At 70.8% G+C, this 54,473-nt stretch carries 52 protein-coding genes, 1 other RNA gene, 7 pseudogenes and 1 riboswitch (1 of these 61 running past the window's edge); of the genes and pseudogenes, 31 read left to right on the top strand and 29 right to left on the bottom strand.

What is annotated here, in order from left to right:
* Positions 1-106 precede the first annotated feature (106 nt).
* The 6 genes from ACWDO5_RS11615 to ACWDO5_RS11640 form a co-directional block, all read right to left on the bottom strand.
* Complete coding sequence (locus tag ACWDO5_RS11615) at positions 107-1,681, bottom strand: purple acid phosphatase family protein (RefSeq protein WP_450530125.1); 1,575 nt, start codon at positions 1,679-1,681, stop codon at positions 107-109.
* A gap of 437 nt (positions 1,682-2,118) precedes the next feature.
* Complete coding sequence (locus tag ACWDO5_RS11620) at positions 2,119-2,949, bottom strand: ECF transporter S component (RefSeq protein ID WP_450530126.1); 831 nt, start codon at positions 2,947-2,949, stop codon at positions 2,119-2,121.
* Positions 2,946-4,712, bottom strand: coding sequence for an ABC transporter ATP-binding protein (locus tag ACWDO5_RS11625; RefSeq protein WP_450530127.1), 1,767 nt, complete (start codon positions 4,710-4,712; stop codon positions 2,946-2,948). The genes ACWDO5_RS11620 and ACWDO5_RS11625 overlap by 4 nt, the downstream gene beginning before the upstream one ends.
* The gene (locus ACWDO5_RS11630) at positions 4,709-5,767 is read right to left on the bottom strand and encodes an energy-coupling factor transporter transmembrane component T (RefSeq protein WP_450530180.1); all 1,059 of its coding nucleotides are present in this window, start codon (positions 5,765-5,767) and stop codon (positions 4,709-4,711) included. The genes ACWDO5_RS11625 and ACWDO5_RS11630 overlap by 4 nt, the downstream gene beginning before the upstream one ends.
* Before the next feature lie 524 nt (positions 5,768-6,291).
* Positions 6,292-6,951 (bottom strand): SCO2322 family protein, encoded by a 660-nt coding sequence (locus ACWDO5_RS11635; protein WP_450530128.1) that lies wholly within the window; start codon positions 6,949-6,951, stop codon positions 6,292-6,294.
* Positions 6,951-8,192: a prenyltransferase/squalene oxidase repeat-containing protein gene (locus ACWDO5_RS11640; protein WP_450530129.1), complete on the bottom strand. Its 1,242-nt coding sequence runs from the start codon at positions 8,190-8,192 to the stop codon at positions 6,951-6,953. Before ACWDO5_RS11640 ends, ACWDO5_RS11635 begins: the two co-directional genes overlap by 1 nt.
* Before the next feature lie 129 nt (positions 8,193-8,321).
* Positions 8,322-8,392: riboswitch (cobalamin riboswitch) on the bottom strand.
* A gap of 215 nt (positions 8,393-8,607) precedes the next feature.
* Between ACWDO5_RS11640 and ACWDO5_RS11645 the strand changes: the two genes are divergently transcribed.
* Together ACWDO5_RS11645 and ACWDO5_RS11650 are read left to right on the top strand one after the other, a co-directional pair.
* Positions 8,608-9,339, top strand: a complete 732-nt coding sequence (locus ACWDO5_RS11645) for a class I SAM-dependent methyltransferase (protein ID WP_450530130.1) — start codon at positions 8,608-8,610, stop codon at positions 9,337-9,339.
* A 326-nt stretch (positions 9,340-9,665) separates the two neighbouring features.
* Positions 9,666-10,964 carry a phosphodiester glycosidase family protein gene (locus tag ACWDO5_RS11650; protein ID WP_450530131.1) on the top strand — a complete coding sequence of 433 codons (1,299 nt, stop codon included), beginning with the start codon at positions 9,666-9,668 and terminating at the stop codon, positions 10,962-10,964.
* Here ACWDO5_RS11650 and ACWDO5_RS11655 read toward each other — a convergent pair.
* Positions 10,930-11,295 (bottom strand): hypothetical protein, encoded by a 366-nt coding sequence (locus ACWDO5_RS11655; RefSeq protein ID WP_450530132.1) that lies wholly within the window; start codon positions 11,293-11,295, stop codon positions 10,930-10,932. The two genes, ACWDO5_RS11650 and ACWDO5_RS11655, sit on opposite strands and share 35 nt — an antisense overlap.
* Positions 11,296-11,308: 13 nt before the next feature.
* On the bottom strand, positions 11,309-11,554 hold the full coding sequence (locus ACWDO5_RS11660; RefSeq protein WP_450530133.1) for a hypothetical protein: 246 nt from the start codon (positions 11,552-11,554) through the stop codon (positions 11,309-11,311).
* Between the two features lie 266 nt (positions 11,555-11,820).
* On the opposite strand from ACWDO5_RS11660, the gene ACWDO5_RS11665 reads away from it, so the two are divergent.
* Positions 11,821-12,228: a BlaI/MecI/CopY family transcriptional regulator gene (locus ACWDO5_RS11665; protein WP_450530134.1), complete on the top strand. Its 408-nt coding sequence runs from the start codon at positions 11,821-11,823 to the stop codon at positions 12,226-12,228.
* A gap of 5 nt (positions 12,229-12,233) precedes the next feature.
* On the top strand, positions 12,234-13,163 hold the full coding sequence (locus tag ACWDO5_RS11670) for a M56 family metallopeptidase (protein ID WP_450530135.1): 930 nt from the start codon (positions 12,234-12,236) through the stop codon (positions 13,161-13,163).
* Positions 13,164-13,236: 73 nt separating this feature from the next.
* Here the strand turns inward: ACWDO5_RS11670 and ACWDO5_RS11675 are convergent, their stop codons facing one another.
* Entirely contained in the window at positions 13,237-13,692 is a 456-nt protein-coding gene (locus tag ACWDO5_RS11675; protein WP_450530136.1) for a tellurite resistance TerB family protein, read from the bottom strand.
* Between the two features lie 516 nt (positions 13,693-14,208).
* Between ACWDO5_RS11675 and ACWDO5_RS11680 the strand changes: the two genes are divergently transcribed.
* The 6 genes and pseudogenes from ACWDO5_RS11680 (at position 14,209) to ACWDO5_RS11705 (ending at position 18,334) form a co-directional block, all read left to right on the top strand.
* Complete coding sequence (locus ACWDO5_RS11680) at positions 14,209-15,537, top strand: hemolysin family protein (RefSeq protein WP_450530137.1); 1,329 nt, start codon at positions 14,209-14,211, stop codon at positions 15,535-15,537.
* Positions 15,534-16,553, top strand: a complete 1,020-nt coding sequence (locus ACWDO5_RS11685; RefSeq protein WP_450530138.1) for a hemolysin family protein — start codon at positions 15,534-15,536, stop codon at positions 16,551-16,553. The genes ACWDO5_RS11680 and ACWDO5_RS11685 overlap by 4 nt, the downstream gene beginning before the upstream one ends.
* 183 nt (positions 16,554-16,736) lie before the next feature.
* Positions 16,737-16,933, top strand: a pseudogene (locus tag ACWDO5_RS11690) (aldehyde dehydrogenase); the annotation flags it as partial.
* 100 nt (positions 16,934-17,033) lie between these two features.
* Positions 17,034-17,108, top strand: coding sequence for a 50S ribosomal protein bL37 (locus ACWDO5_RS11695; RefSeq protein ID WP_383804791.1), 75 nt, complete (start codon positions 17,034-17,036; stop codon positions 17,106-17,108).
* Between the two features lie 504 nt (positions 17,109-17,612).
* A pseudogene (locus ACWDO5_RS11700) lies at positions 17,613-18,101 on the top strand (aldehyde dehydrogenase family protein); the annotation flags it as partial.
* Positions 18,101-18,334 (top strand): ferredoxin, encoded by a 234-nt coding sequence (locus ACWDO5_RS11705; protein WP_450530139.1) that lies wholly within the window; start codon positions 18,101-18,103, stop codon positions 18,332-18,334. The pseudogene ACWDO5_RS11700 and the gene ACWDO5_RS11705, both read left to right, overlap by 1 nt.
* 158 nt (positions 18,335-18,492) lie before the next feature.
* Here the strand turns inward: ACWDO5_RS11705 and ACWDO5_RS11710 are convergent, their stop codons facing one another.
* Positions 18,493-19,131: a TetR family transcriptional regulator gene (locus ACWDO5_RS11710; protein WP_450530140.1), complete on the bottom strand. Its 639-nt coding sequence runs from the start codon at positions 19,129-19,131 to the stop codon at positions 18,493-18,495.
* 198 nt (positions 19,132-19,329) lie between these two features.
* Between ACWDO5_RS11710 and ACWDO5_RS11715 the strand changes: the two genes are divergently transcribed.
* From ACWDO5_RS11715 to ACWDO5_RS11740, 6 genes are all read left to right on the top strand, one after another.
* Positions 19,330-20,706 carry a glycosyltransferase family 4 protein gene (locus ACWDO5_RS11715; RefSeq protein ID WP_450530141.1) on the top strand — a complete coding sequence of 459 codons (1,377 nt, stop codon included), beginning with the start codon at positions 19,330-19,332 and terminating at the stop codon, positions 20,704-20,706.
* 151 nt (positions 20,707-20,857) lie between these two features.
* The gene (locus ACWDO5_RS11720) at positions 20,858-21,592 is read left to right on the top strand and encodes a class I SAM-dependent methyltransferase (RefSeq protein ID WP_450530142.1); all 735 of its coding nucleotides are present in this window, start codon (positions 20,858-20,860) and stop codon (positions 21,590-21,592) included.
* Positions 21,589-22,659 (top strand): prenyltransferase, encoded by a 1,071-nt coding sequence (locus tag ACWDO5_RS11725; protein WP_450530143.1) that lies wholly within the window; start codon positions 21,589-21,591, stop codon positions 22,657-22,659. The genes ACWDO5_RS11720 and ACWDO5_RS11725 overlap by 4 nt, the downstream gene beginning before the upstream one ends.
* Positions 22,660-22,831: 172 nt before the next feature.
* Positions 22,832-23,278, top strand: a complete 447-nt coding sequence (locus ACWDO5_RS11730) for a hypothetical protein (RefSeq protein WP_450530144.1) — start codon at positions 22,832-22,834, stop codon at positions 23,276-23,278.
* Positions 23,223-24,125 (top strand): ATP-grasp domain-containing protein, encoded by a 903-nt coding sequence (locus ACWDO5_RS11735; protein WP_450530145.1) that lies wholly within the window; start codon positions 23,223-23,225, stop codon positions 24,123-24,125. The genes ACWDO5_RS11730 and ACWDO5_RS11735 overlap by 56 nt, the downstream gene beginning before the upstream one ends.
* Entirely contained in the window at positions 24,122-24,973 is an 852-nt protein-coding gene (locus ACWDO5_RS11740; protein ID WP_450530146.1) for an ATP-grasp domain-containing protein, read from the top strand. Before ACWDO5_RS11735 ends, ACWDO5_RS11740 begins: the two co-directional genes overlap by 4 nt.
* 117 nt (positions 24,974-25,090) lie before the next feature.
* Here ACWDO5_RS11740 and ACWDO5_RS11745 read toward each other — a convergent pair whose 3' ends face one another.
* The 6 genes and pseudogenes from ACWDO5_RS11745 to ACWDO5_RS11770 all read right to left on the bottom strand — a co-directional run bounded on the left by ACWDO5_RS11745 (position 25,091) and on the right by ACWDO5_RS11770 (position 28,695).
* Positions 25,091-25,222, bottom strand: coding sequence for a hypothetical protein (locus ACWDO5_RS11745; protein ID WP_450530147.1), 132 nt, complete (start codon positions 25,220-25,222; stop codon positions 25,091-25,093).
* 155 nt (positions 25,223-25,377) lie between these two features.
* Positions 25,378-25,671: a hypothetical protein gene (locus tag ACWDO5_RS11750; protein WP_307663779.1), complete on the bottom strand. Its 294-nt coding sequence runs from the start codon at positions 25,669-25,671 to the stop codon at positions 25,378-25,380.
* Between the two features lie 86 nt (positions 25,672-25,757).
* A pseudogene (locus ACWDO5_RS11755) lies at positions 25,758-25,877 on the bottom strand (LLM class F420-dependent oxidoreductase); the annotation flags it as partial.
* Between the two features lie 210 nt (positions 25,878-26,087).
* Entirely contained in the window at positions 26,088-26,933 is an 846-nt protein-coding gene (locus ACWDO5_RS11760) for a hypothetical protein (protein WP_450530148.1), read from the bottom strand.
* A gap of 149 nt (positions 26,934-27,082) precedes the next feature.
* Positions 27,083-28,027 (bottom strand): N-acetylmuramoyl-L-alanine amidase, encoded by a 945-nt coding sequence (locus ACWDO5_RS11765; RefSeq protein ID WP_450530149.1) that lies wholly within the window; start codon positions 28,025-28,027, stop codon positions 27,083-27,085.
* A 23-nt stretch (positions 28,028-28,050) separates the two neighbouring features.
* Positions 28,051-28,695 carry a class I SAM-dependent methyltransferase gene (locus ACWDO5_RS11770; protein WP_450530150.1) on the bottom strand — a complete coding sequence of 215 codons (645 nt, stop codon included), beginning with the start codon at positions 28,693-28,695 and terminating at the stop codon, positions 28,051-28,053.
* Positions 28,696-28,961: 266 nt separating this feature from the next.
* Here ACWDO5_RS11770 and ACWDO5_RS11775 point away from each other — a divergent pair, with 266 nt between their 5' ends.
* Positions 28,962-30,419, top strand: coding sequence for an MFS transporter (locus tag ACWDO5_RS11775; protein ID WP_450530151.1), 1,458 nt, complete (start codon positions 28,962-28,964; stop codon positions 30,417-30,419).
* A 60-nt stretch (positions 30,420-30,479) separates the two neighbouring features.
* On the opposite strand, the gene ACWDO5_RS11780 is transcribed toward ACWDO5_RS11775, so the two are convergent.
* The 4 genes from ACWDO5_RS11780 to ACWDO5_RS11795 are packed head-to-tail and all read right to left on the bottom strand — an operon-like array spanning position 30,480 to position 34,088.
* Positions 30,480-31,112 carry a response regulator gene (locus tag ACWDO5_RS11780; protein ID WP_450530181.1) on the bottom strand — a complete coding sequence of 211 codons (633 nt, stop codon included), beginning with the start codon at positions 31,110-31,112 and terminating at the stop codon, positions 30,480-30,482.
* 52 nt (positions 31,113-31,164) lie between these two features.
* A complete protein-coding gene (locus ACWDO5_RS11785) occupies positions 31,165-32,418 on the bottom strand; it encodes a sensor histidine kinase (RefSeq protein ID WP_450530152.1) in 1,254 nt (417 codons plus the stop codon).
* Between the two features lie 15 nt (positions 32,419-32,433).
* Entirely contained in the window at positions 32,434-33,165 is a 732-nt protein-coding gene (locus ACWDO5_RS11790; RefSeq protein ID WP_450530153.1) for an ABC transporter permease, read from the bottom strand.
* Entirely contained in the window at positions 33,165-34,088 is a 924-nt protein-coding gene (locus ACWDO5_RS11795) for an ABC transporter ATP-binding protein (protein ID WP_450530154.1), read from the bottom strand. The genes ACWDO5_RS11790 and ACWDO5_RS11795 overlap by 1 nt, the downstream gene beginning before the upstream one ends.
* 265 nt (positions 34,089-34,353) lie before the next feature.
* Here ACWDO5_RS11795 and ACWDO5_RS11800 point away from each other — a divergent pair, with 265 nt between their 5' ends.
* Together ACWDO5_RS11800 and ACWDO5_RS11805 are read left to right on the top strand one after the other, a co-directional pair.
* Positions 34,354-35,217, top strand: a complete 864-nt coding sequence (locus ACWDO5_RS11800) for a MaoC/PaaZ C-terminal domain-containing protein (RefSeq protein ID WP_450530155.1) — start codon at positions 34,354-34,356, stop codon at positions 35,215-35,217.
* A gap of 1 nt (position 35,218) precedes the next feature.
* Positions 35,219-35,530: pseudogene (locus ACWDO5_RS11805) on the top strand (SDR family NAD(P)-dependent oxidoreductase); the annotation flags it as partial.
* Positions 35,531-35,593: 63 nt separating this feature from the next.
* Here the strand turns inward: ACWDO5_RS11805 and ACWDO5_RS11810 are convergent.
* Positions 35,594-35,764, bottom strand: a complete 171-nt coding sequence (locus tag ACWDO5_RS11810) for a hypothetical protein (RefSeq protein WP_450530156.1) — start codon at positions 35,762-35,764, stop codon at positions 35,594-35,596.
* A 120-nt stretch (positions 35,765-35,884) separates the two neighbouring features.
* Positions 35,885-37,048, bottom strand: coding sequence for a hypothetical protein (locus ACWDO5_RS11815; protein WP_450530157.1), 1,164 nt, complete (start codon positions 37,046-37,048; stop codon positions 35,885-35,887).
* Between the two features lie 184 nt (positions 37,049-37,232).
* Between ACWDO5_RS11815 and ACWDO5_RS11820 the strand changes: the two genes are divergently transcribed.
* The 5 genes and pseudogenes from ACWDO5_RS11820 to ACWDO5_RS11840 form a co-directional block, all read left to right on the top strand.
* A complete protein-coding gene (locus tag ACWDO5_RS11820) occupies positions 37,233-38,282 on the top strand; it encodes an ABC transporter substrate-binding protein (protein WP_450530158.1) in 1,050 nt (349 codons plus the stop codon).
* A gap of 45 nt (positions 38,283-38,327) precedes the next feature.
* Positions 38,328-39,164, top strand: coding sequence for a Nif3-like dinuclear metal center hexameric protein (locus ACWDO5_RS11825; protein WP_450530159.1), 837 nt, complete (start codon positions 38,328-38,330; stop codon positions 39,162-39,164).
* Positions 39,161-39,904 (top strand): zinc ribbon domain-containing protein, encoded by a 744-nt coding sequence (locus tag ACWDO5_RS11830; protein WP_450530182.1) that lies wholly within the window; start codon positions 39,161-39,163, stop codon positions 39,902-39,904. The genes ACWDO5_RS11825 and ACWDO5_RS11830 overlap by 4 nt, the downstream gene beginning before the upstream one ends.
* Before the next feature lie 8 nt (positions 39,905-39,912).
* Positions 39,913-41,388, top strand: coding sequence for a bifunctional RNase H/acid phosphatase (locus ACWDO5_RS11835; protein WP_450530183.1), 1,476 nt, complete (start codon positions 39,913-39,915; stop codon positions 41,386-41,388).
* Between the two features lie 139 nt (positions 41,389-41,527).
* Positions 41,528-41,725: pseudogene (locus ACWDO5_RS11840) on the top strand (GNAT family N-acetyltransferase); the annotation flags it as partial.
* Here the strand turns inward: ACWDO5_RS11840 and eda are convergent.
* Complete coding sequence (eda, locus tag ACWDO5_RS11845) at positions 41,683-42,360, bottom strand: bifunctional 4-hydroxy-2-oxoglutarate aldolase/2-dehydro-3-deoxy-phosphogluconate aldolase (RefSeq protein WP_450530160.1); 678 nt, start codon at positions 42,358-42,360, stop codon at positions 41,683-41,685. The pseudogene ACWDO5_RS11840 and the gene eda sit on opposite strands and share 43 nt — an antisense overlap.
* A 60-nt stretch (positions 42,361-42,420) precedes the next feature.
* Entirely contained in the window at positions 42,421-43,221 is an 801-nt protein-coding gene (gene yaaA / locus ACWDO5_RS11850) for a peroxide stress protein YaaA (RefSeq protein ID WP_450530161.1), read from the bottom strand.
* 103 nt (positions 43,222-43,324) lie between these two features.
* Here yaaA and ACWDO5_RS11855 point away from each other — a divergent pair, with 103 nt between their 5' ends.
* From ACWDO5_RS11855 to rnpB, 3 genes and pseudogenes are all read left to right on the top strand, one after another.
* Positions 43,325-44,767 carry an RNB domain-containing ribonuclease gene (locus ACWDO5_RS11855; protein ID WP_450530162.1) on the top strand — a complete coding sequence of 481 codons (1,443 nt, stop codon included), beginning with the start codon at positions 43,325-43,327 and terminating at the stop codon, positions 44,765-44,767.
* Positions 44,768-44,906: 139 nt separating this feature from the next.
* Positions 44,907-45,126: pseudogene (locus ACWDO5_RS11860) on the top strand (Uma2 family endonuclease); the annotation flags it as partial.
* Positions 45,127-45,163: 37 nt separating this feature from the next.
* Positions 45,164-45,567, top strand: an RNA gene (gene rnpB / locus ACWDO5_RS11865) — RNase P RNA component class A.
* 62 nt (positions 45,568-45,629) lie between these two features.
* Here the strand turns inward: rnpB and ACWDO5_RS11870 are convergent.
* A pseudogene (locus ACWDO5_RS11870) lies at positions 45,630-45,952 on the bottom strand (NADPH-dependent F420 reductase); the annotation flags it as partial.
* A gap of 291 nt (positions 45,953-46,243) precedes the next feature.
* Here ACWDO5_RS11870 and ACWDO5_RS11875 point away from each other — a divergent pair.
* Positions 46,244-47,560: an ice-binding family protein gene (locus tag ACWDO5_RS11875; RefSeq protein ID WP_450530163.1), complete on the top strand. Its 1,317-nt coding sequence runs from the start codon at positions 46,244-46,246 to the stop codon at positions 47,558-47,560.
* Positions 47,561-47,755: 195 nt separating this feature from the next.
* Here the strand turns inward: ACWDO5_RS11875 and ACWDO5_RS11880 are convergent, their stop codons facing one another.
* Positions 47,756-49,306 (bottom strand): amidohydrolase family protein, encoded by a 1,551-nt coding sequence (locus ACWDO5_RS11880; protein ID WP_450530164.1) that lies wholly within the window; start codon positions 49,304-49,306, stop codon positions 47,756-47,758.
* A gap of 450 nt (positions 49,307-49,756) precedes the next feature.
* Positions 49,757-51,028 carry an MFS transporter gene (locus ACWDO5_RS11885; RefSeq protein ID WP_450530165.1) on the bottom strand — a complete coding sequence of 424 codons (1,272 nt, stop codon included), beginning with the start codon at positions 51,026-51,028 and terminating at the stop codon, positions 49,757-49,759.
* A gap of 148 nt (positions 51,029-51,176) precedes the next feature.
* On the opposite strand from ACWDO5_RS11885, the gene ACWDO5_RS11890 reads away from it, so the two are divergent.
* Positions 51,177-52,046, top strand: a complete 870-nt coding sequence (locus tag ACWDO5_RS11890; protein WP_450530166.1) for a LysR family transcriptional regulator — start codon at positions 51,177-51,179, stop codon at positions 52,044-52,046.
* 25 nt (positions 52,047-52,071) lie between these two features.
* On the opposite strand, the gene ACWDO5_RS11895 is transcribed toward ACWDO5_RS11890, so the two are convergent.
* Positions 52,072-52,419, bottom strand: a complete 348-nt coding sequence (locus tag ACWDO5_RS11895; RefSeq protein WP_450530167.1) for a MazG-like family protein — start codon at positions 52,417-52,419, stop codon at positions 52,072-52,074.
* An 85-nt stretch (positions 52,420-52,504) separates the two neighbouring features.
* Here ACWDO5_RS11895 and ACWDO5_RS11900 point away from each other — a divergent pair, with 85 nt between their 5' ends.
* A complete protein-coding gene (locus ACWDO5_RS11900) occupies positions 52,505-52,828 on the top strand; it encodes a nuclear transport factor 2 family protein (protein WP_450530168.1) in 324 nt (107 codons plus the stop codon).
* On the opposite strand, the gene ACWDO5_RS11905 is transcribed toward ACWDO5_RS11900, so the two are convergent.
* Positions 52,825-53,745: a helix-turn-helix domain-containing protein gene (locus tag ACWDO5_RS11905; protein ID WP_450530184.1), complete on the bottom strand. Its 921-nt coding sequence runs from the start codon at positions 53,743-53,745 to the stop codon at positions 52,825-52,827. The genes ACWDO5_RS11900 and ACWDO5_RS11905 overlap by 4 nt on opposite strands.
* A gap of 82 nt (positions 53,746-53,827) precedes the next feature.
* Between ACWDO5_RS11905 and ACWDO5_RS11910 the strand changes: the two genes are divergently transcribed.
* A protein-coding gene (locus ACWDO5_RS11910) for an MFS transporter (RefSeq protein WP_450530169.1) crosses the window boundary here: on the top strand, positions 53,828-54,473 show its 5' portion. The gene runs 602 nt beyond the window's last position; the window shows 646 of its 1,248 coding nt (coding positions 1-646); it begins with the start codon at positions 53,828-53,830; the stop codon falls past the right edge of the window.

Consider the following 54,473-nt stretch of genomic DNA (forward strand, 5'->3'; position numbering starts at 1 on the left):
CCGGCCGTCCCGCCACTTGTGACCGTTCCGCCGGCGGTGACCGTCGCGGTTGCTGCCGGCTCCGCGGCGGGCGCGACCTGCACCTGGCCCCAGGCGCGTTGGCGGGTCAGCGCGTGATGGTGAAGTGGTCCACCCGCTCGCCGGTCTCCGCGAGTGCGGAGACCTTCAGCTCCGGGCGCTTCCCCGTCGTCACCTCGACGGCGAGGAACGAGAACCCGGTGTAGCGCACCCGTGACCACTCCACGGCCTCGGTGGCCTTCACGCCGTCCTTGTCCCAGTGGTACGACGGCACGCTCTCGAGGTCGGCGACATGGCCCTCGTAGCTGTCCGGCACCGGGAAGCTGTACAGCGCCTTACCCGCGCCGCCCGCAGTGACGTACACGATGCCGTCCCGTACCGAGCTGATGGACTCGCCGATCGGCACCGTGCGCTTGATGCCGCCGCCGCGCAGCGCGTCGGTGCGCTCGTACACATGGTTGTGGCCGTTGACGACCAGGTCCACGCTGTGCTTGTCGAAGAGCGGCACCCACGCGTCGCGGACGCCGCCGTCGGAGGCGTGCTGGTTCGTCGTCGAGAAGGCGCAGTGGTGGAAGAACACCACGATGAAGTCAATGTCCTTGTTCTTGCGCAGCTCGCCCAGGCGCTGGTCCAGCCAGCGCGTCTGAGCGCCGCCCGTGTAGCCGGTGTTGGCGCGGATCTCGGTGGAGACGTCATTGGCGTCCAGGGCCACCACACCGACATTGCCGTACGTGAAGGCGTAGACGCCCGGCGACTTCACGGGGTCCAGGCCGCCGTCCGGCAGGGTCCAGCGCGCGTTCTGCCCGCCGTAGCCGTTGGGGGAGTACCAGGCCTCCATGTCGTGGTTGCCGGTGGTCACCATCCACGGCACCCGCGAGGCCACGGTCTCGGTCTGCGCCAGGAACTGGTCCCAGACGCGCGCGTCATAGACGTCCGTGCTCAGGCCCTGGCCACTGGGGTCGGCGTAGCAGATGTCTCCCGCGTGCAGATGGAAGACCGGGTTCTGGCCGAGGATCACCTGGTCGTTGGCGAGGGCGTCGTACGAGACACCCTGGTCGCCGAAGGCGGTGAAGACGAACGACTCGGCGTGGGACGGAGCCGTGCGGAAGCTGCTGACGGTGTTGATGTTACGGGCGTCCGCCGGGTCGAAGCCGTCGTGGCCCACGCCGTAGTAGTACGTCGTACCGGGACGCAGCCGCTCCAGCGAGACATGCAGGTAGTACTGGTCCACCGCGGGCAGCTTGGCCGACAGCGACGGCGTGTGCAGCGACCGTACCTCCGCCTGGAACTTCTGGCTCAGTTCCCAAGGTCGCAGACCCACCCGCAGATAGGGGTTCTTCACCGCGAACGGCACCTGCCAGGAGACCGCCATCTTCGTCTTGGGGTCGGAGCCGAAGGCCAGGTGCCGGCCGAAGGGGGCCACCAGCGCCCCGTCGACCCGGGGGGCGGCCGACGACGGCAGGAAGGAGCGGGCGGAGGTGGCCGCGCTCGCGGTGGTGGCGCTGGAGCCGAGCAGTCCGGCGCCGGCGACGGCGCCGGCGGCCAGGGATCCGGCCCGCAGCAGTCCGCGGCGGCCGATGCGGGCGCGCAGATACTCGTGCTGCTCCGGCATCGTCATACGGGAGGCGAGGTCGTCGGGGATCCCGACCCGGGGTGTATCCATGGGCAAACCGTTACAGCGGTGGGTGGCGGATACATGTATCACGGTCGTCCAGTTGACGACCTAATCGCAATGTGTCCACCAAATGGACCTATGGCCGACCCCTGGTCGATACCGCCCGGAGAACCGACGGGAGGCAGAGGCCTGGCGTGGGTGGGTGGCCCCTGCCTCCCCCGGCGTCGCAGGTCAGCCGTGGGTGACCTGGAGTTCCTTGATGCCGTTCAGCCAGGCCGAGCCAGCCGGCGCGGGCCGCCCGCGAGGTGCAGGTCGGGCAGGACGTCGGCTAACGCGTTGAAGATCAGGTCCTCGCACCTGGGGTGAAACGCCCCGGGGCTTGACAAGACCTGTTCGTACAGATGGGGGCGTAGATCGGTGAGTTTGTCTGGGTTTCTGGCGTCTGCTATTCCGCTTCGTACAGGCCAAAAGGCCTGTGGGACGGCTCACCCTGGAGGGACCCTGTCGGGGGTCTGAAATGTGACCTGCGCCTCGAAGTTGGCGCGTCGGGTGGCTCGGCGCAGCGCCTTGAGGACGGTCGAGCCGATGGTGAGGGTCAGTACGACCGTGAGCACGGCGCGGCCCAGGTCCCAGCCGAACGACGTCGCCGCGCAGTAGGCGAGGAAGCGGACCAGGTTCTCGTGGACTGGATCGCCGGGGTGGAAGGAGATGCCGGAGGAGAGGCCGCCGATGTACGTCCAGCCCTGGAGGTTCATCACGGTGCCGTAGGCGAACGCGGCGACGGCTCCGTACACGCCAAGCATCAGCAGCTCCGCGCGGCCGCGCAGCCGGTCCGGGCCGGGCAGGAGCCCCGCGCCCATCGTGAACCAGCCCATCGACAGCATCTGGAACGGCATCCACGGGCCTACACCGCCGGTGAGCAGGGCGGACGCGAACATCGTGACCGAGCCGAGTACGAAGCCGAAGCCCGGGCCGAGGACCCGGCCGCTCAGCACCATCAGGAAGAACATGGGCTCCAGGCCCGCGGTGCCCGCGCCGAGGGGGCGCAGGGCAGCCCCGACCGCGGCAAGCACGCCGAGCATCGCCACCGCCTTGGCGTCCATCCCGGTGTCGGCGATCGTCGCGACGACGACGGCCACGAGGAGCGGGAGCAGCGCGGCGAAGAGCCAGGGGGCGTCGGCGGAGTGGGCGAGCCCGGAGTCGGCGTCCGCGAGCAGCGGCCAGCCGAAGGCGATGACGCCGATAGCGCTGATCAGGGCGAGAGCGGCGATGGAGCGGGGGCCGAGGCGTACGGCGCGGGCCTGGGGCGTGGTCATAGCGCCTCCCGGACCTGGGCCACGGTCAGCCACTGCTGAGGGGCCAGGACCTTGGCGACCTGCGGCGCGAAGGCGGGGGAGGAGACGACGACCTCGGCGGTCGGGCCGTCCGCGAGGATCTCGCCGTCGGCGAGGATCACCACCCGGTGCGCGAGCTCGGCCGCCAGCTCCACGTCGTGGGTGGCCAGGACGATGGCGTGCCCTTCGGCGGCCAGGGCCTTGAGGATGCCGACGAGGCGGGCCTTCGCCGCGTAGTCCAGACCGCGGGTCGGCTCGTCGAGGAGGAGCAGCGGGGGCCGCCCGGTGAGCACGATGGCCAGCGCGAGGGCGAGGCGCTGCCCTTCGGAGAGGTCGCGGGGGTGGGTCGCGTCCGGCACGCCGGGCAGCAGCTCGCTGACCAGGGCCCGGCAGGAGCCGGGGGCGGCGTTCGCGTCGGCGTCGGCGGCCGCGCACTCGGCGGCCACCGTGTCCGCGTACAGCAGATCGCGCGGCTCTTGCGGGACGAGGCCGACCTGGCGGACGAGCTCGCGGGGGTGGGTGCGGTGGGGGGTGCGGCCGCCGACGAGGACGGTGCCGGAGGTGGGCTCGACCATGCCGACGAGGGCGGCGAGGAGGGTGGACTTTCCGGCGCCGTTGCGGCCCATGAGGGCGATGGTCTCGCCGGGGGCGACGGAGAGGGCGAGCCGGCGGAGAGCCTCGATGCGCCCGCGCCGAACGCCGAGCGCGCGGACCTCGGCGAGCGGGGCGCCCGGGCTGGGGCTCCGTCCCGGACCCCTCCCCGGACCCTTCCCCCTACGCCCTGGCGGGCGTGGGGGGACCCCCACCTCAATCGCCGGCGGGGCTCCATTGGAGCCCGTCCGGCGGGAAAACAAGCCCGTCCGGCGATTGAGGACTGGGGGTCCGGGGGCGAAGCCCCCGGTAAAGGGAAGGGGCGGAGTGGGGGAAAGCCCCGTCAGGTGGTCCCGCAACGCACCCGCCCGACGCCGCGCGTCCCGCACCGACAGCGGCAGCGGGTCCCAGCCCGCGAGCCGACCCAGCGCCACCACCGGCGGATGCACCGGCGAGATCGCCATGATCTGTGCCGGCGCCCCGATCACCGGGGGCGTCCCGGGCGCGGGCAGCAGGATGACCTGGTCCGCGTACTGCACTACCCGCTCAAGGCGGTGCTCGGCCATCAGGACCGTCGTGCCCAGGTCGTGGACCAGACGCTGGAGGACAGCCAGCACCTCCTCCGCCGCCGCCGGGTCCAGCGCCGACGTCGGCTCGTCGAGGATCAGGACCTTCGGGTGCGGCGTGAGCACCGAGCCGATCGCGACGCGCTGCTGCTGACCGCCGGAGAGCGTGGCGATCGGGCGGTCGCGAAGCTCGGCCAGGCCGAGCAGGTCGAGGGTCTCCTCGACGCGGCGGCGCATCACCTCGGGGGCGAGGCCCAGCGACTCCATGCCGTACGCCAACTCGTCCTCGACCGTGTCGGTGACGAAGTGGGCGAGCGGGTCCTGGCCCACCGTGCCGACAAGATCGGCGAGTTCGCGGGGCTTGTGGGTGCGCGTGTCGCGGCCGTCGACGGTGACGCGGCCGTGGAGAGAGCCCCCGGTGAAGTGCGGGACGAGCCCGGACACGGCGCCGAGCAGCGTCGACTTGCCGACACCGGACGGACCGACGAGGAGCACCAACTCGCCTTCGGGGACGGTCAGATCGACGTCGCGGATCGCGGGAGCGTCGGCGTCGCCGTACGTCACCGATACCTCTTCGAAGCGGATCACGGGGTCTCCTTCGAGGGGAGCGGGGCCACGAAGGCGGGGAGCAGGCCGATCAGGACGCTCGCGGCGGGCCACAGTGGCAGCGTCGGCGCGGTCAGCGGTATGACGCCCGGGTGCAGCGCCTCCGGGGCGTATGTACCCGCCCTGATCAGCAGCGCGGCGACGGCCGCGCCGGAGCCGGCGATCAGCCAGGAGCGCGGGCCGAAGCGGTCGGGGCGGTAGCGGGTGCGTACGGAGCGGCGGCCGCCGAGCCACAGGCCCGCGAGGGCGGCGAGTAGCCCGGCGACGAGGAGCGGCAGACCGTACGACGCGCCCGCGGCGGCCAGCAGTCCGTACGAACCCGCGCAGACGCCGAGGAGTCCGCCGAGGGTGAGGACGGTCGTCGTCCGGCGTACGGCGGGTGGGACCTGGGCGGTACGCCCGTATCCGCGCGCGTCCATCGAGGCCGCGAGCGCGACGGAGCGCTCCAACGCGCCCTCCAGGACGGGCAGTCCGATCTGGGCGATCGCCTTGATGCCGCCGGTGGGGCGGCCGCGCAGACGCCGGGCGGTACGCAGGCGTACGACGTCGGCGACCATGTTCGGCGCGAACGTCATGGCGACGACGACAGCGACGCCGGCCTCGTACAGGGCGCCCGGCAGCGACTTGAGCAGCCGCGCCGGATTCGCGAGCGCATTCGCGGCGCCCACGCAGATCAGCAGGGTCGCCAGCTTGGCGCCGTCGTACAGAGCGAAGACCAACTGTTCGGCCGTGACCCGGCCACCGACACGGACGCCCTTCGCCCAGTCGGGCAGCGGCACTTCGGGCAGCGTGAACAGGGTTTGCGTACCGGGGATCGGGGAGCCGAGGAAGACCGAGAAGAGCAGCCGGACGACGAGCACGGCGAGGCCGAGCTTGACGAAGGCGCCGTAGGAGCGGGCCCAGGGGGCGTCGGTGCGGCGGGCGGCGACGACGTATCCGGCGACGCCGACGAGGAGGCCGAGGAGGAGGGGGTTGGTGGTCCGGGACGCGGCGGTGGCAAGCCCGAGGGCCCACAGCCACCAGGCCCCGGCATGGATGGCGTTGCTCCGATTCGCCTCGGGCGCGCGGAGCCGGAGTCTGCGGGTCGCCTCCGGCGCGGGGGTGCGGGTCGCGGGTTCCGGGTTGGTCGGTGCTGTGCGGTGCGGGTTCTGGGGTGTGGCGCCTGCGGCGAGGGTGGGGGTTTCGGGGTGCGTCGCCGGTGTCGCTGTGTGCGGGCTTCGGGGTGTGGCGCCTGCGGCGGGGATACGGGACGCGGCTTCCGCAGTGGTCGGGCCCGGCGGCCGGGTTCGCCCGCGAGGCCACCCACCGGACAGCAACCACCAACGCCCCCTGGCCCACGGCAACCACGGACCCGGTACCGGCCCCGTCGGGCTGGACTCCTCGGGGCCGGCGGCGTACTGGCCGTTGCCCAGTGCCCCGGTGATTGCCGCCGATCCCCTGCGGGGCCCACCCTGCACGGCCTCTCCCCACCGGGACGGGACGGCCGCGGGCGCGTTCCTGTCGGGGGTCGCCCGCGAAGCCACCCATCGGAGAGTAACCATCAACGCCCCCAGGCCCACGCTCACCGCGGACCTGGGTACCTGCGGCGGCGGGACTGCCACACAGCCGCCACGCCCAGCGCGAGGACTGCCGCGAGGCCCGCCAGCATGCCCACCGATGGGCCGCTGTTGTCGTCGGCGGCGTCCGCCTTGGTCGCGGCCGGGGCCTTCGGCCCCGTTGCCGCGACCTGCTCGCCGCAGCCCGTCTCCGGGTAGCCCGAGATCGCGCAGAGCAGCGCCTGGCTGTTGTACCGCAGCGGCTTCGCCACCTCCGCCAGCGCCTCCGCGGTCGTCGCGTCCGGCCGCACCTGCGCGCACGCCACCCGTGACGCCGGGGGTGTCTCGCCCGAGGGGGCGTCCGCCTGCGTGCCGGAGTCGATGACGAGCGCGATCCGCTTCGCGCCCGACTTCGGTCGCGTACCGCCGCAGATCGCCTCGAAGTCCGCAGCCGTACGCGGCTTCGCCGAATCTGCGCTGTCCTCGCTCACCGAGAAGCGGAAGCCGTTCACCGAGCCGTCCGCGGGCTTAGCCGTCGCGGGGCCCTCTGTCGCGTACGTCCATGTGCCGCCGCTGCTCTGCCAGAACGACCAGTAGCGGTAGCCGGCCGCCTGCGCCGGCCCCGCGCCCAGCACCGTCAGTGCGGTGCCGAGCGCGAGGACCAGGGCGAGCAGACGCGTACGCATCAGCGCTGCTGGTTCTTGCGGCGGCCGCTGAAGAGGATGCCCGCGCCGACGCTGGCGACGAAGAACGCGCCGACGATCCACCACACCCCGTCGCCCGAGCCGGAGTCGGAGGAGCCGGAGTCCTTCTTGTCAGCGGCCGCCTCGGGCTTCTCCGGCGCCGGGCCCGTCGCGTTCAAGCCCGCCACCAGGTTCGTACCGCCGAAGCTCTTCGGATCCGCGCCGGCCGCGTGCGCCGCCAGGATGAGCTGGGCGTAGGCCGCGGGGCCTGACTCCTTCGCCCAGGCCGCGGAGTTCTGCTGCAGCCACGCGAGCGGCTTCCTCGCCTCGTCGCCCAGGCCCTGCGCGGTCAGCGCGACGACCGCGTCCGCCGTGTTCCCGAAGTCCGGCTTCGGCTTCGGGTCGGTCGCGCCCGGCATCGGCGGGGTGTCCAGGTGTCCCGTCTTGGCGAGCGCGGTCGCGAGATACGCCGCGCCGTTGTGCGCCGAGCCCTCGAGGGTCGTCGACTTCTCGCAGACCGTGCCCTTCGCGTCCTTCGCGCCCGCGGTCACGACAAGCCCCTTGCCGTGCGCCCCGAGCACCGCGGCCGCCGTGGAGTCGGCGACGATCCCCGGCTGCTTCGGCTGGAAGACGAACGCCCCGCCGTCCTTCCCGCCGCACGGCTGTGCGAACGTCAGCAGTGCGTCGTACGGTGTCTTGCCGCCCTTCGACTTCGCTTCGTCCGGCTTCTCGCCTGCCGCCGCGAGCGCGCCGACAACTATGGAGGTGGAGTTCGCGTCGCTGGCCCCGCCCGGGTTGTAGCCCCAGCCGCCGTCCGCGTTCTGGACGGACTTCAGCCAGCCGACCGCCTTCTTCACGGTGGCGTCCTGCCCCCCGAGCGCGGCGAGCGCCTGCACGGCGGCCGCGCTTGCGTTGGAGTCCAGCGGCAGCTTCGCGTCGCACGGCTTGGTCGCGTCGGCGCGGTACGAGGGGAAGGCCCCGTTGTCGCACGGCTGCCCGGTCAGCCAGTCCACCGCCTTCGCCGCAGGCTTAAGGCCGACCGTGTCCTGCGCGAGCAGCGCCAGCGACTGCCGCCAGACTCCGTCGTAGGTCGGATCGCCCGTGCCGTACAGGCCGGACGGCAGCACGGTGGAGGGCGTCGGGGTCGGCGCTGCGATCGCGGCCGGTGCGGCGGCCGAGGCGATTGCCATGCCGAGTACGGCGGAGGCGGCGAGCGCTGCGGCGCTGCGGCGAAGGGTGGTCATGGCGGGCTGGGCCTCTCCTGCGGGAGCCGGGCACAGGCACGCTGAGGCACCAGGGCTCGGCTCCGTATCCTCGACGGTGCCTGCCACCGGCGGTTCCGGTGGCGACGAGCCGGTCACGACCGCGTACGAGGCATTCCGACTCGCCGCCTGTGACGGCGGCTCACGGCTGCGGGTCAGTGCCGGATTTGCGCCGGCTTCCCCCCGTACGGGCATGATGACGACTCGCTCACTCTACCGGCCGGTCGCGGGCGATGCCCGGAGCCGCTGTCTGGCGAGGCTGCGCAGCCCACTCCCGCACGGTGGCGACGTAGATGAGCCCGAGTTCGACCCGGCGTCCGACCCGCGGCCTGTGGTGGCACTGGTCGCCGACCAAACTGAGCCCCGTTGGCCGCCCTCCCCCTATACCTTCGGGCGCATGGCTGACGAGATCTTCAAACACCCGCGGCTGGCTGCAATTTACGACCCGCTCGATCCCGATCGCAGCGACCTGGATGCCTACCTCCACCTCGCAGAGCAGTTCGGTGCGGGGCGGGTGCTGGACATCGGCTGCGGCACAGGCGTATTCGCACTCCTGCTGGCTGATTGCGGGATCGAGGTCGTCGGTGTTGATCCCGCCCAAGCCTCCATCGATGTGGCCCGGGGCAAGCGGGGCAGCGATCGGGTTCGCTGGATCTGCGGTGACGCGACAGCGCTTCCGCCGTTGCAGGTCGACCTCGTCACCATGACGGCGAACGCTTCCCAGGAAATCGTCGCCCCGAGCACATGGCAGAAGACACTGAAAGGCGCTTACGAAGCACTCCGGCCGGGTGGGCATCTCGTATTCGAGACTCGGGATCCGTCCAAGCGCGCCTGGGAAACGTGGAACCTCGAAACCTCGTACGGCGTCACGAACATTCCGGACGTCGGTGCGGTCGAGAGCTGGGTCGAGTTGATCGAGGTCACCGGACCGCTGGTGACATTTCGCTGGAACTACGTGTTCGCTGCGGACGGGCAGATGCTGACGTCCGATTCAACCCTGAGGTTCCGTGAGCGGCAGGAAGTCGAGGCGGACCTGATCGCGCATGAATATGTACTGCAAGAAGTGCGCGACGCACCCGATCGGCCAGGCAAGGAGTTCGTCTTCGTCGCTCTCCGGCCGGCGCCGTGATCGACGGATCATGACTGAACCGACGGAGGTTCGGTCGTTCCTGACAACAGTCCGACGCTCGAGAGGCGCGCCTCCCCCTGCGCAATGGCCCCGCCTCAGGAGGGCCGCTGCCACATCCGCAGCTAACTAGAACTGGTTCTAATGATTCGCCCAAGTCGACTGTGTTACTGGGGGGTTGGCTGACCTGCGACGATTCGCCGGCGCGAGGCATCTGTCGGGCGACGCCTGAAGACCTCTTTTCTCCCAGCAGTCCTTAACCCACATGTCGCCGATCGATCATCTACAACAGCGGCTGGAGTTTCCCCAAGCCGAACAAGCTCGCGGGCATGACTTCCAACTCCCGCTATGTATCCGGGCTGAAGCGTGCCGCGTTGGTCACGACGGCAGCTACGACTGCCGTTTTGTCCCTCGTCCTCGCTCCGGCCAGCCAAGCCGCATCCGCTGAAGCGCGCCTTCCGTTGGGCGATGCCAATCTGTCGGAGACTCGCAGCAGACAGACCTTGGCCGACGGCGTCACACTGACCCGCATCGTCCGTGGGACCGAGCCCGCTCCGGCCGACCAGATCAACACCACGACGCGTGGCCCCTGGGTCGTCAACGTGTTGACGATCGACCCCAAGAAGACCCGCGGGCACCTGAAGGCCACCTACGGACCGGACCTGGCCAAGGTTGAGAAGACCACCGACCTCGTTCGCTCCTCCGGGGCCCTGGCCGGAGTCAACGCCTCCTTCTTCACCTTCACCGCCAGTGCGCAGTACCCCGGCGACCCGGTGGGCCTGGGCCTGTTCGGTGGAAAGCTCCTCAGCGAGCCCGTCAACGACAGCGCTGAGGCCAACTTCGTCGTGGACGCCAAAACCAACCGGGTCCTCATGGGCAAGCTGAGCTGGTCCGGTGGCGTGCAGAACAAGAAGACCATGGCCACGCTGCCGCTGGAGTTCATCAACCACCCGCCGGTCGTTCCGGCCGCTTGCGCCGGTCTCGCCGACCAGACCCAGTGCACCGTGCCCGGCGATGTAGTGAAGTTCACCCCGGAGTTCGCCGAGGCCACGCCGTCCGGAGCGGGTCTGGAGGTCGTCCTCGACAAGCACGACTGCGTGGTGCGTACGTCGACGACCCGTGGCACGGCGCTGAAGGACGGTCAGACGTCCCTGCAGGCGACGGGCCGGGACGCGGCGTCCCTGCTGCAGGTAGCGGGAAAGGGATGCCTCAAGGAGACCTCCACCCTGGTCAACGAGCAGGGTAAGAAGCTCACGCCGAGCAAGGGGATGTTCGGCGTGACCGGCCGCTACCGGCTCACGGCGGACGGCGAGATAGTGGTGCCGGCCGGTTCGGACAGCTTCTTCGCGCGCAACCCCCGCACCATCGCCGGCACGACGAAGGACGGGAAGATCGTGCTCGCGACGATCGACGGCCGCATGACCACCAGCGTCGGCACCACGATGGACGAGACGGCTGCCGTCGCTGACGCGCTGGGCATGTACAACGCGGTCAATCTCGACGGCGGCGGCTCCACCGCCATGTCGGTCAAGGGCGCACTGGTCAACCAGCCGAGCGGGACGAGTGAGCGGGCCGTCGGTGACGCCCTTGTCTTCATGAACACCCCGTACCACCGCAGCGAGGGCTGACGCTGTCGGCACCGCGATGACTGGCCCGGGCCTCTTGGCCCGGGCCAGTCCTGTTCACCGGGGCATCGTGGGGCGGATGGCCGCCGGGGGCGGAGCGGTGCCGGGCGGCGGTGACGATCAGCGCGGCGCCCGCGATGAGCACCGCGAGTGCCGCCAGGGCTGCGGTGATCCATCCCGTGCCCACCAGTGCATCGGCGAGGGGGCGTTGGGTATCGACCAGGCGTAGGGCGTAGCCGATGAGCAGGAATATCACCGCCGCCGCGACGGACAGGATCGGAGCGACCACAGTCAGCGCCGCCAGCAGCCCGCGGCCACCCGTCGAAGCATCCACCTCTTGTGGGCGCTCAAGACGGCGGTCCGCGGAACTTACGGCCGCGGGCCCGCAGTCGGAAGTAGGCGGTGTACTCGGCGGCAGCCGCAGCCGAGATGGCCTCGGTCGCGGCCGGCGCCTGGATGCGCAGACGCCCGGCGTCGAACTGCACGCCGGGGCGCCTCAGGACCTCGCGGATTTCCGGGGTGTCCAGGGCGAGGCGCAGCACCTGCTCGAAGTCTGTTCTGTCTTCCGCCTCGAGGTGGTCAGGCGCATGCATCGAAGAGTCCCCCGATCGTGTCTGTCCACGGGCCACCAGCCGCGACCGCGGGCTTGCCGCGCTCGCCGGATTGCGGGCAGACGGGAAGGTGCATCGCGGATGCCGACGTGGTGACGTCCTGTTCCGGTGAGGCGGCAGTCCCTAGAATCTACAGCACTGTAGAAGTTGCTGGGGGTGACCGCGGCCACCTCGCGCGGCAGGCGGCCGGGCCACCACTCAGTACGATGAACCACCCAGGCAGCGTGTGGGCACCACGGCGGGAGGGGATGGACGTGACGCACCAGAACAAGGGCGGTCTGGACCAGCCGAGTCGGCGCGGCCAGGGCGAGCTGGAAGCACAGGTGCTGTCCACGCTGCGTCAGGCCTCGGGGCCCGCGACCGCGGCCTGGGTGCAGGAGCGGCTCGGAGGCAGCCTCGCCTACACCACGGTGATGACCATCCTGACCCGCCTGCATGCCAAGGGGGCAGTGGCCCGGCAGCGCGCGGGCCGGTCCTTCCAGTGGACTCCGACCGCGGACGAGGCGGGACTGGCTGCGTTGCGCATGCGGAAGGTCCTGGACGCCGAGGCGGACCGGGAGGCGGTCCTGGCCAGCTTCCTGACCGCCCTGACGCCGGGCGACGAACAGCTGCTGCGTGACCTGCTGGCCCAGGCGACCGACGAGCCGGAAGAGTAGGTGTCATGGGCGTCTTCGTCTTCCTGCCCCTGGTGCTGCCCTTAACTGCCTGGCCCATCGCACGTCTGGCCGCGCACCATCTGCACCCGCGTACCGCGACCCGGCTGCTGTCCGCGGTCGCGGGGGTGCTTGCGGTGTGCAGCACGCTGTGTCTGGCGCTGCTGGTGGTGGTCGGTACCGCGCAGCTGCCGGGTAATCCGCTCCCCGACGGCTGGTCGGACCCGGAGGTGCGCGAGGCGGTGCCCTACGACGAGGTGGCGGGCAAGGCCGCCATCCCCGCCCTCATCGTGGTGATCACGGCCTGTGTGAAGGCGTCGTGGCGGCATCAGCGCGTGCGCCGTAGCGCCGAACGCGCGCTGATCGGACTGCCCGATACGCCGGTGGCGGTGCTGCCCGACGGCGTGCCCTACGCCTACGCGCTGCCCGGCAGACGGGGCCGGATCGTGGTGTCCACGGCGCTGCTGACGTGCCTGGACGCGCCGGAGCGGCGCGCGCTGTTCGCACACGAGCGGGCCCACCTGACCTGCCGTCACCACTGGTTCCTGCTCACCGTGCAGCTGGCTGCACGGGCCAACCCGTTCCTGCGGCCTTTGCGCACCGCTGTGACCTACACCGTGGAGCGGTGGGCGGACGAGGACGCCGCCGACGCGGTGGGCAACCGGCGGGTGATGGCCCGCGCCATCGGCAAGGCCGCACTGGTCTCCCGCGGCGCGCCCGCGGCGACGCTCGCCGGCATGGCCGCGCCGGGTCCGGTGCCGCGCCGGGTCGCGGCCCTGCTCGGCCCGGCCCCTGCCGCGCGCACCTGGCCGTCCGTCTTCACAGGCGTGGGCATGGCAACCTGGGCCGCCGCAGCCGGTACGACGGTCTCGGCCCTGTCCTCGGCGAATTCGGCGGTCACCTTGTTCTTCGTCCTGAAGGCGGCCACGTCGCTGTGACAGTGGGGTTTCCGCAACAAAGGTGAGGGGCGTTCCGGCCGGGCCGGAACGCCCCTCACCTTCGAATCCGGGTTTACAGGTCGAACTCGTGGGGCTGCAGGTCGAGCGTGAAACAGGCTTCGCGGACGATGGCCTGTTCGGTCTTGTCGAAGTCGCCGTCGGCGCCGCCGATGACGATACCGATCTGGATGACGGCGCGGGCCTCGGCGGGCTTCTTCTTCGCCTTGGCGATCTCTTGGAGCACGCTCACCTTGCCGAAGTCGAAGTCGGCGGTGAGCTTGTTCAGGTTCTCGTCGAAGCGGCGCTGCAGGTCGTCGGCGGGGAAGTTCTGCAACACCTCGTTGCCGGCGATGAGCTGGGCAACCCGGCGGCGTTCGGACGGGTCGATAGTGCCGTCGGCGGCCGCGACCAGCGCGCACATCGCCATGCTCGCGTCGCGGAACGCGCCGCTCTTGAGATCGTTCTTTTTGGCGTTGAGCTGGGTCTGCATCGTCGATGCGGATTCCTTGATGCGATCCCACAGTGCCATGAGGACTCCGTACGGGTCAGGGGCTGTCCGGACCGTATGGGGGCGGCCCGGACCACCGCTTCTTCTACAACAGTGTAGAAGCTATCAGGGGCGGCAGGAGCACCTCGGTCCTCTCTGGTGGCCGCCAGCGTGGTGACCCCCGTGGTGGCTGACGGGGAAGCGGGTGAGCGCGTCGTGGCTGCCCGGGAACATCCGGGCCGCCTCTCGCTTTTTCTACACGCGTGTAGAAACATAATGGTTGGGACTCCCTGCCGGGGTCGCATCCCGTCCGCCCGGCGGGGAAGGTCCGAAAAGAGCCCAGGGGAGGCCGCAAGGCCGTCCGACCAGGAGCCTTTGCGGATCCTTTACCGTAAGGTCGGGGACACTGTCCCACCCCGAACCACCCCCGAATCACACCGGATCCGCCCGATCCGCCGAGCCGAGAAGGAGCAGCAGACCCGCAATGGGTGAGCCTCCCAGTATCAGCCGTGCCACAGCCCGCCCGCAGCCTTTGAGTCAGGGACCGGGGGTGGCACGGTGACCGAAGTACTCCTGTTGCTCCTTGCTCTTGCCCTGACCCTCGCCTGCGCGGTGTTCGTCGCGGCTGAGTTCTCCCTGACCACTGTCGAGCGCAGCGAGCTCGAACGCGCCGCCGCGGTCGACGAGCGAGGCGCCGCCAGTGCGCTGAAGGCCGCCAAGCGGCTGACCTTCCAGCTCTCCGGCGCCCAGCTGGGCATCACGGTGACCTCACTGGTCATCGGCATGCTCGCCGAACCGTCGCTGGCCGCGCTGCTGCGCGGCCCGCTGGAAGTCGTCGGTCTGCCGGCAGGGGCGGTCTCCACTGCCGCGACCCTGCTGGGCGTCACCATAGCCACGGTGGTGCTGATGGTGGTCGGTGAGCTGGTGCCGAAGAACTGGGCGATCTCCAGCCCACTGGCCGTGGCCAAGGTCGTGGCGGGCCCGCAGCGCGGCTTCACCGCCGCCTTCGCCCCGTTGATCCGGCACCTGAACAACACCGCGAACCATCTCGTCCGGCGCTTCGGCCTGGAGCCGCAAGAAGAGCTGGCCTCCGCCCGCACGCCCGAGGAGCTCGTCGCGCTCGCACAGCACTCCGCACGGGAAGGCGCGATGGAGAAGGACTCGGCCGAGCTGTTCGTTCGCACCCTGCACCTGGGCACGCTGACCGCGGAGAATGTCATGACGCCGCGCGTGGACGTCCAAGCCCTGGGAGCCCACGCCACCGCCACGGACGCCACCAATCTGACCCTGGCCACCGGCCTGTCCCGGTTCCCGGTCTACCGCGACAGCCTGGACCAGGTGATCGGCACCGTCCACATTCGCGACGTCCTCGCCCTCGATGAGGACAAGCGTGACCACACCCCTGTGACAGACCTGGCCACCGAGCCGCTCCTGGTGCCCGACTCGCTGCCCGTGGACCGCCTCCTTCAGCGGCTGCGGGAGAGCCGCACCATGGCTGTCGTCATTGACGAGTACGGAGGCACCGCCGGAGTCGCCACTGTCGAGGACATCGTCGAGGAGGTCGTCGGCGAGGTCCGCGATGAGCACGACCCGCACGAACAGCCCGACCTGATGCCCGTCGAGCCGTCACCTGACGGCCGCGCGGTGTGGGAGGCGGACGGCAGTATCCGCCTGGACCAGCTCGAAGAGATCGGTCTCGCGGCTCCCGAGGGCCCGTACGAGACCCTGGCCGGGCTGATCGCCACCCGGCTGGAGCGCCTCCCGACCCTGGCCGACCGGATCGAGGTGGACGGCTGGCAGTTCGCCGTTCTCCACGTCGAGCACCACCGTGCCGACCGGGTCCGCATCACCGCCACCGTCCCGCGGAGCGCGAAGGAAGCCCGATGACCACTGTCCAGCTTCTGATCGGCGCGCTGACGCTCATCACCAACGCGTTCTTCGTCGGCGCCGAGTTCGCCCTGATCTCCGTACGCCGCAGCCAGATCGAACCCCAGGCGCGCAAGGGCAACCGGCGTGCGAAGCCCACCCTGTGGGGCCTGGAACACCTCTCCGCCGTCATGGCCACCGCCCAGCTCGGCATCACTGTCTCCTCGCTGGTGCTCGGCGCGGTCGCCGAGCCGGCCATCGCGCACCTGCTGGAGCCGCCGTTCCACGCCATCGGCATACCCGAGGCGTTGATCCACCCCATCGCGTTCGTGATCGCGCTGACGGTGGCGACGTATCTGCACATGCTGATCGGCGAGATGGTCCCCAAGAACATCGCGCTCGCCGCACCGGCGCCGACCGCGCTGCTGCTCGGCCCGCCGCTGGTTGCCCTGACCCACGCGATGCGGCCGGTCATCTTCGGCATCAACGCGTTCGCCAACGCCATCCTGCGCCTGCTCAAGGTGGAGCCGAAGGGCGAGGTCGCCGCCGTCTTCACCGACGACGAACTCGCCCGTCTGGTCAAGGACTCCAGCGAGGCCGGGCTGCTGGACCCCGCAGACGGCGAGCGCCTTCAGGACGCACTGGAACTGGGCACCCGCCCGGTCGGGGAGGTGATGGTGGCGCTGAACAAGATGATCACCGTCGGGGGTGACATCACCCCGCAGCAGCTGGAGCGGGCCGCCGCGGCCTCGGGCTTCTCCCGGCTGCCGGTGACGGGCCCGGGGGACGAGGTGCTGGGCTATCTGCACATCAAGGACGCCCTCGGCGTCGCCGAGCGCACCCGGCCCTTCCAGCGCAGCGCCCTGCACCCGATCATCCGGGTCGAGATCGACAGCCCGCTGGACGACACCATGACCGCCATGCGGGCAGCCGGCACCCACCTGGCGGCCGTCACCGGTGACAAGGGCACCGTCATCGGCTTCGTCACCATGGAAGACGTTCTGGAGGAACTGGTCGGACCTGCTGCCGCCGCCTGACAGCCGGCACACGATCGATGCCCGGCAGGCATCCCTGCCGCCGGGCGTTGGCCAAGACCCGCGCGGTTTCTGGCTCGCGGGTCGGGCCCGACAGCAACGGCGCGTTGACTCGGGCCATGCCCGCGCAGCGGTGACAGTCCTGAAACAGTGTCAGAAAGCGTCGAGTGGCGGGAGGCGGCAGCCATGACCGAGCTTGTGGAACACGGAAAGCTGTTCAACGGCGGGGAGTTGACCGATCCTCTCGGCGGCGACGCCGACGAGGTTGTCTCGCCCCCGGGCGGTGGCCGCCGCACGCAAGGCCTTCGACGAAGGACCCTGGCCGCGGCCCCCGGGCGGTGGCCGCCGCACGCAAGGCCTTCGACGAAGGACCCTGGCCGCGGGCGACGCAGCGCTGTGGCCGCGGCACCGCTGATGCGGACACCTCGGGCCGAATCTAGACTGGCCAAGGCGTGGAAAGTCCTGATTAGGGAGATGTACGCCATGGCCAAGCGAGGGAACAAGCGACGCGCCCGTAAGAAGAGGAAGGCCAATCACGGCAAGCGTCCCAACGCCTGAGCCGACCGAGCGCACGGAAGCCGGTTGGCAGTCGCCTGCGGCAACCGTGCTCGAGATGGCGAGGCTCGTGGGCCCCAGCTCCGCAGTCGAAACTGCGAGCAGCAGTACATATGATGACAAGAACGGCATTACGGAATCGTGATCCCCGTACCCTCGAACCTGTCGACGGGATGAGATAAGTACGGGCCGTAGTACACCGCCGAATCCTGGTAGCGGCAGGCCGCCACAGGGTGGCCGCCGCTCCGCCACCGACCGCATGCTGCGCACGTTGCTGCGCCGCCGCAAGAAGTCGCTCATCGCCGAGGACGTCACCGTCACCGACAGGCCAGAGGTGCGGCGAGCGGTCTCGGCCGCGGCGCTCGGCAACATGATGGAGTGGTTCGATTTCGGCGTTTACGCCTACATGGCGGCCACGCTGGGCAAGGTCTTCATCCCGGCCAGTTCCCCCGGCGTGCAGGTGATCTCGAGCTTCGCCACTTTGCCGCGGCATTCGTCGTGCGCCCCCAGGTCGGGCCGCTGGTGGCCAGGCGCCAGCAGCAGCGTTCGCTGGACTTCATCAGGATCGGCCAGGAGGAAGGCGCCAAGATCCTCACCGGCGGCGGGCGACCGGCCGGTCTGGAGCGGGGCTGGTACGTCGAGCAGACGCTCTTCGGCGGGGTCGACAACTCGATGCGCATCGCCCGCGAAGAGATCTTCGGGCCGGTGATCTGCCTGCTGCCGTACGGGGACGAGAGCGACGCGGCGAAGATCGCGAACGACTCCGACTACGGGCTCAGTGGCAGCGTCTGGACCGCGGACGTCGAGCGCGGCGTCGATTTCGCTCGGCGAGTCAGAACCGGGACATACAACGTCAATACTCTCAGCCCCGATATGCTCGGGCCGTTCGGTGGCTACAAGAACTCAGGCCTGGGGCGAGAGTTCGGGCCCGAGGGGTACGGCTCGTACCTGGAGCACAAGATGATCCATCTGCCGGCCGAGTACGGGAGTGAGTGATGGGTGACCGCTGGCACGTCGAGGTCGACCGGAGCGTGTGCATCGGCTCGGGCATGTGCGTGAGCCACGCCCCCGAGGGGTTCGCGCTGGACTCGGCGCGGCAGTCGCATCCGCAGACCGCCGACACCGATGCCAATGAGCAGATCCTGGCGGCGGCGGAGAACTGCCCGGTGGAGGCGATCGCGATCAGGCTGCTGGACGGCGGGGAGCCGGTCTTTCCGCCGGAGGACTAGGCGCCTGCGGCAGGCTTGTTGCCCTCCCCGCCCCCCTACGCCCTGGCGGGCGTGGGAGGTACCCCCATCCCGAAACCGGGGGCTTCGCCCCCGGACCCCCGGTCCTCAAGCCCGGACAGGCCGGACCTTCCGGCCCCTCCGGCGTTTGAGGAGCCGGATCAGGGGCGGAGCCCCGACGGGGTATGGGGCGGAGCCCCAGTCAGGTCGATGAGGCGGCACACCGTCTCGATGTCGATCTTCACCTGGGCGATCGACGCCCGGCCCGAGAGCCAGGTGATCAGCGCCGAGTGCCAGGTGTGCTCGATCACGCGGACCGCGGAGAGCTGCTCCGGCGTCGGATTCTCCAGACCCATCGCGTCCAGGATGATCGCCGTCGTCTGCCGGGACACCGTGTCCACCTCGGGGCTCACGCTGCGGTCCGCGAAGGTCAGCGCTCGCACCATCGCGTCCGCGAGATGCGGTTCCCGCTGCAGCGCGCGGAACGCCCGCATCAGCGTCTCGGCGACCCGCTCCGCCGCGCTGTCCCCGGCCGGGGGCCGCTTGCGCAGTGTCGTGTGCATGTGCTGGAGCTGGTCCTGCATGGTGGCGACCAGCAGATGGATCTTGGAGGGGAAGTAACGGTAGAGCGTGCCGAGCGCGACGGACGAGGACTCGGCAACCTCGCGCATCTGCACCGCGTCGAAGCCGCCCCGGCTGGCCAGCTGCGCACTGGCGTGCAGGATGCGACGCCGGCGCGCCTCCTGGCGTTCTGTCAGGGGCGGCGACGACGGCCCCGGAGACTTGGCTTCCGCTCTCATATGTCCCGTTCCACGCCCGAGTCCGGATCGCACAGCATGCAGCGTGCCAGTCGTGGCGCGAATCACCTGATCCGGCCCTCACAGCGGCGCTACCTGCCGGTAGATTCGAAGCTCCTTGAACGATCAAGTCTGTAACTTGTTCTAGATTAGCGCGAGCGGTTACGCTCCGGCGAAAACGCAGTGAGAAGGGGGCCGTGAGTGACCGCTGAGGCCATAGAGGTCGGCCCTCGGTCGGGCCTGTCCGGGGGGTCGTCCGGGCGCCCGTCCGGCGGTGACGATCCGCTGCGCATCGCGCTCCTCACCTATAAGGGCAACCCCTTCTGCGGCGGCCAGGGCGTCTATGTCCGGCACCTTTCGCGCGAGCTCGCCCGGCTCGGCCACAGCGTCGAGGTGATAGGCGCGCAGCCCTACCCCGTACTGGACGAAGGCGTGCCGCTCACCGAGCTGGGCAGCCTCGATCTTTACCGGAGTCCGGACCCGTTCCGTACGCCGAAGCCCGGCGAGTACCGCGACTGGATCGACGCAGTCGAGGTCGCGACGATGTGGACCGGCGGCTTCCCCGAACCGCTGACCTTCTCGCTGCGCGCCCGGCGTCATCTGGCGGCGCGGCGCGGGCAGTTCGACGTCATCCACGACAACCAGACGCTCGGGTACGGGCTGCTGGCCGACCTCGGCGCGCCGCTGGTCACCACCATCCACCACCCGATCACGGTCGACCGCCAGTTGGAGCTGGACGCCGCGGACAGCTGGCGGCGGCGGGCGTCGGTGCGGCGCTGGTACGGCTTCACGCGGATGCAGAAGCGGGTGGCCCGGCGGCTGCCGTCCGTGCTCACCGTCTCCGGCTCCTCGCAGCAGGAGATCGTGGACCACCTCGGGGTGCGGAGCGATCGCGTCCATGTCGTGCACATCGGGGCCGACACAGACCTGTGGTCGCCCGACCCGGCAGTCGCGGAGGTCCCCGGCCGGATCGTCACCACGTCCAGCGCGGACGTCCCGCTGAAGGGCCTCGTACACCTGGTCGAGGCACTGGCGAAGCTCCGTACGGACAACCCCGCCGCCCATCTCGTCGTCGTCGGCAAGCGCGCGGAGGACGGGCCGGTCGCGCAGCTCATCGAGCGTTACGGGCTCGAGGACTCCGTCGAGTTCGTCAAGGGCATCACGGACGTGGAACTGGTCGACCTGGCACGGAGCGCGCAGATCGCGTGTGTGCCGTCGCTGTACGAGGGCTTCTCGCTGCCGGCGGCGGAGGCGATGGCGACGGGGACGCCGCTCGTCGCCACGACCGGAGGTGCGATTCCGGAGGTGGCCGGGCCGGACGGGGAGACGTGCCTGGCGGTGCGGCCCGGTGATGCGGGGGCGCTGGCGGCTGCGTTGGGCCGGTTGCTCGGCGATCCCGAGCTGCGTGTACGGCTGGGGGCGGCGGGCCGGGAGCGGGTGCTGGCCCGGTTCACCTGGCGCCAGGCGGCGATCGGCACGGCGGAGCACTACCGCGAGGCGATCGCGTCCCGGCAGCCCTCGGCCCGCTCAGCGGCCCCGTCTCCCGGCCGCTCCGCGGCCACAGGAGTTGCCCGGTGACGCGGTGCGCCCAGGCCCCTTTCCGCTCCGCGGTCCCGCATCTCGGCCGCTCCGCGGCCCAACGTACTTCCTGGGCACGGTGCGTCCAGGGCGCTCGCCGCTCCGCGGCCACAGGAACTGGTTCCTCCGACCTCGAAGGCAGGCCGACCTCGTGCTGACCGTCGACTTCTCCCGCTTTCCGCTTGCCGCAGGCGACCGCGTGCTCGATCTCGGGTGTGGCGCCGGGCGGCACGCGTTCGAGTGTTACCGGCGCGGTGCGCAGGTCGTGGCGCTCGACCAGAACGGCGAGGAGATCCGCGAGGTCGCCAAGTGGTTCGCCGCGATGAAGGACGCCGGGGAGGCGCCCGAGGGCGCGACCGCCACCGCCATGGAGGGCGACGCCCTCAACCTCCCTTTCCCCGACGAGTCGTTCGACGTCGTGATCATCTCCGAGGTGATGGAGCACATCCCGGACGACAAGGGTGTGCTCGCCGAGATGGTGCGGGTCCTCCAGCCCGGCGGGCGCATCGCCGTCACCGTCCCCCGCTACGGCCCCGAGAAGATCTGCTGGGCGCTCAGCGACGCGTACCACGAGGTGGAGGGCGGCCACATCCGCATCTACAGGGCCGACGAGCTGCTCGGCAAGATGCGGGAGGCCGGGCTCAAGCCGTACGGCACGCACCACGCGCACGCGCTGCACTCGCCCTACTGGTGGCTCAAGTGCGCCTTCGGCGTGGACAACGACAAGGCCCTGCCGGTCAAGGCGTACCACCAGCTGCTCGTCTGGGACATCATGAAGAAGCCACTGGCCACCCGCCTCGCCGAGCAGGCGCTCAACCCGCTGATCGGCAAGAGCTTCGTGGCGTACGCGACCAAGCCGCATCTGCCTGCGGCGGCCGCCAAGTGACCTCTCCGGGCCGCACGGAGCACCTCGTCCTGCCCGGGGTGCTCACCGCGGAGGAAGCCGCCGAGACGGTGGCGGGGATACTCGCCGCGCAGCGCGCGGACGGGGCGATTCCGTGGTTCCGCGGGCACCACCTCGACCCGTGGGACCACACCGAGGCAGCCATGGCGCTGGACGCGGCGGGCGAGCACGAGGCCGCGGCTCGTGCGTACGAGTGGCTGGCGCGGCACCAGAACCGGGACGGGTCCTGGTACGCCGCGTACCACGACGGCGACGCGGACCGCCCCACCGACCGCGGCCGCGAGACGAACTTCTGCGCGTACATCGCCGTCGGCGTCTGGCACCACTTCCTCGCCACCGGCGACGAGATGTTCCTCGACCGGATGTGGCCGGCCGTGTTCGCCGCGATCGAGTTCGTACTGGAGCTGCAGCAGCCCGGCGGCCAGATCGGCTGGAAGCGGGAGGCGGACGGCACTGTGGTGAACGACGCGCTGCTCACCGGCAGTTCGTCGGTCCATCAGGCGCTGCGCTGCGCGCTGGCGATCGCCGAGGAGCGCGAAGAGCCACAGCCCGACTGGGAGTTGGCGGCGGGCGCGCTCGCGCACGCAATATGCAGGCACCCCGAGCGCTTCCTCGACAAGAGCCGCTACTCCATGGACTGGTACTACCCGATCCTCGGCGGCGCGCTGACAGGCGTGGAGGCCAAGGCCCGTATCGAGCAGAGCTGGGACGATTTCGTGGTCCCCGGCCTCGGGGTGCGGTGTGTGCTGCCCAACCCCTGGGTTACCGGCGGTGAGAGTTGTGAACTGGCCCTGGCCCTGTGGGTGATGGGCGAGTCCGACCGGGCGCTGGAGATCCTCCAGTCCGTCCAGCATCTGCGGGCCGACGGTGGCCTGTACTGGACGGGGTACGTCTTCGAGGGAAACCGGGCCATGTGGCCGGAGGAGCTCACCACCTGGACGGCGGGATCGCTGCTGCTTGCGGTGGCCGCCCTGGGGGGAGATGAGGCCACCACCGCGGTCTTCGGCGGTGAACGGCTGCCGAGCGGGCTGGCGCCCGACTGCTGTTGAGCCATTCCGGCCGGCGGCTTCGCAAGCTCCCATCGCGGGGTGGTGATAGCCCGCGGGCCGGGGGCGGAGAGCCTTTTCTGCTCCCGGTGGCTGGCCCGTATTCCATGATGCGGGCGGGCGAGACCTTCGGCCCTCTGTCGACGGCATATACGCGTCGCGGGGTCGAGGTTGTATGCCGCCGCTTCCCGCGCATCGGTCCTTGTCTCCCGCGGTGCGGGAAGGCTGGACGATCAACGTGTGGCATTTCGTAGTGCTCATCGTGTGCGCTGTGGTGATCTATCTCTCCTGCGAGTGGTTCGTCAACGCGGTGGAATGGCTGGGCCGGCGGCTGAACGTCGGGAAGATGGCGGTGGGCAGCATCCTCGCCGCCTTCGGCACGGCGCTGCCGGAGTCCGTGGTGACCTTGGTGGCGGTGACCACCGGCGCCACCCCAGAAGCCAAACCTCGATCGGCTCCGCCCGCAGACCACCACGACCTGGAGGACGGACGGTGCGCTACCGCGGGTTGGGGGGCAGCGGGGTGTCCGTGTCAGAGATCGTCCAGGGTCAGTGAGGGGAAGGCCGATGAGACTCTGCTTTCTGGTGGAGGAGCACTACCGGTACGACGGCATGCCCGTTGAGGTGATCCGCCAGCTCACCGCCTGGGGGCACCGGGTGGATGTGCTGCGGCCGGGCAGCTCGCTGGTGCGAGTGTCCGAGGAGGTTCGGGCGGGGACCCACGACGCCTGGGTGCTCAAGACGGTGTCGGGTGGGCCGGGGCTGACGCTGCTGGAGGCCGCGGCGGCGGTCGGGCTGATGACGGTCAATGACGCGCGGTCGATCCGCGGGGTGCGGGACAAGGCACTGGCGGCGGTGATCGGGCGCAGCCGGGGGCTTCCGGTGCCACTGACGTACGTGGCGGCACGTCCGGAGGCACTGGCGGAGATACCGGAGGCGGAGTTTCCGCTGGTGGTCAAGCCCGCAGACGGGAGCTCCGGGCGGGCGGTGCGGCTGGTGCCGTCGCCGGACCGGCTGGCCGCGATGGGGACCGAGCTGGCCGGGGAAGGGATGCTGATCGCCCAGCCGTATGTGCCGAACTCGGGGGTCGACCTCAAGGTGTACTGCGTCGGCGGTGAACTGTATGCGACCGAGCGGTGTTCGCCGCTCCACCCGGACCGGCCGGTGGACGAGCGGCGTGTGCCGCTTTCCGCCGAGGTGGCCGGGATAGTCGCCGAGGTCGGGACGGTGTACGGGCTGGATCTGTACGGGGTTGACGTGCTGCTGGGGCCGGACGGTCCGGTGATCGTCGACGTGAACGACTTTCCGAGTTTCCGGCAGGTGCCGGACGCGGCGGTACGGGTGGCGCGGGCCGTGCTGGAGTTGGCGCGTACGGGCAGGACCGGGCCGGGCGCGGCGGCCGTCGCCCCCCTCCCGGAGCCGGTGCGGGTGCCGGCGCAGATTTCCGCGGCGACGGGCGGGGGCAGATGAGGATCTGCCTGATCACACCCGAGCCCGATCACCCGCTGCTGGCTGCCACCGCCGCCCTGTTGACACCCCGTCACCAGGTCGAGTCGGTGGATCCGGGCGCGCGGAGCGATGCGCCGCAGGAGCTGGTCGCCCCCGGTGCTCTCGCCGATGTCTATCTGCTGAAGGCGCGGACGCCGCGCGCGCTGGCCCTGGGCCGGTTCCTGGAGGAGCGCGGCGCTCCGGTGCTGAACTCGGCGGCGGCGACCGGGCTGTGCCAGGACCGGACGGCGATGGCCGAGCTGGCGCGGGGCGCCGGGTTGCCGTTCGCGGTCACCCGGACCGTCACCACACTCGCGCGGCTCGCGGCAGAAGGGGCGAGGTTCGCGTATCCGGTGGTGGTCAAGAGCCGGCACAGTCGGCGGCACGACCTCGTGGCCCGGATCGACGGCGCCGTACAACTGCGCGCCCTGGGCGCCGCCTGGCCGGACGAGTCGGTGGTGGTGCAGGAGTTCACCGCGAACAGCGGCTGGGACTACAAGCTGTGGGTGATCGATGGCGAGGTCTTCGCCGCCCTGCGCCGATCCGAACTGCTGGAGGCCGGCCGCGGTCCGACGCTGCCTCTCGCGCTCGGCGACCTGCCGGACGGCTGGCTGGATCTGGTGCGCCGGGTCGGCTCGGTCTTCGCGCTGGACGTGTACGGCGTGGACGTGATCGACGCGGGCAACGGTGCCCCGCTGATCGTGGACATCAACGCCTTTCCTGGGATACGCGGCCAGGCGGGCGCCCCGGAGGCACTGGCGGCGCTGGCGCTGCAGGCGGCCGAACGGGCTGCCGTCGCTTCTCAGTCGGGCGTGGGCCGGTCGAGGTGACGACGGGGAACCGCCCGGCGCTGAAGGTCTCCGCACTCGCGGAAACCGGCGAGCGGGTGGGCCGCTTCACCATCACGCGCTGACGCGCCGACCACCTCCGATGGTGACCGGTGTGAGTCAGCGGCCGGTCGAGCCGCCGTCGTCCCTGCGGTCGAGAGCACGCTGCAGGGCGGCGGAGGCTTTCTTGCGGTCGGACTCGCTCGTACGAGGAGTGTGACGGACGCGGCGGCGGACAGTCGTCTCGGTCATGATGATCGACTCCTCGAGATGGCTGACCCACGCGGCCGGACCCGCATGATGCGTCTGCGAGGCGCCGGAAGGGCCGCAGGGATTGCCCGCTTGGGGGCGCGGGCCCGCGACCGCCATTGGCCGGATGGAGCGCGTTCGGCTCATTCCAAGCCCAGTTAGTGGCGGCGCAGGCGGCCTGCCACCGCGTGGCCGACGAAGAGGTACACCACGGCGGCGAGGCCGTAGCCGGCTACGACGCGGGCCCATGCCTCGTCGAAGGTGAACAGGTCGTAGGACCAGCCGGCGAGCCAGCGGGCGGCATCCTGGACGAAGCCCACCAGGTCGTTGGCGCGGTTGGCGTCCAGCAGATACATCAGAATCCAGAGGCCGATGATGACGGCCATGACATCGGCAACGATCGTGACGACCGTCGCGGCCTGATTCGTTCCCTTGCGTTGACTGAGGCTCATACGCTTCGGGTTGCCGCTTGTGAGCCTGTGAAACCCATTCGGTTCCGACCGAGGGCTGAGTCTCTGAGCCCTTGAGCCTTTTGAATCTACGACGAGTTGAGCTCGGCCAGGACCCGGAGGGTGTGCGGGTCCGGGGCGGTCACCAGCAGGTCGGTGACCGGGCCCTTGCGCCACAGCTCCAGGCGTTCGACGATCCGCTGCCGCGGCGGAGTCGTAGCCGAGCCGTTCGGCCTCGCGGGCGAGATCCAGATGGCCGGGGTCGGGGCCCCGGCCACCAGTAGCCGAGAGCAAGGCCGAGTCGCATACCGGGTCCTCTCCAGCCGTACATTTCTGACGGGGCGTCAGGGTACGGCAACGGCCCCGCGCCCGGAAGGGCGAGGGGCCGCTGAACGGACCGGGTGCGTCAGCCGCTTGCGTCAGCCGCGCTGGATGCCCGAGGTGTCCTGCAGGACGCCACGGCGGCCGTCCTGCGTCTGGGCGATGAGGCCAGGACCGCGCTGCTCGACCGCGAGGTACCAGGTGCCCGGCGCGAGTTCGGCGATCGGAGTCGGTGAACCGTCCTCGCCGTACAGCGGGCGGGCCACCGGAACCGCGAACCAGAACGGCGTGAAGTCGGCGGGGCCGCCGGCCTGCTGCGGCCCGGCCGGGGCCTGCTGCTGATGACCCGGCTGCGGCTGGGCGACGTACGGCTGGGGCTGACCCGGCTGAGGATGACCCGGCTGTACGTTGTAGGGCTGCTGCTGGGCGCCCGGGTAGCCGTAGCCGCCGGGGGGGTGGGGAAGCATGCCGGACGGCAGCGGGCCGGCCGGCCGCGGGGCGCCGATGAGCGGGGCCTTGAAGACGGGCACGATCAGGGAGCAGATGGCGCCGGCCGCGAGGACGAGCGCCGCGATGAAGCCGAGGATCAGGCCGGTGCCGGCGTCGACGCTGCTGCTGCCGATGTCCAGGGAGCCCGCCGGGTCGAAGATCGCGCCGAGCGCGCTCCACGCGGTGAAGACCGTCAGGGCGACGCCGAGCTGGCCGAGGTCGAGCCCGATGACCTTCGGCGGCTGCGGCAGCGCGCGGGAGATGACGACCAGCGCCGCACCGATGATGCCGGCCAGGTAGACACCCAGGAGCAGGGAACCGTTGTCCCAGGCGGTCGGCACGTTGCCGCAGTTGCTGCCGGAGCAGCCGAACGTGTCGAGGAACGAGGCGATGAACAGCAACACCGCTGCTCCGATCACCACGCCATCGCCTCGAGTGAGGGAGCGGATGTTCACGTAAAAAATCCTTCGTCGGTCGTCTCATCGGGGCGGTCGTCGCTGCCGCCGGTTCGGCGGTGTGCACGCGCGGAGCTCGGGGGTGACTCCCCATCGTAGAGATGAATCTATCGTCTGCCCGATCCCGCCGTCTGCCGGGTATCGCACTGTTACCTCTGGAGGTAACTGCCGATGCCGTCCGCGATTCCCTGCGCCGCCTTCTGCCGCCAGCTCGAACTCTTCAGCAGGGCGGCGTCTTTCGAATCACGCATATTGCCGCATTCGATGAACACTTTGGGGACGGTGGACAGGTTCAGGCCGCCGAGATCATTGCGTACGTCCAATCCGGTGCCGCCGCCGACGTAGTTGGAGGGGGCGCTGCCGGTCGCGCGTACGAACTTTCCGGCGATCCGCTCGCCGAGGTCGCGGGACGGGGCGACGATCTTCGCGGTGTCCGCCGCACCCCCCTTGACCAGGGCGGGAAGGATGACGTGGAAGCCGCGGTTGCCGGCGGCCGAGCCGTCCGCGTGCACGGAGACGACCGCGTCCGCCTCGGCCTTGTTGCCGATCCGCGCCCGTTCATCCACACAGGGACCGAAGGGGCGATCGTTGGTGTGGGTGAATTTGACCGTTGCACCCTGCTTTTCGAGCAGCGTGCGAAGGCGTTGTGAAACATCGAAGGTGAATTCGGCTTCGGTGTAGCCGTCGTTGGTTGCCGTGCCCGTCGTGTCGCATTCCTTGCGATTGGTGCCGATATCCACGAGTTTATTGATTTCGCTCGTGTGCCGGAAGTTTTCGGGATTGTGCCCCGGGTCGACGACCACGGTCTTGCCGGCCAGTGGCCCCGACGCGCTCCCCTTCGAGGGCGTGAACGAGGCGGCGGGGGAGGATGCGGGCGGGGGAGGCGATGGGGCCGGTCCCGGCTTGCCCGCGGTGGTCTGCCGGCTCGGCAGTGGCAGCACCTTCGGCGGCTGGTTGTCCTCCGGGCCGCTCATCGCCTTCCAGAACAGCCACCCCGCCAGGGCGGTCGGCACCAGCGCCGCGATCGCGATGGTCACATTGCCGCGGCCGATGCGGCGCGGACGGGTGGGGGGCTGGTTCTCGTCGTACGACACCCTCGCGATGCTAGCGCGGCGGCTCAGACCCCCGGTCCTGTACGCCGCAGGACGCGCAGCGAGTCGGTCACCGAGATCTCGCTGAACGCGCCGGACGCGAGCGCCCGGAGGTAGACGCGGTACGGGGCCTGGCCGCCGTCGGCCGGGTCGGGGAAGACGTCGTGGATCACCAGCAGGCCACCCTCGGCGACATGCAGGGCCCAGCCCTCGTAGTCGCCACCCGCGTGCTCGTCGGTGTGGCCGCCGTCGATGAACACCAGGCCGAGCGGCCGTCCCCAGACTGCGGCCACCTGCGGGGAGCGGCCGACGACGGCGATGACGTGGTCCTCCAGGCCGGCCTTGAAGAGGGTGCGGCGGAAGGCCGGCAGGGTGTCCATCCGGCCCACCTCCGGGTCGACCACCGCCGGGTCGTGGTACTCCCAGCCCGGCTGCTGCTCCTCGCTGCCCCGGTGGTGGTCGACCGTGACGGCGATCGTGCCCGCCTCGCGGGCGGCGTCGGCGAGCAGAATGGTCGAGCGCCCGCAGTACGTGCCGACCTCGAGCAGCGGCAGCCCGAGCGCGCCCGCCTCCGCCGCCGCCGCGTACAGGGCGAGCCCTTCCCGTACGGGCATGAAGCCCTTGGCGGCCTCGAAGGCGGCGAGGGTCTCCGGCTTGGGGGCGGCGGCCATGGGTTCCTCCAGGTCGTACGTGTGTCCGGGGCGCCCATCGTGCCGTACGCCCCGTAGGCGTTGAACAGGAACCCCGCTACCTGACCTACCGTCAGTGCGGGGCCGGGCGGCCCGGCTACTGGGACGGCGCGGCAGGGCAGGGCCTCCTCGGCGTGCATGGGCTCGGCGGGGCGGCCGTCGTCACGCTGCTGCGAAGGTCCTGGGTTCACGGGCTCCTGGCCCGTACATCGATATCCGGATGTACGGGCCGCACGGCGGCTGAGACCATGACCGTCATGGTTCACGCCCCTGACGGTCAAGGCACCGCAGAGCCCGCCGCACAGACAGCGATATCCACCCGCGTCTCCCGCCCGACGCGAACCTGGGCGGTGATCCTCGCCGCGTGCGCCGGCCAGTTCCTCGTCGTCCTCGATGTGTCCGTGGTCAATGTCGCGCTCCCCTCGATGCGCGCCGACCTCGGGCTCTCCACGACCGGCCTGCAATGGGTACTCAACGCCTACTCCATCGCCTTCGCCGGCTTCATGCTGCTCGGCGGGCGGGCCGCGGACATCTTCGGCCGCAAGCTGATGTTCCTCCTCGGGCTCGGCCTGTTCACCGCCGCGTCCGTAGCCGGCGGGCTCGCGCAGGAGGGCTGGCAGTTGCTCGCCGCCCGCGCCGTACAGGGCCTCGGCGCGGCCGTGCTCGCGCCCGCGACCCTCACCATCGTGACCTCGGCCGTACCGCGGGGCCCCGCGCGGACCCGGGCGATCGGCACCTGGGCGGCGGTGGGCGCCGCGGGCGGTGCGGCCGGCGGACTCGTCGGGGGCGTCCTCACCGATCTGCTGTCCTGGCGCTGGGTTCTCCTGATCAATGTGCCGGTGGGCGCGCTCGTGCTGGTGGGCGCGGCGATCTGGCTCACCGAGAGCAGGGCGGGCGACCGTGGCAGGCTCGACCTGCCCGGCGCGGTGCTTGTCACGGGCGGCCTCGCGGCGGTCGCGTACGGCGTCGTGCAGACCGAGGAGTCGGGCTGGACCGCGCCCGGCACGCTGCTGCCGCTGCTCGGCGGTCTTGCACTGCTCGGGCTGTTCGTGGCGGTGGAGGCCACCGCCGGGGCTCCGCTGATGCCGCTGAAGGTGTTCCGGTCCCGCGCGGTCACCGCCGCGAACGTGGCCATGTTCACCTCCGGCTCGGCCTCCTTCGCCATGTGGTTCTTCATGACGGTGTACGCACAAAACGTGCTGGGCTACACGCCGTTGCAGGCGGGCCTGGCGCTCATTCCCAGCTCCGTGAGCGTTATCGCCGGCTCGAAGATCGCACCCCGCCTGATGGCAAGAGCCGGCGCCAGGAACGTCGCCGTCATCGGCGCCCTGGTCGCCGCGACCGGGTTCGGCTGGCAGTCCACAATGACCGCCGAGGGCACCTACCTCACCACGATCCTCGGCCCCGGCATCCTGATGATGGCCGGCGCCGGACTGGCCATCACCCCGCTCGCCTCGCTCGCCACCTCGGGCGCTGCGCCGGGCGACGCGGGCCTCGTATCGGGACTGATCAACACCTCCCGCACGATGGGCGGCGCGCTCGGCCTCGCCGTCCTCTCGACGGTCGCGGCCGCTCGCACGGCGGGCGCCACCAACCCGGAGGCGCTGACGGCCGGTTACGCCCTGGCGTTCCGTACGGGCGCGGGGGTGCTGCTCGCCGGCGCGGTGATGACGCTGTTCTGGCTGCCGCGCCGGGCGGAGCCGTAAGCCGTCTGCCGGGCACGTCTGCCGACCACGCTTGCCTGCTACGTCTGCCGGCCACGGCCGTTACAGCCACCCCTGCTGACGCGCCGCCCGCACCGCCTCCATGCGGTTGCGCGTGCCCGTCTTGCCGATCGCCGACGACAGATAGTTCCGTACGGTCGACTCGGACAGATGCAGCGCGGCCGCGATGTCGGAGACCGTCGCGCCGTCCACCGCGGCGTTCAGCACATCCCGCTCCCGCGCGGTGAGCGGACTCGGCCCCGCGCTCAGTGCGGCGGCGGCGAGCGCCGGGTCGATCACGGTCTCGCCCGTCAACACCCGCCGGATCGCCACCGCCAGCTCCTCCACCGGCCCGTCCTTGACCAGAAACCCCGCGGCCCCGGCCTCCATCGCCCGCCGCAGATACCCGGGCCGCCCGAAGGTCGTCAGGATCAACACCCGGCAGTCGGGCACCTCGTCCCGCAAGTCGGCGGCCGCGTCGAGCCCACTGCGGCCGGGAAGTTCGATGTCCAGCAGGGCCACATCGGGCCGTGAGGTGAGCGCCGCATCAACGATGGCATCGCCCCTGCCGACCTGGGCGACCACCTCAATGTCCGCCTCGAGGCCGAGCAGCAGCGCGAGCGCGCCGCGCATCATGCCCTGGTCCTCGGCGAGAAGGACACGTACGGACTTGGCGGGCCGGTGGTCACGGGGCATCTCTTCCACGGGCCAAGGGTATGGCGACCGGTCCCACCTGCGGGTGAGCAGGTCATTCGGTGAGCGCGGACCGCGCGGCCCGGGTCAGGTCCGCCGACTTCACCGAGTCCACCGGGAGTTGTGCGCTCACCCGGAAGCCGCCGCGGGCCGACCGTCCCGCGTCCAGGGAGCCGCCCGCCGCCGCGAGGCGCTCCGTCAGGCCCTTCAGGCCTGTGCCGTACGGGGCCGGGGCGGCGTCGGCTGCGGGGGCACCGCGGCCGTCGTCGGTGATCGTCAGGCGGACCCGTTCCGCGGTGCCCTCGACCGCGATCTCGCAGTTCGTCGCGCCACTGTGGCGTACGGCATTGGTTACCGCCTCCCTGACCACCCACCCCAGCAGGGCAGCCGTCTGCGGCTCCAGCGGGGGGCCCGACTGGCGGACGACGGGCTCGATACCGGCGGCGGTGAGCGCCGAGCGCGCCCGGTCGAGTTCGGTGGCGAGGTTGCCCTCGCGGTAGCCCGTCACCGCTTCCCGGATCTCGGTCAGGGCCTGGCGGCCCACCGACTCGATATCGGTGATCTGGGCCAGCGCGGCGTCCATGTCGCGCGGGGCGAGGCGGCGGGCGGCCTCCGACTTGACCACGATGACCGAGAGGGTGTGGCCGAGCAGATCGTGCAGGTCGCGGGAGAAGCGCAGCCGCTCCTTCTCCACCGCCGTACGGGCCAGCTCCTCGCGCGTCGTGCGCAGTTCCTTGACGGTCTCGGACAGGGCGAGGATCGCGGCGGTCACCATGCAGGAGATGAACGTGCCGTACGCGACATTGACGGCACCCCAGCCGTCCCGCAGCCCTGCGATGACGCCGGCCAGGGCGCTCAGTCCGAGCCCGATCGGGCCGAGCCACCTGCCCCGCACGATCGATCCGGTGGCCAGGCCGAGCAGCATGAAGAAGAGCAGCCAGCTGCCGCCGTATGCGATGGCGAGTCCGCAGGTGATCACGGCCAGCGCGACCAGCGCCCGGCGGGTGGAGGCGGCCTCCCGCGCTTTCTTGTCGAAGGCGCGGAACACCACGTGGATATAGAGGGAGTTGAAGGCCAGCAGGCCTGTCCCGCCGATCCAGGGATTGGGGGTCTTGCCCTGGAGGAGGTTGGAGAAGGCGCCCATGCCCATCAGCAGCCAGGGCAGCAGGGCGAAGCCGTTGGGCGGGCCCATCTGTTCGGGGCCGGTCTTCCCTACCCTCTTCTGCTCCCGCCACCTGGCCTTCTGTATTTCCCAGTCGGCCTTCCACGCGCCCATCGGCCTGATGTGCTGTTCGATCTTCCAGCGCATGGTCGCTCGCTCCCGTTACGCGGTCCGCGCGGCGCGGCGGTACGAGACCACAGCGTACGAGCCGAAGATCCCCAGCCAGCCCAGCACCACCGCGACGGTGGTGAGCCCGGGGGCGGCACCATGTGTGACCGACCAGCCGAGGTCGGCGAACCGGTTGGCCGGCGTGAACCGGGAGACCGAGCGCAGCCAGTCGGGGAAGGCGTCGATGGGAAACCACAGCCCGCCGACCACCGCGAGACCCATCAACGTAGCCACATTCACCACGCCCGTGGCCTGGGCGGTGAGCCGGTAACCGTTGCCGATTCCGAGCAGGGTGAAGGGGGTCGCGCCCGCCCAGAGCAGCAGGGTGAGCGCCGCCCACTGCCAGAGGTCCAGCCGTACGCCGTTGACCAGCCCGCCCGCGACGAGAACGGAGAGGATCGCGGGGAGCACGGTCACAGAGCCGGTCAGCGCGCGGCCCACCACCACCTGGCGCGGGCTCATCGGGGTGATCCGCAACTGCCGCAGCCAGCCCAGCGTTTTGTCCTCGGCGATCCCGGTGCCCACGCTCATCGCCGCGCCGAGCGCGCCGTACGCAGCCATGCCCACCATGGACATGGCCTTCCAGCCGTCCGCCTGGCCGGCTCCGCCGATATTGGTGAACAGCAGATACATCAGTACGGGCATCCCGGCGCTGAAGATGACGAAGCCGGGGTCGCGCAGGGTCCGGCGCGTTTCGAGCTTGACGTATTCGGCGATGTTCGACATCACACGGTCTCCTTGGCGCGGTCACGATCGTCTGTCAGGGCGAGGAAGGCGTCCTCGAGCGTCGCTGGGGCGACTTCGAGGCAGCGAATGGCGCCGAGTCCGGCGAGCGCGACGACCGTGGCGTCGGAGTCGGCCGTACGCAGCCGGGCCCGGTCCCCGCGGATCTCGACCGAGACGACGCCGGGGAGCAGGCCGAGATCCTCCGTACCCCGTCCCGCCAGGTCGAAGGCGACGAGGCTGCTGCCGGCCGACCGCTTGATCCGCTCGCCGCTGCCGTCGGCCACGATCCGGCCGTGGTCGAGGACGACGATGCGGTCGGCGTTGCCGTCGGCCTCCTCCAGATAGTGGGTGGAGAACAGCACGGTGTTGCCGCGCGAGGCGTACGCCCGCATCGACTTCCAAAAGGCGTGCCGCGCCTCGACGTCCAGCGCCGCGGTCGGCTCGTCGAGGACGATCAACTCCGGGTTGCCGGCCAGCGCGACGGCGAAGCGGACGCGCTGGACCTGGCCGCCGGAGAGCCTGTCGGCACGGCGGTCCGCCAGTGCGGTGAGCCCGGCCAGCTCCAGTGCCTCGGCGACGGGCAGCGGCTTCGGGTAGGTGCGGGCCACGAAGGTGACCAGTTCGCGCACGGTCACCCGGGGGATCGGGCGGCCGTCCTGGAGCATCGCGCCGACGAGACCGGCGGCGACGGCCTGCCCGGGGGCGCGGCCGAAGATCCGGACCCGGCCGGCGTCGGGGTCGTTCAGGCCGAGCATCAGGCTGATGGCGGTGGACTTGCCCGCGCCGTTGCGGCCCAGCAGAGCGACCGTCTCGCCGCGCCGGATGCCGAGGTCTATGCCGTCGACGGCATGTACCGCGCCGAAGGCCTTGGCCGCCCCGGCGAAGCTCACCGCCGCAGTCCCACTCTCAGTTGTCTGCGTCATATCGACGACGCTACGGAGCGGGCACAGGGCTCCGGAAGATGCGCATGTACGCGCTCGGCAGTGACAAATGTCCCGGGTGGACAGCCGGTTCTGACACGGCGTCAGCAGGCTTCACAAGTAATGAGGGCTGCGTTATACATAGGGGCCACCGACTCCTAGAACGCGTTCTAGAACAGGCCAGGGGCCGGTCCCGTACGACCTCGGTGCGACCGACGGTGCGGACGGCCGCGCCGAGGTCTTCCACTCACCAAGGAGCAGCATCCTCATGCCCATTGATGCCGCCAAGGCCGTCGCCGCCGAGCCCCGCAGTACCAGGATCAGCTGGGGCCACAAGGACGTCCAGCTCTACCACCTCGGCCTTGGGGCCGGCGTCCCCGCCACCGACCCCGACGAGCTCCGCTACACCCTTGAGCCGAGGCTGCATGTGCTGCCGAGCTTCGCCACCGTCGCGGGCGCGGGCCAGGGCGTCGTCGGCGGGCTCACCGGACCCGGCCTCGACATCGACCTGGCAGCCGTGCTGCACGGCGGGCAGAGCATCCGGCTGCACCGGTCGATCCCCATCGAGGGCAGCGCCGTATCGACCTCCCGGGTCGCGGCCGTCTACGACAAGGGCAAGGCCGCGATCCTCGTCCTGCGCACCGAAGCGGCCGACGAGGAAGGCCCGTTGTGGACGAGCGACGCCCAGCTCTTCGTACGCGGGGAAGGCGGCTTCGGCGGCGACCGCGGGCCCTCGCCGCGCATCGAACTCCCCTCCCGCGAACCGGACAAGACCGTGGAGAAATCCGTCCGGGAGGACCAGGCGCTGCTCTACCGGCTCTCCGGCGACTGGAACCCGCTGCATGCCGACCCCGCGTTCGCCGCGCGCGCCGGCTTCGACCGGCCCATCCTGCACGGGCTCTGCTCGTACGGCATGACACTCAAGGCGGTCGTCGACACGCTGCTCGGCGGGGACGTCGGCCGTGTCCGCTCGTACACGACTCGCTTCGCCGGGGTGGTCTTCCCCGGCGAGACCCTGCGTATCCGGATGTGGGCCGACTCGCCGGAGTCCGGCCGCGTCCAGGTGGCGGTGACCGCCGTCGAGAGGGACGACGCGCCGGTCCTCGCCGACACCGTCGTCGAACACGCCTAGGACCGGAGCACCGGTCTACGGGCGGATCGTCAACACCTCCTCGGAGGCGTTCCTCGCGGGCTCGGCGGGCCAGCCGAACTACGCGGCGGCCAAGGGCGGCATCGTCGGCCTGACCACCTCCACGGCGCTGGCGCTCGCCAAGTACGGGGTCACGGCCAATGTGATCTGCCCGCGCGCCAGGACCCGGATGACGCAGGACGTGTTCGCCGGCTTGGCGGAACCGGCGGACGGCGGGCTCGACCCGCTGGCGCCGGAGCATGTCTCCCCGCTGGTGAGCTATCTGGCCTCGCCCGCGGCGGCGAAGGTGCTGGGCCTGAAGCGGGGGTGACCGGGGCCGCGTCCGGGGCTTCGCCTCCCTTACCCGCGCCTTCCCGCGTCAAGCGCCGCGCATCTCCTCGGGCCGACGGTGGCGGCCGTGCGCCGGAGTTGCGGCCTCCTCCGTCGTCGCCGCACCGCCCCGGTGCTTTCCGGCGCCGCCGGCTTCGGCCCGGCCTGCGGCCGCCGGCTGCGGACGCTCCTGGGTCGTGTCGGTTCGGGCTTCAGACATGTGGGAAGTCACCCCGTTGTGATCGCTGATTACGTGTCGCAAGGCACCCCGGGCCACACCTGCGAACCCCGTCACCGTCGACGTCCGGTCGGCGCGGCTGCGTAGCCCCGGCCCGAGAATTTAACCAGGGGCCCCGCCGCCGGTGAGAGGCGCCTGCTGCAAAGGAACCGGCTTGTACACAATAGGAGTCCCGGCACCCCAGAGCGGTTCCCCACCAGCCCACATCGATTGTGGGGGTTCTGTGATCACCTTCGCATCCGTGATCACATCCGGTACGAGTGCGTCCGCCGGCCCGTCGATTCGCGCCACCCCGCACGGCACCGCTCTGGTCGCGTACGGGAGTTGCAGCACGCCCTCCCGGCTCCACAGGCCGGCCCCCACCAACCACCCCTCGGGCGCGGCCAGTTGATGCAGCCGCCGTCCCGAAGGGCGCCACACCCCCAGCCAGCTCCCCGCCGCGCCGTCGATCCGCAGCGCCACCGCGCAGCTCTCCGGCATCAGCACCTGCCCGGGCTGTACGGCGAACGGCGTCACCGCGCAGTCCGCCAGCCGCAGGCACTCGGGAAAGCGGACCGGCCGCAGGCTCCCCAGCACGCCCCAGCCGAGCCGGTCGTAGCCCGGCGCGTTGGAGCGGATCAGCAGCAGGCCGCTGTCCGTGTCGGCCAGCAGCAGCCGGTCGTCGCTGGCATCCGTGATCTGCAGCAGCGGCGTCACCTCCCCGCCCCGCTCCAGATCGACCGCCACCGCCTTCACCGGGCCGTCGGCCAGTTGCCGGTCCAGGGCCAGTATCCGCCCCGCACGGTCCAGCCAGACCCCGCCGGAGCAGCGGCCCGGCACCTCGGCGACATACTCGGGGCCGAACGCCCCGCCCGCCACCAGCCAGACCCCGGTCGACTCCGCGCCGGGCGCCAGGGCGTACGCGCTCCTGCCGTCCGGCGCGGGCGGAAGCAGCCGCAGCTCCGCCGACTCGACGGCGCCGAGCGGCAGTTCACCCGTCCCCGGCCCGGTCGGATACAGCAGCGAGAAGGCGTGCCGTCCGGCCATCCGCCGCCGGATCAGCACCCGCCCGTCGGCCAGCGGCAGCACCTCGGCTTCGCGCTCCTCGGGCTGGTTCAGCGGCAGCGGCACGGCGTAGGGCTCGGGGCCGAGCGTCCACCGCTCCGGGAACAGGGCCTCACGGCCCCCCGCCAGCCGGGCCGCGTATGCGCCGTCCGCGGTGATCGTGATCCCCGTACGCCCCACCGCCCCATCCTCCGTGGCGGTCTCGATGGCACAGGCTGTCATCGACTAATCACCTCCGGTGACTGAAGCTAGGTATCGCACTTCCTGCCGAACAACACGAGACTCACCACTTCACACATATGGGTGGCCATGCCCGGATTCTCCTGAAGGGAAGGGGGTGGTTGTGCTCCGCGGGATGCCGGTGGATAAAGTTAGGTTCCCCTAAGTACTGGATCAGGAGCACGTCATGTCCCTACGCCGCCGCGGCACTGCCGCCGCAGTCGCCCTTGCCGCCGCACTCTCCCTTGCCGCCTGCGGCAGCCAGGACGGCGGGGACAAGGGCTCCGCCGCCGGCAAGGCCGACGACGGTGGCAAGAAGGCCGTCGCGCAGGGCGGCAAAGGCTTCGGCGGCGCGGCGGCGAAGACCGCGGCGATGGGCACCGACGCCAAGCCCGGCCAGTTCCCGCGTACCGTCACCCACGCGCTGGGCAAGACCGAGCTCAAGGCCGCGCCCAAGCGGGTCGTGGTCCTCGACGTCGGCGAGCTGGACAACGTCGCCTCGCTGGGCGTCAAGCCCGTCGGCTACGCCCCCACCGAGGGCGACGAGGGCATCCCCGGCTACCTGAAAAAGGAAGCCGGCAATCCCAAGAACGTCGGCACCATCAACAGCCTCAACCTCGAGGCGATCGCCGCCCTCAAGCCCGACCTGATCCTCGGCAGCCAGCTGCGCGCCGCCGACAAGTACAAGGAGCTGTCCACGATCGCTCCGACCGTCTTCTCCATCCGTCCGGGCTTCACCTGGAAGGAGAACTACCTCCTCAACGCCGCGGCCCTGGACAAGACCTCTGAGGCGCAGGCGATGCTCGACGCGTACGAGAAGAAGGCCAGGCAGCTTGGCACCGACATCGGCGCCAAGAACGCCAAGAAGCCGACCGTCTCGATGGTCCGCTACATGCCGGGCAAGATCCGTCTCTACGCCCAGGCGTCCTTCATCGGCACCATCCTCAAGGACTCCGGCCTGCCGCGGCCCGCGAACCAGCAGGTCGAAGACCTCGCCGTGGAGATCAGCCCCGAGAAGATCGACTCCGCGGACGCCGACTGGATCTTCACCGGCGTCTACGGCGACCCCAAGACCACCAAGCGCGACACCGCCCAGTCCAACCCGCTGTGGAAGAACCTAAAGGCGGTCAAGGCCGGCCAGGCCAAGGACGTCCCGGACGAGACCTGGTACCTCGGCCTCGGCGTCACCGCCGCGGACAAGGTCCTCGACGACCTCCGGGGCTTCCTGGCCAAGTGACCAGCGCAGGCCGCAGGGGCACGGAGGACAGGTAGCCTTTCCCTCGTGCCCCGTCTGTCTGAAGTCCTCGCCGCGTTCGACGCCCTGTGGCCCGCCGAGCGGGCCGAACAGTGGGACGCGGTCGGCACGGTCTGCGGCGACCCGGACGCCGGGATCAGCCGCGTGCTGTTCGCCGTCGACCCTGTCCAGGAGATCGCCGACGAGGCGATCGCACTCGGCGCCCAGCTGATCGTCACGCACCACCCGCTCTATCTGCGCGGTACGACGACTGTCGCGGCCTCCACCTTCAAGGGCCGTGTCGTGCACACCCTGATCAAGCACGACATCGCCCTGCACGTCGCGCACACCAACGCCGACACCGCCGACCCCGGAGTCTCCGACGCCCTCGCGGGCGCGCTCGACCTGCGGGTCGTACGCCCCCTGGTGCCGGATGCGACCGACCCGCACGGCCGCCGCGGCCTCGGCCGGATCTGTGAGCTCGACCATCCCGAGACGCTCGGGGAGTTCGCCGCGCGTGCCGCGGGGCGCCTGCCCGCCACCGCCCAGGGGATCCGCATCGCGGGCGACCCGGACGCCGTGGTGCGTACGGTCGCGGTCAGCGGCGGCTCCGGCGACAGCCTCTTCGACGTCGTACGGGCCGCGGGCGTGGACGCGTTCCTCACCGCTGATCTGCGCCACCACCCGGCGTCCGAGGCGGTGCAGCAATCACCGCTGGGACTGGTCGACGCCGCCCACTGGGCCACTGAGTGGCCCTGGTGCGAGCAGGCCGCGGCCCAGCTCGACGAGATTTCCGACCGGCACGGGTGGGGCCTTCGGGTCCACGTCTCGCACACGGTCACCGACCCCTGGTCCTCCCACCATTCTTCTGGAGCCCCCAACTGAACGCCTCGCCCGCCGACCAGATCCGACTCCTCGACGTCCAGGCCCTCGACGTACGACTGTCGCAGCTCGCCCACAAGCGCAAGTCGCTGCCCGAGCACGCCGAGATCGAGTCGCTCAGCAAGGACCTCACGCAGCTGCGCGACCTGCTGGTCGCCGCGCAGACCGAGGAGAGCGACACCGCCCGCGAGCAGACGAAGGCCGAGCAGGACGTCGACCAGGTGCGCCAGCGCGCCGTCCGCGACCAGCAGCGTCTCGACTCGGGCGCGGTCACCTCGCCCAAGGACCTGGAGAACCTGCAGCGCGAGATCGTCTCGCTCGCCAAGCGCCAGGGCGACCTGGAGGACGTCGTCCTCGAGGTCATGGAGCGCCGTGAGTCCGTGCAGGAACGTGTCGCCGAGCTGACCGGACGGGTCTCCTCCGTCCAGGCCAAACTCGACGACGCGACCGCGCGCCGGGACGCCGCGCAGGAGGAGATCGACGGCGAGATCGCCTCGGTCACCAAGGAGCGCGAAGTCGTGTCGGGCTCCGTGCCGGCGGATCTGCTCAAGCTGTACGAGAAGCTGCGCGTCCAGCAGGGCGGGGTGGGCGCGGCCCGCCTCTACCAGCGCCGCTGCGAGGGCTGCCAGCTGGAGCTGAACATCACCGAGGTGAACGAGGTCAAGGCGGCGTCTCCGGACACGGTGCTGCGCTGTGAGAACTGCCGGCGCATCCTGATCCGTACCGCTGAATCGGGGCTGTAGTGCCTGTACTGAGGGAGTTCGTCGTCGAGGCGGACGGCGGCTCCCGGGGAAATCCGGGCCCCGCTGGATACGGTGCGGTCGTGCTCGACCCGAAGACGGGGGAGACGCTCGCCGAGGCCGCGGAGTACATCGGCGTCGCGACGAACAACGTCGCCGAGTACAAGGGTCTGGTGGCGGGGCTGAAGGCGGCGAAGGCACTCGACCCCGAGGCTTCGATCCGGGTCCGGATGGACTCCAAGCTGGTCGTCGAGCAGATGTCGGGCCGCTGGAAGATCAAGCACCCGGACATGAAGCCGCTGGCGGCGGAGGCGGCGCGCGTCTTTCCCGCTTCTCAAGTCACGTACGAGTGGATCCCGCGCGAGAAGAACAAGCACGCGGACCGGTTGGCCAACGAGGCGATGGACGCGGGCAAGAAGGGCAAGCAGTGGGAGCCCTCACGCTCCACGGCGGAGCTCGACGCACGCGACGCGGAGGCGGCGAGGGTGGTCGGCGACGCGACGGCGGGCGCGGCAAGGGCGAGGGCGGCGCTGAGCGGGGCGACGGGCGGCGCGGGTGGGCCTGCGGCTGCGGGTCGCGGTGCCGCCGAGGGTGACGCGGGCGCGCGTGCGGGCGGAGCCGTCGGCGCGGGTGATGCCGATGCATCCGCGGCGGACGCCGGACGCCCTGCGGAGGCCCGCGCGGGCGCAGGCGGCGTCGCGCCCCCTACCGGGCTCGGGCGCCAACTTCCCGGCGGCGGCGTGACCGTCGCGCCTGCGGCCGAGGCGGTCACGGTCCGCGCCGAGCCGGTGGCCGGGGCCGCGGGTGTCCGCGAAGCCGCGCCGACCGCACCGACCGTCGGCTGGGCCGGTCCCGACCTCGGCGTACCCGCCACCTTTGTGCTGCTCCGCCACGGCGAGACCCCCCTGACCCCCGAGAAGCGTTTCTCGGGCAGCGGCGGCAGCGATCCCTCACTCTCCCCCGCGGGACTGCGCCAGGCCGAAGCGGTCGCGGCCGCCCTCGCGGCACGCGGCACCATCCAGGAGATCGTCGGCTCCCCGCTGCAGCGCTGCCGCGAGACCGCGGAGATCATTGCCGCCCGCCTGAACCTCGACGTCCGCATCGAGGACGGCCTGCGCGAGACGGACTTCGGCGCCTGGGAGGGCCTGACGTTCGCGGAGGTCCGCGAGCGGTACGGCGACGACCTCAACGCCTGGCTCGCCTCGGCGAAGGTCGCCCCGACGGGCGGCGGCGAGAGCTTCGCGACGGTGGCGCGCCGGGTCTCGGCGACCCGCGACAAGCTGATCGCCCGATACGCGGGCCGCACGGTCCTGCTGGTCACCCATGTCACGCCCATCAAGACCCTGGTCCGACTGGCACTGGGAGCCCCGCCGGAGTCGCTGTTCCGGATGGAACTCTCCGCGGCCTCGCTCTCGGCCGTGGCGTACTACGCGGACGGCAACGCATCGCTGCGCCTGCTGAACGACACGTCGCACCTGCGCGGATAGGGAGCCCGGCGGCATTGCGCCTCGGGCGGGTGCCGTCCAAGGGCTGGCGCCACGAGGCGGCTGCCCCCGGGTACCCCCCTTGCCGCGGCGCGTAGCTGCCGCGTCCGGGGGTGGGGGGCAACCCTGTGAGACGTCGACGCCCGTCTACACCCCGCCCGAGCTGCGCGGACGGGGATTCGCCGGTGCGGTCACCGCCGCCGTGAGCCGCGATGCGCTCGACGCCGGGGCCGAACGGGTCCGGCTCTTCGCGGACTTGGCCAACCCCACCAGCAACGCCCTGTACCAGCGCCTCGGTTACCGCCCGCTTGCGGGATTCGTGGACCTCGACTCCACCTGAGCGCTGCCGCGCAGCGCGGCAGCATCGGCCGCCAGAGTCTCGACCCTCGCCCAGTCCTTGGCCGCGATCGCGTCCGCCGGCAGCATCCACGTACCGCCGACGCAGCCCACGTTCCTCAGCGCCAGATACGACGGCGCGGAGGCGAGCGAGATCCCGCCCGTCGGGCAGAAGCGGGCCTGAGGCAGCGGACCCGCAAGGGACTTGAGGTAAGCAGTGCCGCCCGCCGCTTCTGCAGGGAAGAACTTCATCTCGCTCACCCCGCGCTCCAGCAGCGCCACGACCTCCGAGGTCGTCGAGACCCCGGGCAGGAACGGCACGCCCGACGCCTTCATCGCGTCCAGCAGACGGTCGGTCCACCCGGGGCTCACCAGGAACCGCGCCCCGGCCGCCACCGCGGCATCGACGCCGTCCGCCGAGATCACCGTGCCCGCGCCCACCACCGCGTCCGGCACCTCGGCCGCGATCGCGCGGAGCGCGTCCAGTGCGGCCGGTGTCCGCAGCGTCACCTCGATCGCGGGCAGACCGCCCGCGACCAGGGCACGCGCGAGCGGCACGGCATCGGCGGCGTCGTCGATGACGACGACAGGGACAACCGGCGCGAGGTCGAGCACGGTGGGCAGGGCAGAGGTGGTCATGCAGGTCATCCTGCCCGCCGCACACAGTATGTGCAAAGAGTGTTGCGCATGTTGCAACGCTCAGTGGATCTGGTTCACCACCACGTCCAGCGCCCATGCCTGCCCTGCCCTGCCCGGCGCCTGCGCCTCCACCACGTACCCCAGCTCCCGCAGTGCCTCCACCAGCTCGCCAGGACCCGCCGGCTTCGCGCCCGACGTCAGCAGGTCCCGTACCAGCCGGCCCTTCGTCGCCTTGTTGAAGTGGCTGACCACCGACCGCTTCTCCACCCCGTCGACCAGCTGCGAGTGCAGCACCCGCACCGTCGCCGTACGCCCCGCCACCTCGCCCTTCGGCTTCCACGCCGCCGCATACGCGGAGGACCGCAGATCGAGTACGAGCCCGTCACCGGCGGCCTCCGGTATGGCGGACGCCATGGGCTCGCGCCAGTACGCCCCGAGCGCGCCCAGCCCCGGCAGCTTCACCCCCATCGAGCAGCGGTACGACGGAATCCGGTCGCCGACCCGTACCGCGCCCCACAGCCCCGAGAAGACCAGCAGCGACTGCCGGGCCCGGCGCCGCGCGGCCGGCTCCAGCGTCGCCAGCCCGAGCGCGTCGTAGAGCACACCCGTGTAGATCTCCCCGGCCGGCCGGGTCCCCGCGGTCCGCAGCTCCACGTTCTTCGCGATCTCGCCCCGCAGGCCCTCGCTCAGCCCCAGGACTTCCCGCGCCTTCTCCTCGTCGGCGGCGCACAGCTCGACCAGTTCGTCCAGCACCGCGGCGCGCGCCCCGGCAAGGCCGGGCAGCGACAGCGACTCCGGCTTCAGCGGAGCCCCGCGCCCGGAAGCGGCCTTACCCTCCGACGGCGGCAACAGCACGAGCACGGCAAGTCTCCTTCGTACGTACGGGGGGCGGGGGGTGCGGCCCCCGCGCCAGCCTACGGTCATCCGGGGTGCCGTCCGTCCGGCGCCGCCATACGCTCGGTCCATGCCCCGCCGCCATATGCATGTGACCGGCGCAGCCGAGGGTCCGTTGCGGGCCGCCCTGCGAGAGCTGCGTACGACGCTCGGCGTGGCGGAGGACTTCCCGGCGGAAGTCCTCGCGGAGGCGGAGTCGGCCGCCGGGGCCCCGCGTCTGCCCGACCGTGACGCCACCGACATCCCCTTCTTCACGATCGATCCGCCGACCTCCGTCGACCTCGATCAGGCGATGTTCCTCGCCCGCCGCGAGGCAGGGGGCTTCAGAGTCCACTACGCGATCGCCGACGTCGCCGCCTTCGTCGCACCCGGCGGCGCGCTCGACGCCGAGGCCCACCGCCGGGTGCGGACCCTCTACTTCCCGGACGAGAAGGTTCCGCTCCATCCCGCGCTGCTCTCCGAGGGCGCGGCCAGCCTGCTGCCCGACCAGACCGCGCCCGCGCTGGTCTGGCAGATCGACCTCGACGCCGAGGGCCGGACCGTCTCGACCGAGGTGCGGCGGGCGCTCGTACGCAGCCGGGCCAAGCTCGAATACGAGGGCGTGCAGCGGCAGATCGACGCGGGCACGGCCGAGGAGCCGCTGGCGCTGCTCAAGGAGATCGGGCTGCTGCGCGAGACGCTGGAGAGCGAACGCGGCGGGATCTCCCTGAACGTCCCCGAGCAGGAAATCGTCGAGCGGAACCATTCGTACTTCCTCGAATACCGCGCCCCGCTCCCCGCCGACGGCTGGAACGCCCAGATCTCCCTGCTCACCGGCATGGCCGCGGCCGACCTCATGATCGAGGCCGGCACCGGCATCCTGCGCACCCTGCCCACCGCCCCGGACGGCGCGGTGGCGCGGCTGCGCCGCTCGGCGAAGGCGCTGCGCATCGACTGGCCGCACCATGTCTCGTACGCCGAAGTGGTCCGCTCGCTGGACCCCCACAACGCCCGCCACGCCGCTTTCCTGCAGGAGTGCACGACCCTGCTGCGCGGCGCCGGCTACACCGCTTTCAAGGGCGGCGCGGTGCCCTCGCCCGCGGTCCACGCGGCGGTGGCCGACGAGTACACGCACTGCACCGCGCCGCTGCGGCGTCTGGTCGACCGGTACGCGGGCGAGCTGTGCGTGGCCGCGGTGGCGGGAGCGGAGCCGCCGGAGTGGGTCGCAGCCGCGCTGGAGGCCCTGCCGAAGGAGATGGCGGAGGGCTCCCGGCGTGCGAACACGGTGGAGCGGGAGTCCGTAGACATCGTCGAGGCAGCGCTGCTGAGGGAGCGGGTCGGCGAGGTCTTCGACGCGATCGTGGTGGATGTGCATGAGCGTGAACCGGCCGTCGGCACGGTCCATTTGGAGGACCCGGCGGTGGTGGCGAGAGTCGAGGGGGGCGAGGCGAAGCTGCCGCTGGGGGAGCGGCTGCGGGTCCGGCTCACGCAGGCGGACCCGGGGTCGGCGAAGGTGCTGTTCGCGCCTGCGTAAGGGCCGCGACGAGGGCCTTCGGTTCGTCGGCGTGGAAGCGGACTGTGCGCGCGCTCCCTCGCTTGCCGAGCGGCCGTACGAAGCCGACGGGCGCCGCCAGCTCCACGGTCACGGTCCTCTGAAGGCGTCGCCATGGTCGTTGAGCTCCACCAAGCCCGACGCCGACCGTGGGAAGCGCCGCTGCTACGCCCGCGGGGGTATCCCGCTCTACCTGCTCGTCGATCGCGACAAGTCGTCGCTGACCCTCTTCAGTGAGCCCGAGAACGACGACTACCGTCAGGAGTGCAGGATGCCCTTCGGTAGCCCTGCCCCTCCCCGACCCCTTCGCCTTCGACCTGGACACCGCGGACTTCCTCTGAGCCCCACTTCGCCAGGTAGACTGGTCAGCACGGCAGACGAGCCGGGCGGACGGCCGCGGGGAGATCCTTTGGATCTCCCCGAGGAACGTCCGGGCTCCACAGGGCAAGGTGGTGGGTAACGCCCACCCGGGGTGACCCGCGGGACAGTGCCACAGAGAACAGACCGCCGGGGACCTCGGTCCCCGGTAAGGGTGAAACGGTGGTGTAAGAGACCACCAGCGCCTGAGGTGACTCAGGCGGCTCGGTAAACCCCACCTGGAGCAAGGTCAAGAGGGGCCGCTGTAAAGGCGGTCCTGCGCGGACGTTGGAGGGTTGCCCGCCCGAGTCCGCGGGTAGACCGCACGAGGCCGACGGCAACGTCGGTCCTAGATGGATGGCCGTCTCCCCGGCCGCCGCGAGGCGACCGGGTGACAGAACCCGGCGTACAGCCCGACTCGTCTGCCGTCCCGTATTTTCGCAGGTCAGGACGTGTGTTGCTGCATCGAGGCGGCTGAGCGGCCCGCTCACACGTCGGTGACCCGCAACCCCGCGTGCGCCTTGTACCGGCGGTTGGCCGAGATGAGGTTCCACTAACGCCTCGACCTGGTGGGCGTTGCGCAGCCGTCCCGCGTAGACACCGCGCATGCCCGGGATCCGGGCCGCGAGGGTCTGGACGGTGTCGGTGTCATCGCGGCGGTCGCCCAGCACCATCACGTCGGTGTCGATCTCGGCCACCTCCGGGTCCTGCAACAGCACCGCGGACAGGTGGTGGAAGGCGGCGGTGACCCGTGCCTCGGGCAGCAGGGGCGGCGGCCTGCTCGGCGGCGCTGCCCTCCTCGGGCCGAACGTGCGCGGAGGATCCTCGCCGCCGGCTCCTGACGCAGCCCCGAGCAGCGCCCACCCGGCTACCGTGCCGAGACCGTGGCAGGTGATCGCGAATAGACCGATCGGACGGGACCGCATTGTCTTCGGGGACATGACCTTCGCGCCGCACTCTCCCCTTTCGGATGAAATGGCGTCCTGGCCATTGCCACAGCCTCTCGTTAGTGGGCTACTTCGCGTAACGAACAGCTGTGGTGGTCGACGGAGAGACCGGCCCGAAGCGCTTCGCCGACCCGATGGACTCAAGGAGTCCCCTATGGCGGTCTCACCGAACCAGGGATCCACCGGCGGCGGCGACGCAGTGACCCTCACCGGCAGCCACTTCACCGGCACCACCGGCGTGCACTACGGCTCCCGCCAGGCTGCAAGCTTCACGGTGGTCAGCGACACCACCACCGCCACCATCACCCCCTCCGGCCACGGTCCCGTGTCCGTCTCCGTGACAACCCCCGGAGGAACGGGAGTCGTCGGCACCTTCTTCTACCTGCCGCCGCCCTCCTTCCGCCTCACTCCACCTCCCGCGGGCCCCTTGGCAGGCGGCGACACAGTGACCCTCGTGGGCCTCGGCCTCTACACCACGAGCGAGGTCCGATTCGGTACGCAGGCCGCCGCGTTCACCGTCGACTCCGACGCCCATCTCACCGTGACCGTCCCGGCGGCGCTCTCCGCGGGCCTGGTCGCAGTCACCGTACGCACCAGGGGTGGAATTGCCGGCGGAGTCCCCTACACCTACCTCGGCCCGCCTTCCATCACCGTCGTCACCCTCGACTCAGGACCGGTGGACGGCGGGAACCTCGTCGTCATCACCGGGACGGCGTTCTCCTACACCACCAGCGTCTCCTTCGGCGGCACACCCGCCATCTCCTACCGGATCGCCTCGGACACAGAGATCAACGCCCTGGTACCAGCCGGAGCACTCGGCCCGGCCAATGTCTCCGTCGCCACCCTCGGCGGCACCACCACCGCCTCGGGCGCCTACACGTATCTGGGACGCTTCGCGGTGCTGGGCGGAGAGTCCGTCACCAACACCGGCCTCTCAAGCGTCACGGGGGACCTCGGAGTGAGCCCGGGAGTCTCCATTACCGGATTCCCGCCCGGCCAGGTGAACGGAACCATCCACAACGCGGACGCGGATGCCGTTCAGGCCCACGCCGATCTGATCGCGACGTACGACAACGCCGCCGGCCGGATCCCGGATGCCGGCATTACCGGCGACATCGGCGGCCTGACGCTGACTCCCGGCGTCTACAACGCGGCCTCTTCCATCGGGCTCACCGGCACGCTCACGCTGGATGCCCAGGGCAACCGCAACGCCGAATGGATCTTCCAAATCGGATCGACCCTGACGACTGCAACCGCAAGCCGTGTGCTCCTCATCAACGGTGCCACGGCCCGCAATGTCATCTGGCAGATCGGAAGTTCAGCAACCCTGGGCACCGACACCGCCATCGCAGGCAGAATCCTGGCCGCGATCTCGATCACTGTGAACGCCGGTGTATCCGTCGCGGGCCAGACCCTGGCCCGTGACGGCTCCGTCACCCTGGACACCAACACAATCGCCCGCCCCTGGTGAAGGACCCCACACGCCGCGAGTGACGTTGGCAGCCACCTTGCGGCAAAGCCCCTGATGACGATCCGCAGACCGGCTGACCACGCGGGACGGCGCCTCGCCGCGGCGTGCCCCTCCCGTCAACTCCTGCGGACGCGCCGTCGCGGCCGGGTTTCCCGACTACGACGACACCACTTCGGCCGGGATGCCGCGCGCGGTTCAGGCGACCTTGTACGCCGGGGGTTCCTGTCCCTCGGCCCACTGCTTCTCGCCGGCCTTGTCCCGGATGTAATCGCGTGATGCCTCCGCCAGGCTCCGGGCCCGCTTCAGGTCCGGGGAGATGAGCTCGCCGCCGTACTTGAGGACGCGTCCGTTGACCAGGACCGTGTCGACCTCCGCGCGTGTGGCCTGGAAGACGATCTGGTGGGAGGCGTTGGTGAGCGGGACCATGGACGGTGTGTCGGCCCGCAGCATTACCAGATCCGCCAGCTTGCCCGGTGTGATCGATCCCAGTGACGAGCCCAGCCCCAGCGCGTCGGCCCCGCCCTGCGTCGCGAAGTGGATGACATCTTCGGTGCGCAGGTCGTTGTTGATGACGGTCTTGCCGTCAGCCTGTGCGGCTTGGTGGTCGAGGCCGCGGTCGGCGTTGAGGGTGGCACGCATCGCGGAGAACATGTCGGAGCTCCACCAGACGCTGGTGTCCATCGACAGGGAGATGGGGATGCCGTTGGCCCTGACCCTGCCGGTGGGAGGGTAGCCCTGGCCGGCGTTGAGCTCGCTCTCGGCGGAGACCGACACATTGCCGCCCGTGTCGGCGATCATGCCGTATGCGTAGTCGGGGAAGGATCCGCCGTGCACATAGGTGTTCGTGGGCAGCATGAAGCCGTTGTCGAACAGGGTCTGGAGGGAGTTGTCGGGAGCGTACTCCCAGATGCCGGCGTGCTGGGTGACCATGAGGTCCCGGTCCCGGGCGAACTCCCAGGCCGGCCGCTCCGGGAACGCCGGGTCCATGGGGGTGTCCCAGGCCAGTTGCATAGTGACGAGCTGGTTCTTGGACGAGAAGCGACTGCGCAGCAGGCGGTCCACGTCGCCGGCGGTGACCCACTCCTCCGGCGGGGCGGAGAGGTTGCTGTATGCCAGGCGGGCCCGGCCGTTCGAGTCGAAGAGGGCGTCCGCGGCGGCTTCGGCGTGATCGAGGGTGTACAGCGCGTGTGACCAGTCCAGGCTGGTGGTCACGCCGCTGTTGATGGCTTCCACCATGGACAGGTAATTGCCGGCGTACACGTCCTCGGGACGCCAGTACTTGGCCCACCCCTGGTACATGAACTGGAAGTAGTTCTGGATGCTCCATTCCGCTCCGACACCTCGCAGCACCGTCTGCCACATGTGCCGGTGGGTGTCGATCATGCCGGGCATGAGTATGCGGTCGCGCCCGTCGACAACAACGGCGTTCGCGGGCGCCTGGAGGTTCGGTCCGACCGCCTTGATCTTGGAGTCGGCGACCAGTACGTCGGAGCTCTGCTGGACACCGAGCTTGGGGTCGCCGGTCACCACGGTGGCGTTGCGGAACACGATCGGGCGGCCGGGCGCGAAGGAGGGCGTCGAGGCGGGCGCCTGCGGCCGGGCCGCGGCGGTGATACCCAGCCCGACGGCCGAGGCTGCGATGCCCGTACCGGTTCCGACCAGGAAGGATCTGCGCCCGAGTCGCGGCTTGGAGCGAGAGCCCCGCGGGCCCTGCCGGTCTGACGTCGACGGCTCGTCGCTGTGCATTCGAACTCCAACTCTGTACCGGCCGCCTTGGCGTGCCGGGTGGGACGTGGTGGTGATGGCGGACGGGGCGGGGGCCGTGGTGCCACGGTGGGGGTCGCCCGGTGACGACCGCCCCCGCGTCGGTCAGGCGGCCGCCGTCCTCGGCTGCCGCCTGTCATGACCCGTATCGGCCGTCTACAACGTAGGAGCGGACCCGGCCCGGGCGCCTCGTACGCGGGCCGCAGTGTGCCAGGGCTCTTGGGCCTAAGCCCCGGGCCCTAGTCGGCTGCCCCCACAGGTCCGATACGCGCCGTCACACCCCGCCGGTACGGCGAAGCCATGAGTCCGGGCTCCCGGCCGGCCTGTACGCGGTGAGCTCCGTGCTGCCGGCCATGAGCAGGCACCTCGAGGTGCGCGACGTCCTCGAGCCGATCGTCGCCGCGGCCCGCGAGCCGTCCACCGGTCAGCTGCTCATCGACGGGCGAACCGGCCTGCCAGGAGGGCCGCCGGGACGACGACCAGGCCGGCGAAGACCAGCACGGCGTCGCGGACCGGCACCGTCTGCACGGCCAGCCCCAGACCCAGTACCGGGACGGACAGCCCCAGATAGGCGGCGAGGAACAGCCCGGTGAGAGTCTCTCCGCGCCGCTCGGGCATGGCCAGCGACAGCACCGTACTGACGCTGCCCTTGAAGGCCGTACCGGCAGCCGCGCCGGAGACCGCGCCACCGACGAGGAACAACGGGAGGTCGGCAATCCAGACCGCGGTGGTCAGTACGACCATGCCTACGGCGAGGAGCCCCAGCCCCAAGAGTAGTTGGGTGCGGGTGCCCAGACGGGCGAGCAGGATCTGCGCCAGCGCCGCCGAACCGAAGACCAGGAAGGCCGCGAGTCCGGTAACGGTGGGGGAAGCAACATGCAGGTCCCTCAGGACGACCGGTGTCAACGAGGTGAACAGGCCGAAGACCGCGAAAGTGATCAGAGCCGCGGTGGCCGCGGCGAAGAACGCGGGACGGGCCCGGTCGGGAACGCTGACGCGCTGGGGGCGGTAACGCGGCCGGGGCTCGGGCCGCTCGACGGTTTCCGGAGCCAGGACCACGGCCAGCGCTCCGAGTCCGAGCAGGCCGAGGAAGAGCAGGTAGGGCGTGCGCAGGGGGGCTTGGGCGTGTTCGGCGAGGAGCCCGGAGATCAGTGGCCCGATTCCCAGCCCACCGAGGTTGGCAGCCGTGGCCACCACATTGGCGCGGATGGGGGAGGCACCGGGCCGGGCGTTTCGGTGGAGGTCGTCCAGGTGCGCGGTGGCCGTCGCCGTCAGAAGTCCCACACTCAGTCCCGACAGCAGACGGGCCACGAGCAGTGCGGGCACGGAAGGCCAGCTCGCGAAGACCAGCGCGGAGGCGATGCTGAGCACGATCGCCGGAAGCAGCACCGTTTTGCGTCCGAACCAGTCCGACAGATGTCCGGCCAGGAAGAGTGCCGTCAGCACGCCGACGGCATAGGTGGCGAAGACGACCGTGCCGACGAACGGTCCGAATCCGTCGGCCTGCTGGTACAGCGGGTAGAGCGGGGTGGGCACGGTGGAGAAGGCCATGGTCAGGGTGAATGTCGCGGCGACGAGCCAGAAACCCACGTGATGACGGACGGCCGAGTGACGCCGTGGGACGCCTTCAGGGGCCTCGGGTGCCCGGGCCTTCGTGCCCTGGGCCCCGGCCCCGGCTGTCCTGGTGGTGGTGAACTGGGTCATGACCGCTCTCATTCTTCGACGAATCCCGCATCTTGCTTCGTGACCGGGACAACGCGCGCCGGGAAGCAGGCCTTCCGCACTTCAGGCGATAATCGTTGATGACCGTTATCTCCACAGGTGATGGCTTGATGTGTCGGGAGCGGTGCTCATGGACCTGCGGCAGATGGAAGTCGTCATCGCCGTCGCCGAAGAGGGCGGATTCACGGCTGCGGCACAGCGGCTCCACGTAGTGCAGTCCGCCGTGTCGAGCACAGTGCGAGCACTGGAGCGAGAACTGGGCACCCGGCTGTTCGACCGCACCACGCACCGAGTGGCACTGACACCGGCCGGCGAAGCGTTCGTACCGGCCGCGCGTGCGGCATTGCGCGCCGCGGAACAGGCACGGTCGGTGGTGGACGCCGTGCAGGGGCAACTGCGGGGGACGGTGACGGTCGGCACGATGCAAGGCGTCTGGGCCGACCTCCACCACGCTCTGGCCGCGCTGAGGGCGGAGCACCCCGGCGTGGTGGTCCGACTCCGGCAGGCTGCGGCGGGCGACATCCGTCAGGCGCTGCGCGACGGTGCGGTGGATCTGGCTGTGGTCGCCCTCGACCGCCAGCAGCAGCGGGATCTTGCCACCCGGCTGCTCTCCCGCGAGGAGATGGTGCTGGTGGCCTCTCCCCGGCGGGATCTCATCGGAACGGGAGTGGAGGGAAATGTCGCACTGGAGGAGGTGGCCCGGCTGCCAATGGTGGACTTCACCCCGGGCTGGGCGATCCGCCGTGCGGTCGACCGCGCGTTCCGTGCCGCCCTCGTGGAGCGCGACACGACCTTCGAGGTCAACGACATCGTCGCGGCGTCCGAACTCGTCCGCCACGATCTGGGCGTCTGCATCATGCCCGAGTCGATCGCCGAGCGCTTCCCCGACCTGACCGTGCGCCGGTTCGAACGCCACGCGCCGCACTGGAATGTCATGGTCGTGCGGCCCCGGGGCGAGGCGCCCCCGGCAGTCGCCGCTCTGCTGCGGCACATCACCTGACGGCGCAGACGCCCCGACGGGCGGATCACTCCGGTGACCGCTCCAGCGAGCGCTCAGCGACACCACCCAGGTGCGCCCGAAAGACGTCCGACGCGTCCGGCGTGAGCGTGCGCAGCGCCACCATCGCCGTGATGATCACGTCGCAAAGCTCCGACTCGACGTCCTGCCAGCTGTGCGTACGGCCCTTCCGCGGGTTTTGCCCCGACGCGCCGATGATGGCCTGGGCGACCTCGCCGACCTCCTCCGACAGCTTCAACATCCGCAGCAGCGTCTCCTGTTGGGGCGGCAGGTCGCTCTCCGCGTCGAGCCAGGCGTGCAGGCTGCCTACCGTGTCCCAGATCGGGTCCATGGTGGTGTCCAGGGTGTGTTCCATGCGGGAAGCCTGCCACGTGCGGTGTAGGGATGGAGGGGTTCCTGGCCGTACCGACCGCCCGTACCGAAAGACCGTGGACACCGCCATGACCATTTCTGTGGACCGGCTCACCGAACCCGCCGTACGCGCCTTCGTCGGCGCGCTCAACGCCAATGACCGCGAAAGTTTTCAGGCCGCCCTCACGCCCGGCGCCACCATGTCCGACGACGGCAGCGATCGTGACCTCGACGACTGGACCGACCGCGAGATCTTCTCCTCGCGCGGGCACATGGAGGTCGAGTCGCAGTCCGCCGACGGGCTGAGCCTGGTCGCCCGGTACCACAACGACACCTGGGGCGAGATGCGTACCGCCTGGAAGTTCATCGTCGATGACGGGAAGGTCGGCCGCTTCGAGACCGGGCAGGCCTAAGCCCGGAACGTGCGCCTGTACGCCGCCGGGGTCGTCGCCAGTGCCCGGTGGAAGTGCTGGCGCAGACTGTCCCCGCTGCCCAGACCGCTGCGCTCCGCCACCGTGTCCACCGGCAGGTCCGTCGTCTCCAGCAGTTCGCGCGCCCGCGCGAGACGCTGCTGGTTGAGCCACTTCAGCGGGGTCACGCCGACCTCGTGTGCGAAGTGGCGGCCGAACGTACGCGTACTCATCCCGGCCCGTGACGCCAACTCCGCGATCGTGAGCGGCCGGTGGAGCCTGGCCACCGCCCAGTCCAGCACCGGCGCCAGGCCCTCCGCCCGCGGCGGCGCCGGGGTGCGCGGCGGCGCGTACTGCGTCTGGTCGCCCTCTCGGTGCGGGGCGACGACCATCCGGCGGCCGACTTCCGCCGCCGCTGCCGTGCCGTAGTCGCCGCGCACGATGTGCAGGCACAGGTCGATCGCGGCGGCGGTGCCCGCGCTGGTGAGGATCGAGCCGTCGTCGACGTACAGGGAACGGTCGTCGACGCGTACATACGGGTAGCGGCGGTGCAGCTCCTGCGCGTACATCCAGTGGGTCGCCGCAGTACGGCCGTCCAACAGGCCCGCCGCGGCCAGCACGAACGCGCCCGAGCAGAGCGAGGCGATGCGTGCCCCGCGGGCGTGCGCCTCGCGCAGGGCGTCGAGGAGCGCGGCGGGCGGCTCGTAGCCGTTCATCATGCAGGCCGGGACCACGATCAGATCCGCCTCGCGCAGGGCGTCGAGTCCGTGCTCGGCGGCCAGTTGCAGACCGCCGGGCGCGCGCTGCGCGCCGCCCGGGGCGGTGGCGCACAGCACCAGGTCGTATCCCTCGCCCGCGAACACCGCGCACGGCACGGCCAGCTCGAACAGGGAGGTCTCCTCCAGCAGGGTCACCGCCACACGAAGCTCCATGGCGTAAATCTAGGGGAAGCTGACGTTTACGCCAATGGTGCGGCGAAGCCGCAGGTCGGATGGTGGGTCCATGGCTATCAACCCACTTACCGCGCCCGGCCGGCTGGCGCTCGCCGGCGTCTCGGCGATCGGCGTGACGTTCGGCTTCGCGCGCTACGGGTACGGACTCTTCCTCCCCGAGTTGCGGGACGAGTTCGGCCTCTCCGTCTCCCTGGTCGGTCTCATCGGCAGCGCCACCTACGCGGGATACCTCGCCGCGCTCCTGCTGGTCGGCGTCCTCGTCGCGCGCTTCGGGCCGCGGCCCCTGGTGCTCGCAGGCGGGCTCTCCGCGGCCGTCGGCATGGGGCTGGTCGCGCTCGCCCAGGGGCCAGGGCTGCTGGTCACCGGGCTGATCCTGGCCGGTACGAGTTCCGGCTGGGCCTGGGCCCCGTACTCCGACGCGGTCGACCGGATGGTTCCGGTCGGGCGGCGTGAGCAGGTCATGGGCACGATCGCCGGCGGCACGGCCTTCGCCGTCGTCGTCGCGGGACCGCTGGCGCTGCTCGCGCGCGGCACCGGCTGGCGGTACGCATGGCTGGTCTTCGCGCTCGCCGCGCTGGCCGCAAGCGGGTACAACGCCCGTGTCCTGCCCCGGGGTTCGGGCAGGAAGGCCAAGACCTCAGGGCGGCCGGGTTACCGCCGAAGCGCGCTGCCGCTGCTGCTCACCGCCGTGGTGT

The sequence above is a fragment of the Streptomyces sp. NPDC000880 genome, assembly GCF_053599675.1.

What these genes read in the sequence shown, in the direction of transcription:
- ACWDO5_RS11615 (WP_450530125.1), bottom strand. Translation starts at nt 1,681, where the DNA reads ATGGATACACCCCGGGTCGGGATCCCCGACGACCTCGCCTCCCGTATG.
- ACWDO5_RS11620 (WP_450530126.1), bottom strand. Translation starts at nt 2,949, where the DNA reads ATGACCACGCCCCAGGCCCGCGCCGTACGCCTCGGCCCCCGCTCCATC.
- ACWDO5_RS11635 (WP_450530128.1), bottom strand. Translation starts at nt 6,951, where the DNA reads ATGCGTACGCGTCTGCTCGCCCTGGTCCTCGCGCTCGGCACCGCACTG.
- ACWDO5_RS11640 (WP_450530129.1), bottom strand. Translation starts at nt 8,192, where the DNA reads ATGACCACCCTTCGCCGCAGCGCCGCAGCGCTCGCCGCCTCCGCCGTA.
- ACWDO5_RS11645 (WP_450530130.1), top strand. Translation starts at nt 8,608, where the DNA reads ATGGCTGACGAGATCTTCAAACACCCGCGGCTGGCTGCAATTTACGAC.
- ACWDO5_RS11650 (WP_450530131.1), top strand. Translation starts at nt 9,666, where the DNA reads ATGACTTCCAACTCCCGCTATGTATCCGGGCTGAAGCGTGCCGCGTTG.
- ACWDO5_RS11660 (WP_450530133.1), bottom strand. Translation starts at nt 11,554, where the DNA reads ATGCATGCGCCTGACCACCTCGAGGCGGAAGACAGAACAGACTTCGAG.
- ACWDO5_RS11665 (WP_450530134.1), top strand. Translation starts at nt 11,821, where the DNA reads ATGGACGTGACGCACCAGAACAAGGGCGGTCTGGACCAGCCGAGTCGG.
- ACWDO5_RS11670 (WP_450530135.1), top strand. Translation starts at nt 12,234, where the DNA reads ATGGGCGTCTTCGTCTTCCTGCCCCTGGTGCTGCCCTTAACTGCCTGG.
- ACWDO5_RS11675 (WP_450530136.1), bottom strand. Translation starts at nt 13,692, where the DNA reads ATGGCACTGTGGGATCGCATCAAGGAATCCGCATCGACGATGCAGACC.
- ACWDO5_RS11685 (WP_450530138.1), top strand. Translation starts at nt 15,534, where the DNA reads ATGACCACTGTCCAGCTTCTGATCGGCGCGCTGACGCTCATCACCAAC.
- ACWDO5_RS11705 (WP_450530139.1), top strand. Translation starts at nt 18,101, where the DNA reads ATGGGTGACCGCTGGCACGTCGAGGTCGACCGGAGCGTGTGCATCGGC.
- ACWDO5_RS11710 (WP_450530140.1), bottom strand. Translation starts at nt 19,131, where the DNA reads ATGAGAGCGGAAGCCAAGTCTCCGGGGCCGTCGTCGCCGCCCCTGACA.
- ACWDO5_RS11730 (WP_450530144.1), top strand. Translation starts at nt 22,832, where the DNA reads ATGCCGCCGCTTCCCGCGCATCGGTCCTTGTCTCCCGCGGTGCGGGAA.
- ACWDO5_RS11735 (WP_450530145.1), top strand. Translation starts at nt 23,223, where the DNA reads ATGAGACTCTGCTTTCTGGTGGAGGAGCACTACCGGTACGACGGCATG.
- ACWDO5_RS11740 (WP_450530146.1), top strand. Translation starts at nt 24,122, where the DNA reads ATGAGGATCTGCCTGATCACACCCGAGCCCGATCACCCGCTGCTGGCT.
- ACWDO5_RS11745 (WP_450530147.1), bottom strand. Translation starts at nt 25,222, where the DNA reads ATGACCGAGACGACTGTCCGCCGCCGCGTCCGTCACACTCCTCGTACG.
- ACWDO5_RS11750 (WP_307663779.1), bottom strand. Translation starts at nt 25,671, where the DNA reads ATGAGCCTCAGTCAACGCAAGGGAACGAATCAGGCCGCGACGGTCGTC.
- ACWDO5_RS11770 (WP_450530150.1), bottom strand. Translation starts at nt 28,695, where the DNA reads ATGGCCGCCGCCCCCAAGCCGGAGACCCTCGCCGCCTTCGAGGCCGCC.
- ACWDO5_RS11775 (WP_450530151.1), top strand. Translation starts at nt 28,962, where the DNA reads ATGACCGTCATGGTTCACGCCCCTGACGGTCAAGGCACCGCAGAGCCC.
- ACWDO5_RS11780 (WP_450530181.1), bottom strand. Translation starts at nt 31,112, where the DNA reads ATGCCCCGTGACCACCGGCCCGCCAAGTCCGTACGTGTCCTTCTCGCC.
- ACWDO5_RS11785 (WP_450530152.1), bottom strand. Translation starts at nt 32,418, where the DNA reads ATGCGCTGGAAGATCGAACAGCACATCAGGCCGATGGGCGCGTGGAAG.
- ACWDO5_RS11790 (WP_450530153.1), bottom strand. Translation starts at nt 33,165, where the DNA reads ATGTCGAACATCGCCGAATACGTCAAGCTCGAAACGCGCCGGACCCTG.
- ACWDO5_RS11795 (WP_450530154.1), bottom strand. Translation starts at nt 34,088, where the DNA reads ATGACGCAGACAACTGAGAGTGGGACTGCGGCGGTGAGCTTCGCCGGG.
- ACWDO5_RS11800 (WP_450530155.1), top strand. Translation starts at nt 34,354, where the DNA reads ATGCCCATTGATGCCGCCAAGGCCGTCGCCGCCGAGCCCCGCAGTACC.
- ACWDO5_RS11810 (WP_450530156.1), bottom strand. Translation starts at nt 35,764, where the DNA reads ATGTCTGAAGCCCGAACCGACACGACCCAGGAGCGTCCGCAGCCGGCG.
- ACWDO5_RS11815 (WP_450530157.1), bottom strand. Translation starts at nt 37,048, where the DNA reads ATGACAGCCTGTGCCATCGAGACCGCCACGGAGGATGGGGCGGTGGGG.
- ACWDO5_RS11820 (WP_450530158.1), top strand. Translation starts at nt 37,233, where the DNA reads ATGTCCCTACGCCGCCGCGGCACTGCCGCCGCAGTCGCCCTTGCCGCC.
- eda (WP_450530160.1), bottom strand. Translation starts at nt 42,360, where the DNA reads ATGACCACCTCTGCCCTGCCCACCGTGCTCGACCTCGCGCCGGTTGTC.
- ACWDO5_RS11855 (WP_450530162.1), top strand. Translation starts at nt 43,325, where the DNA reads ATGCCCCGCCGCCATATGCATGTGACCGGCGCAGCCGAGGGTCCGTTG.
- ACWDO5_RS11875 (WP_450530163.1), top strand. Translation starts at nt 46,244, where the DNA reads ATGGCGGTCTCACCGAACCAGGGATCCACCGGCGGCGGCGACGCAGTG.
- ACWDO5_RS11880 (WP_450530164.1), bottom strand. Translation starts at nt 49,306, where the DNA reads ATGCACAGCGACGAGCCGTCGACGTCAGACCGGCAGGGCCCGCGGGGC.
- ACWDO5_RS11885 (WP_450530165.1), bottom strand. Translation starts at nt 51,028, where the DNA reads ATGACCCAGTTCACCACCACCAGGACAGCCGGGGCCGGGGCCCAGGGC.
- ACWDO5_RS11890 (WP_450530166.1), top strand. Translation starts at nt 51,177, where the DNA reads ATGGACCTGCGGCAGATGGAAGTCGTCATCGCCGTCGCCGAAGAGGGC.
- ACWDO5_RS11895 (WP_450530167.1), bottom strand. Translation starts at nt 52,419, where the DNA reads ATGGAACACACCCTGGACACCACCATGGACCCGATCTGGGACACGGTA.
- ACWDO5_RS11900 (WP_450530168.1), top strand. Translation starts at nt 52,505, where the DNA reads ATGACCATTTCTGTGGACCGGCTCACCGAACCCGCCGTACGCGCCTTC.